The sequence below is a fragment of the Alkalimonas sp. NCh-2 genome, assembly GCF_039631345.1.
GTDB lineage: Bacteria > Pseudomonadota > Gammaproteobacteria > Enterobacterales > Alteromonadaceae > Alkalimonas > Alkalimonas mucilaginosa.
The window spans coordinates 173,015-230,685 of sequence record NZ_JBDIUV010000005.1 but is presented as its reverse complement, the minus strand read 5'-3'; the positions used below and the strand labels follow the sequence as shown (position 1 = coordinate 230,685).

Here is a 57,671-nt window from a genome sequence, read left to right as displayed (position 1 = left end):
TGAATTTAGGGAGTGCTATGAAAACCAATCTAAGTACGCTGGTCTACAGCGCTGTTGGTTTGGTGTCTGCTTTGCTGTTAATCAGCGGCTGGAGTATCGGTTTTGCCGGTGGGCTGCACTACCTCAGTGCATCCAGTGTCAGCGTGGCGACCGTGCAAAGTGGCGATTTCACCCAGCGCGTGACCGGCTATGGCAGTTTGCAATCGCAAAATCAGCGGTTGCTAACGGCCAGCAGTATGGCGACAGTGGATGAAATTAAGCTGCGCCCGGGTGCCGTGGTAGAGCCGGATACGGTGATCCTGACGTTAAAAAACCCTGCCCTTGAAGTTGCCGCCCAGCAGGCGCTGGCCAATCTGCACAACAAGCGCAGCAACAGCCGCCGGCTGGCGCTGGAGCAGCAGCGCGAAATTCTGGAGCAAAGCTCGCGCCTGGCCGAACTGAAATCCGAATCCGAGCTCGCTGCCTTGCAGGTCGAAGCCGAAGCGCCGCTGGCTGAAGCCGGTATTATTTCGGCGATGGATGCCAGGCGCAGCCGGGCTCGGGCCGAGCAGCTGGCCGAGCGTTATCAATTGGAGCAGCAAAAGCTCGCCACCCTGCAGGAAGTGCATCAGCAGTACTTACTGATCCAGCAGGAAGATATTCAGCAGGCGGAAGCTGAGCTGGCCAATGCGACCTATCAGCTACAGCAACTGGTGGTTCGGGCTGGTTTGGCCGGTGTGCTGCAGCGCTTGCCGGTCAGTTTGGGCCAGAGCGTCAATGTTGGCGATCAATTGGCGTTGGTCGGCAGCTTGTCGCCTTTGGTCGCCGAGGTGAAAGTGCCGCAAATGCAGGTACGGCTGTTGCAGACAGGGGCTATGGCTGAAGTCGATACCCGCCATGGCATTGTCACTGGTCAGGTGGTACGGATAGATCCTGTGGTGGCCGATGGCGCGGTGCAGGTGGATATTTTATTGCCCGAGCAATTATCCGCCGATATCCGGCCGATGCAGATGGTGGATGCGCGCATTCATGGTCAAAGCCGTGGCCAGGTCAGCTTTGTCGACCGCCCGGCCGGGGTGGCGGAAGATGCACGGGTTGAGCTGTTTAAACTGGATGCCAATCAAGTCGCCAGCCGGGTGCCGGTGCAATTTGGCAAGGCCTCTGGCCAGCAAATCGAAGTGGTGTCGGGCTTAAACCCGGGCGACCGTATTATTATCAGCGATCTGCAGCTTGATAGCAGCGTGCGGCAACTGAAACTGACTCAGTAAGGATTGAACGATGAAAACCGATGTACTCAAAGTAAAACAACTGAAAAAAGTATTTCAATCCGGCCAGCAACAGCAAGCGGTGCTCAATGGCGTCAGCTTTACTGTGCAACAAGGCGACTACGTAGCCATTTGCGGCCCCTCTGGCTGTGGCAAATCCACTTTGCTGAATATTCTCGGCTTGCTCGATACTGCTGATGGTGGTGAATACTACATCGATGGTTTGCTGGTGTCCGATATGAACGCCGAGCAGCGGGCGCAAATGCGCAGCCGCCGTATTGGCTTTGTGTTTCAAGCCTTTAATCTGATTGATGAATACACAGTGCTGGATAATGTCGCCCTGCCGCTGAAATACCGTGGCGATAGTGTTAAACAACGCCAGGCACGAGCACTAGAGTGTCTGGAAAAAGTCGGTCTGGCCGATAAAGCGGCGCTTTTCCCCAACCAGTTATCCGGTGGTCAGCAGCAGCGGGTGTCGATTGCCCGAGCCTTAGCGGCTGACTCCGGCATTATGCTGGTGGATGAGCCGACTGGTAACCTGGACTCGAAAAATGGCGATGCAGTAATGGCGCTGCTGGCCGATTTGCACCAACAGGGCACCACCATCGTGCTGGTGACGCACGACCCGCGCTACGCCACCATGGCGCACCGGCAGATCCATTTGCTGGATGGTCAGGTGGTCGCCGCCGAGGCGCTGCAGGCTGATGCAGAGGAGCAAGTGGCATGAATGGGCGCCTAATCTGGTCGATGCTGTGGCGCAGCTTTCTACAAGCCAGACAATACTACCTGACCGTCGTGGTCAGCCTGGTCTTTACCCTGACCTTGCTATTTAGTGTGCTGAGTTTGGTCAATATTACCTTCTTTGCGCCCCTGCCTTATCAGAATGATCGCGAGCTTTATTTTGTCGGCGGTGAGCTGAATTATCAGGGAGCCGTGCATCAAGCCAGCAATGTACAGACTTTGTTTGACCTGCAGGAAAAAAGTCAGCTGCTGCAGCAGATGGCGGTGTATTTTAGCTTCCAAACGGAGTACAAGCTGCTGGATCAGCCAACACGGCCAAGCGTTCCGGTACTGTTTGGCGCGCACGATATTTTTGAGGTGATGGGGGTAGAGCCTTTATTGGGTCGGCTTTTTAACGAGCAAGAACAAATGGGCAATAAGCAGCCCTCGGTGGTGCTTAGTCAGGCTATCTGGCAGCAGTATTATGGTGGGCGCCCGGATATAGTTGGCCAAAGTATTCAACTCAATCAGCGCCAGTTCACCGTGATAGGGGTGGTCAAGCAGGCGCTGGAGTTGCCGGGCTTTACCGATACGCACGAGGCCATCTGGCTGCCACTGGATATGGATGAGCGTATTGATATACGCAGCTTTGGGGGTTACTCAGGTGGTTTTGCCGCCCTGGGCCGGTTAAAGCCGGGGGTAAGCCAGCAGGAAGCCAATGCCGAAGCCTATAAGCTATTAAAACAAGCCTCGGCTGAGCGCGACCCGGATTTTCAGGGGGTGTTTGAGTATTACGGTAAAGTGGTGCCACTGCGCCAACAAATACAGGGCGACTCCGGCCGTTTGGTGTTAATGCTGCTGGCAGGTGTGTCGCTGCTGACGTTAATCGCACTGGTCAATTTATCCAGCATGCAACTGGCGCGGGCAGTCAAACGCCTGCAGCCGCTGGCAGTTTGCTATGCCTTTGGTGCAAGCAAAAAGCAGATGTTTCTGCAGGTGTTTCGTCACAATGCCGCTTTGCTGGCCGGTTCGGGCTTGCTGGCGCTGCTGCTAACCTGGCTGGGTTTTGGCGTGATAGCACAAGTTGCTGCCGACCAGCTGCCAAGGATCAGCGTACTGCGCATTGACGGCCTGATGCTGCTACTCACTACTCTGGTGCTGTTGGTCATAGCCTTGCTGTTTAGCTGGATTGAGCTTAGTGGTGTGCGCGAGCAGCAGTTGATGGCCAGTTTGCAAAGCAGTGGCAAAGGGGCTGGTAAGCAGCTCAAGCAAGGGGTGGCGCATACTTTAATCGGGGTGCAGCTGATGTTGTCCTTGCTGGTGTTGCTGGCTACCGCTCATGTTTTTGTTGCCGCCTGGGCGGAAGCCAACCGACCTACCGGTATCGACAGCACTGATCTTTGGGCTATGACAGTCAACTACAGCGACTTGGACAACCGCGAGCAGCGGCAAAACCAACATCGGGCCTTGCTGCAAAGTCTGGCGGCTTTGCCTCAGGTGCAACAAGTTACTGCGGTATCCGAGCCACGCGCCCCCCGGGTGCGTAACCAGGATACAGTTAGCAATGCGCAAGGGGAAGTCATCACCTCGGCCCGAATCATTCGGGTGCTGCCAGGTTACTTCCAATTTTACGGTCTTGAGCTGAGTGGTCAGGATTTTACTGCCGAGCAAGTCGGGCTGGAGCATTACCCGCTGATTATTAATCAGCGGCTGGCTGACCGCATTGCCCGCACATCCGGCAAGCCTGCGCTGGGGCAAACGCTATCCATTTACCAGGACAGTACCCAGCGGCAAATCATCGGCGTGGTGGCCAATACCAACTTCCCCGGCGATCCGGGCTATGAGGTGGATGAAGTCTATTACCCGGCAGAAAACCCCGGCTGGCGTGACTACAGCTATCTGCTTAAGCTGAATCCAGGTGCAAGCCTGACCGATACTGCTTTGCTTGAGCTGCTACGCCAGCTGGATCCACGGCTTGATTTGATTGAGCTCACGACAGTAGCGGCCGCTTTTAACCGCTTTTCGCTATCGCACCGCTTGGCCGCGGCTTTGGCAGCTACGCTGGCACTGATGAGTTTACTGACGGTGCTGGCCGGTATTGCCGGTATAGTGAGTTATCTGGTGCAGGCGCGGCGGTATCAGCTGGGAGTAGAAATGGCAATGGGAGCCAGCTTAAAGCAATTGCTAAAAGACAACCTGGTTAAGCTGGCGCAGCCAATAGCGGCGGCGCTGCTGCTCGGCTTTTCCTGCTTCTTTTTCCTGGCCGGCATCAGCCGCACCCAACCCGAGCTGATGTTTCAGGCCAACTGGACCTTAGTTGCCGCCCTGCTGGCGCTATTGGCATTAGCCGCCTTGCTCTGCAGCTTTGTGCCATTGCGCCGGGTACTGTTGACCGATCCGGTAAAGGCGCTGCGCAATGAGTGATCATAAAATGAGTGAATCGGCCAAAAAAACCGTCAACTGGGAAAAGTACACCGCGCTCAGCTCAATGCTGATCGCGGTTTGTGCTTTGGTGATTTCCATCTGGCAAAGTTACAGCATCCAGCAGCATAATAAATTGTCGCTTAGACCTTATTTGGAAGCTGAATTTAACACTTCTTTAGAGGGCTACTGGGAACTATATATTAACAATCAGGGAATGGGGCCGGCACAAGTCACTAGCCTGAAGTATAAAGTGGATGGCAAGCTTTATCAGAATCGTAACGAGTTTTTAATTGCGTTGGGCGAAGATCCGGAATGTTACAGCACAGGCAATATTGGCCGCTTTTATAAAATTGCGGATAGACAGATAGCTTTTCGAACCTTAAATGCTTCTTGTTATAAGCCCCTGGAGCAGATGGAAGCATCCTTGAGTCGGATGCAAATTGTACTGGAATATCAGTCACTCTATGGTGAAAGTTATCGGTTGGTTATTGGTGATCAAGATGCTGCTGGTTAGCCCACTGAGTTGCTTGGTGGGTTTAGTGGCAATACTTAAACCGGCAGCGGCCACTGCATCCGAAGTTCGGCGCCGCCCTCTGGTGGGTTATGGGCTTCAATGCTGCCGCCGTGTTGCATCACAATTTCCCGGCACAGCATCAGGCCAATGCCAGAGCCTCCTGCTTTGGTGGTGTAAAAAGGCGTAAAGAGGTTGTCGATATTGGCAAAGCCGGGGCCATTGTCCTGCACCAACAGCCATTGCTGCTGCCCTTGTTGATAGGCGGTGATCTGGAGTTTGGTCTCGGCCGAATCCCCGGCTGCCTCGGCGGCATTTTTGGCCAGGTTCAGCAGCAGCTGGCGCAGTTGGTTTGGGTCGGCGTAGCAGCTGCTTTCGCCGTCCACTATCAGAGGGATTGGGCTGGTAAGCTGCAGCTCATCCACCACCGCGGCTAAATCGCACCACTCGGGTTGGCTGGCCGGCAATTGCTGCACTTTCGCATACTGATCAATAAAAGCCAGCAGCCGTTGGCTGCGCTGCTGTATGCGCTCCAGCACCAGCCGGGTTTGTTGCTCGGCGAGTTGTGGTTGGCTCAGCAGGGTTTCAGCCATCGAGGCCATCGGTGTCAGGGAATTGCGCAGCTCATGGCTCAGTACCCGGATCAGCTGCTGCTGGCTGTGCTTTTGCTGTTGATACAGCGGGTGGCGCAAATCCAGCGCATAGTAAAGATGCTCCTGTGCCTCAGCCGGCCCAAATGTCAGGCAAAGCTGCTGCCAGCCTGTTGTCAGCTCAGGCCGTTGCAACCCATGCGTTTGCGGCACAAAGCCAAGGCTACTGGCATGGCTGCCCAGCAGCAACGGCTGGGGAAAGGCCTGGTTGGCTGCCGGGTTGGCAAAGCGCAGCTTCAGCTGCTGATCAAACAGACAGACCGGAAAGGGAAGTTGTTGCCACAACAGATCGTCGGGTCGCCAGGCCTGTTGCTGATGCTGGCTGGCCCATTGTGCCAGATCCTGCTGCAGCCATCGGTACTCCGACAGTGCCGGCCAGTCGCTGGTACTATCTGCTTGCTGCAATGCCTGGCCCAGCGACAGCCGAAGTTGCTGCAATTGCTGCTTGCTCCGTTGCCAGAGACCATACCAAAGGGCAGCCAGAGGCCAGCAGAGTACAAATGCCAGGGTGCCGAGCTGCAGTGGGCTCCAGCCGCGCTGCTGCAGCAACAGCAGTAACAGCACCAGCGTGCTCAGGCTAAACAGCAGCAAGCAGCGATACAACAGCGACGGCATCAGTGGCTGCCCTGCATCGGGTATTTTTCCAGCCGCCGCGCCAGTGCATGACGGGAAATGCCGAGCAGACGGGCTGCTTCTGTCAGTTGCTGGCCACTGCTAGCCAGCGCTTGCTGGATCAGCCGCTGCTCCATTTCGGCCAGATTCAGGCTGTCCGCCGGCATGTTGGTTTGGTTGTTTTGCAGCATCAAGTGCTGCGGCTGAATGGTCTCGTCCTGGCAAAGCAACACCGCCCGCTCCAGCGTATGCGTTAACTCCCGCACATTGCCCGGCCAGGGATACCCCAGCAAGGTCTGCATCGCCGCCGGGTTTATATTCAGCGGTGGCTTCTGGTATTTCTGACACAAACCGTTCATTATCTGCTGACACAAAAGGGGGATGTCCTGCTGACGCTGGCGCAGTGGCGGCAACTCCAGCACAAAGGTATTAAGGCGATACAGCAGATCCTGCCGGAACAGTCCCTGCTGTACCAGTTGCTGCAAATCGGCATTGGTGGCGCTGATAATGCGGGCCTGGCTGCGCTGCGAGCGGCTGGATCCGACGGCTTCAAACTCGCCGCTTTCCAACACCCGCAGCAGTTTGGGCTGCAGCTGGGGTGGCAGACAGCCGACTTCATCCAGAAACAGGCTGCCCTTACCGGCTAGCGCAAAGCGTCCGGTGCGGCTTTGTTTGGCGTCGGTAAAGGCGCCTTTTTCATGGCCGAATAACTCCGCTTCAAACAAGGATTCCGGAATTGCGGCCATATTGACCGCCACCAGTGGTTGCTGACTGCGCTTGGACAATTGATGCAACCGGCTGGCCAGCAACGATTTGCCGGTGCCGTTTTCCCCCAGAATCAGCACCGAGGCGTCGGTCGGTGCCAGCTGCTGCACCAGTTGTTCCAGCTGTTGCATCGCCGGGCTTTCGGCAACCCATTGCTGCTGCTCCGGTTGCAGTAGTTGCTTTAAGCGCTGGTTTTCTTGCTGCAACTGCTGGTGCTCAAGTTGTTGACTGATCAGTTGCAACAACTGCTGGTTGTTCCAGGGTTTCTGTATAAAGGAGCGGGCGCCTTGCTGCATACCGTCAACGGCCAGTTCAATGCTGGCCCAGGCCGTCATCAGGATCACTGGTAAATCCTGCATTTTAAGTTCAGCGAGCAGGGCCAGGCCTTCTTTGCCCGAGGTGGTATCGTGCTGGAAGTTCATATCCAGCAGCACCAGATCCGGTTGTTGCCCGGCTTGCTGGCGCACTGCCTGAGGCGTGGCGGCGCTCATCACCCGGTAACCGGCACCGGTCAGCAACAGCTCCAGTGCCAGCCGGATATCGTCATCGTCGTCGGCAATCAGGATCAAAGCATTGGTCATGGTTGGTTCCTTTTCCAGATGTTGCAAAATGGCCCTCAGGCCATTTTCGGGGCAGGCTGTCGTACCCTACCTTGCCTTTATAAGGAGCGCAAGGACTGCATCGGATCACGGCGAATCACCTGCCAGCCCGGTAGCAGCAAGGCCGGTAGTGCTGCCAGCAACAGCAGGGCGTTGAGCAGCAGCAGGTTGCTGCTGCTAAAATCCGGCAGACCTGGCAGTTGCAGCGCCAGTTGCTGGTACAGCACAATGCAGAGCAGCGCCGCAGTGCCAAGGCCCAGCCCAATCAATGCCAGTGGCACCCTGGCCAAAAACCACAGTACTTGCTGCTGGCTGGCACCTGTAGCCAGTCGAATAGCCAACTCATAACGGCGTTGTTGGCTATTCTGACGGCTTACCCCGGCAATGCCCAGCAGCGCCAGCAGCAGGCTGATACCAGCAAGGACGGCAATTAACGCCAAATGCATCCGCTGCTCCGCGGTGATGAGTTGCCACAAGGAATGAACCAGCATCACATCCAGCTGGTAGCTTGCATCCAGTTGTTCGATGGCGTCTGCTATGTCGAGGCTGGAAAGGCTTTGATTTTCCGGGAACAGTAATGTGAACTGACTGCGGATACTGTTGTTTTCATGGTCCAGAGTGGCGGTAGATGGCAGATACAGGCTAGGTAGATCCATCAGAAAGTTTTTGCTGTTGCCGGCAATGCCAATAACCTGGTATTGGTGCTCTCCAAACAGCTGAATGGACTGACCAAGCAATTGCTCTGGCTGGTCAGGGCTTAGCAACAGTGCCAGCCGGTGTTCCAGAATCAGGCTGTGCGCTGGATCGGCCGTCTGGAAGCTTCGTCCGTACAGCAAGGGAGTAGAGAAGCTGTCAAAGTAAGTCGGATCTACCTGCTTATAGATGGCATCGATATTCAGGTCTTGATTTGGGTGTTTTGTTCTGGTGATGGACATCATATTGGTGATGGGGGCGGCTCCAACCAATACCTGAGCTTCAGGCCACAGCTCGGCCAGTTGCTGCTGCCAGATGGCCTGTTGTTGCTGTGCCAGCAGAGTTTGTTGCTCAGACTCTTCGGGAAGCTCGGCGATTTGTGGTTGTTCAATCAGTAACTGCACACTGTTACCCGGCTCAAATCCCCAATGATGATACAAGTCCTGATAAGCCGTGACCGCAATCATGCCTGCCACAAACACTAGGCAGCCAGAGAGTATCAGTTGGGCCAGCAGCAAGCTGTGTTGCAACCAGGGTTTTTGTTGTTGTGCCCGTCCTTTACCACTGCTTTGCAGTTGCTCGCTAAGCAAAGCCGTGCTACCAACCGGCCAGCTGAATATTGCCAGCAGCAGCAGGCTTAGCAGGCATAGCAGCAATAAACTGGTGGCATCCAGCCCGATGCTTTGCACCAGTGGCAGGCTGGAACCAGTCAATTCAGGCAGCCACTGCAGCAGCCAGAGGCAGCCCAGCATGCCCAGCAGCATGGCTGCCAGTACCAAAGGCAGATTTTCGCAGGCAACCAGTAGCCGTAATTTGTTGCGGCTACTGCCGCAAAAACTTTGCACGGCAAACTCATGCTGGCGTCCCTGATAATGGCCCAGTAATAGATTGGCCAGATTTAAGGTAGCCATCGCCAGCAAGGCCAGGGTGACCAGCAGTAATAATACCAACAGCCGCTGACTGTCGCGAAGCAGGTATTGGCGGTAATCGGTCGCTTCCGGCACAAAATCAAAGTGCTCTGCCATCATGGCAACCATCGGTTGCTCTTGTTTCCATTGCTCCAACCAAAGCAGGATATCATTTTTAGTGGGCAGGGCTTCCTGGTGCTGGCGTAAAATGGCAACACTGTTGGAACCCATCGAAAAGTTGTCTTGCGTGGCCATTTTTGCCGAGGGTTGGAAGAAGTGCCAGACCTGATCGGCGAATACGGGATCTTTAAATGGGCTTGAATAAAAGTCTTGAAGTACCCCGCGGATCTGGTAATCACCACTTTCCAATTTCAGGCGATGGCCAATGATATCCTGTCGTTGTTGAAACTGGTTTTGCCATAAACTCTGAGAGATCCAAATCCCTTGGGGATCCGCTTGTTCAGTAGACTCCCCCAGCAACAAAGGAAGGCCCAAAAGTTCGGGGAGACCGTTACTGGCGCTGAATTCGCTGATGGTCCTCCGATTCGAGGATTGCTCCTGGTAGCGGGTGCGTGACTGTCGCAAAAATCCACTTTCGCCAAAAGCACTTATGGCTTCCTGATAAGTGCTGAAGGAAGCTGAATCAATCAGGTTTAACTGCCTGTCCCCGACAGAAAATGTCAGCCGGTGAACACTCAGCTCATCGGCTTGGGCAATGCCCGGCAACGGCTGCCATAAAATGCGATTGCAAAGCGTTAGCACTGTTAGGACTGCTGCTAAGGTTAAGCCCAGGCTGACTACTACCGGCAGGCTGAACTTGGGCTGCAGCAGCAGGCGGTGCAGGCCAAAGGAAAAACGTTGCCAATAGAGCATCATGCGACCTCCTGCTGCTGGGCTGCCAGCACCTGGCCATCCAGCAATTGAATATGGCGGTTGGCACAGCGGCTGTAGCGCTGATCGTGCGTCACCATCACAATGCTGGTGCCGCTACGGTGCAAATCCAGCAACAGCTGCATCACGGTATCGCCGTTTTTGCTGTCCAGGTTACCGGTGGGCTCATCCACCAGCAGCAATTCCGGCGCACCCACCAGGGCCCGGGCGATGGCAACACGCTGCTGCTGTCCCCCGGACAGCTGGTGCGGATAAAAATCGTGGCGATGGCTCATGCCGACCTGCTCCAGACAGTGCTCTACCCGGGCTTTGATGCTGCTCTGGCGCTCGCCGCGGTGTTGCAGCGGCAGCGCGACATTATCAAATACGCTGATGGTATCGATCAGATGAAATGCCTGAAACACAAAGCCTATATGGCGGTTGCGGATGCGTGCCCGTTGATTCACGCTCAGCGGTCGGGTATCGATACCAGACAGCAGGTAGCTGCCTTCATCAAAGGTATCCAGTAGGCCCAGAATATTCAGCAAGGTGGATTTACCGCAGCCGGATGGCCCGGTAATGGCGGCAAAATCGCCCTGATAAATACTAAGATCAATGCCTTGCAGCGCCAGGGTGGCGGTGCTGCCCTGAATAAACTTTTTGTGCAGGTTTTGTACCTGAACCAGCGGTTGTGTTGTGGTGGTCATACGAGTGTCCTTTGTCCTGTTTAGCGTCTTAGCGCCAGTGTGATTTGTGTCGGCCATTGACTGGCATCGATGGAAAGTACTTTGTCACCGGGGTTCAGCCCGTCTTCAACCAGCAAGCGGCGTTGACTAAGCTCGCCAAAACGCACCTCACGGACTTCGGCGCGATCACTGCTGGTTTGAATAAACACCCGTTGGCTGCTGTTTGGCCGCAGCCCGGGCAACTGTGGTAACGACAAGGCTTGCTGCAGCTGCGTCAGCTCCACCTGGGCATGAATTTGTTGCATCGGGCGCAGCCCTGCAGGCAAAGGTTGCGGCAGCTGCACTTCGGCCGATACGGTGCCCTGGTTTATCACCGATTCGATGCGACTGATTTCGCCCTGAATAACACCGGCTGGTGTTTCAATCAGCACGGGCTGGCCGGGCAACACCTGGCTGGCGTGGCGCTGATGCAGCTGAATACGGGCATTCAGTTGATGCTGGCTGCCGACCCGGGCCAATGCCTGGCCTTGTTGCACGCTTTCGCCAATTTCGACCTCCAGTTGCTGCAGGATCCCCACCATACCGGCACTTAGTTGCATTTGGCTTTGTTGCAGTCTCAGCAGATCGAACTCTTGCTGCAGCTGCGTCAGCTCAAGCTGCTTTTGCTGCTGCTCAGCCAGCTGCAATTGTGCAAACTGTTGGTATTTGTGTTGTTCAAAGTGAAGCCGCTGCTGCTGTTGGTGCAGTCGAAGCTCTGCCCGTTGCAATTCGATGCGGGCGGCGATGCCATTGGCGGCCAACTCCTGATTAACGCTCAGCTCCAGGGTTGCCTGATCAACCAGGGCTTGTAGTTCTGCCAGCACGCCCTGCTGTTCCAGCAGGCTACTTTGCTGGCGAGCGGTAAAGGCTGCAATTTCAGCCTGCTTTTGCTGCAAGGCCCGTTCAGCCGATTGCACTTTATGATTCAGTTCCGGGTTTTCCAGCTGCAGGATCACGGTATCTTCTGTCAGCGGGCTGCCAGGCCTGTGTGCGATGGCAACCACGGTGCCGGCTGCGGGCGCTGTCAGCAAGCGTTGCTCGACAGCTATCAACTGGCCGAGCGCATTGCTGTAGAGGGTGAGATCCCCTTGCTCGACGGTTGCTGTGCTGAGCTGTGCCAGTGCGATCGAAGGCAAGGTGGCACGGCTGAGCGCAACAGCGGAGCCTGCCAGTACCAGCAACAGGCCACCCAGCAGTATAAAGCGGGGCCAGCGGCGGGTTGGTGCGATTTGAATATCCATAGTTAAGCCAGCGTTGTTTCAGTTGTATGGCTTAATGAAAGAAGTGTGCCAGGTTTAATTTTGTTTTAAATCAATGGTTTGTCTTTATGCCTGTCCGCTTGGTGCGCGAAAGCGCGCCTGGCTGCGCGCTTTCGCTCCCGTCTTTAGCTGACTTTATTCACCAACACCGCAATAGCACCATCGCCGGTCACATTACAAGCGGTACCAAAGCTATCCTGTGCCATATAAAGCGCAATTATCAGCGCAATGGCGGCATCGCCAAAGCCCAGCATGGAGGTCAGCAAGGCAACGGCCGACATCACGGCGCCGCCCGGTACACCCGGTGCGGCCAGCATCACCAGGCCCAGCATCAGGATAAATGGCAGCATGGTCAGGAAGGATGGAATGGCCAGACCGTCCTGCATTACCATGACGGCGATCGCACAAGCGACGATGGTAATGGTGGAACCGGCCAGATGGGTGGTGGCGCATAGCGGTACCGTAAAGTTGGCGATGTCGTCTTTGACGCCATTGTTTTTGGTGGCCTCAAGCGATACCGGAATGGTGGCGGCGCTCGACATGGTTCCAAGTGCGGTAAAGTAAGCTGGCAGCATGTTTTTCACCAGGCCAAAAGGCGAGCGGCCAGCTTTGATCGCGGCCAGGGTAAAAAGCGCAAAGATCCAAACCCAGTGCAGGGCGATAGAGAGCAGCAGCACCACACCAAAGGTTTTCAGGGTAGCGAACACCGTGCCGGCTACCGCCATTTCGGCAAAGACGCCGGCGATGTAAAACGGCAGCAGCGGGATAATCACCTTGGTCAGCAGCAGTTGGATCACATCCCGGCCCTGATCGGACAATTGCTTTAATTGAGTGGCCTGGGTGGCCGCAATGCCAAGGCCAAAAATAAAAGCCAGCGCCAGCGCCGTCATTACATTAAACACCGGCGGGATAGCCAGCTCGATAAAAGGGCTCAGTACAGTGCCATTGCCACTGGTCGCCGCGGCATCAGCCGTACCCGTCAGCATCGGCACCAGCAAAGCAGCCACAAAAAACGCCAGGCTGCCGGCTAAAATGGTGGAGAGGTAGGCAGTGCCCAAGGTGCGGCCCAGCAGCTTGCCGGAGTTTTGCGGCAAACTGGCAATACCGCTGGTTATAAAAAACAGGATCAGCAGTGGAATGGTAAAAAACAGCAGCTGAGCAAAGAGGCCTTTAAAGGTGATCAGCAGTTGGGTCAGTACCGTCGGGGCATAGAGGCCCAGCAGCATGCCGAGTACAATGCCGGCAATCAGTTTTAAAATAAGCAGCATGGTCGTTTCTCGTTGTTATTCACCAGCAGAGCGCTGGCTGTTCCCTGGTAACTGCCAGAGCATATCATAAAAAAGCTACTTACAAGACTCGTCAGAGGGATTACACTGCCAGTTGTCACTACGATGAAGGGAACCTTTGAATGAAAAAATTCAGCTTTTGGTTAATGGGAACCATAGCACTGGTGTTAGCGGGCTGTGCTCAGGTTAGCAATTTAGCCAGTTACAGTGTCACTGAGCAGCAATTGCAGCAGTTGATGCTGCGTCAGCTCGACCAGTTGCAACAGCAAACGCGCCTGGCTGGCATGCCGGTGGCTTTGGCGGTAGAGGATATGCAGGTGCAAATAGGGCCGGATAACAGCGACAGTGTGCGGCTTGGCACCACAGCTAGTGCAGTGTTCTCAGCTTTTGGCTTGCACTATCCAGCTAGTCTGGCTTTGCAAATTGAAGCCTCACCTTATTACGACTCCAATGAGCAGGCTGTTTATTTGCGTAACTTGCGTCTGCTGGACTCCAGCATTGATGCAGCTGGTTATCGTGGTAATTTAGCGCCACTCAGTACTGAGGTGCTGCAGTTGGTCAATATGTGGCTGCAGGATCAGCCGGTGTATCGCTTGGATGAGAGCGACCCGACCCAGCGTTTGCTGATGCAGATGCCACTGAATATGGCGGTGCAACAAGGCCGGATCCGCTTTAGTCCACGTTAATACAAATCGCGCCGGTAACGCCCCTGTTGCTGCAATGCCTGTAGTTGTTCCGCTCCCAACTCAGCTTGCAGCAGCCGATCAATGGCTTGTCCCATGCCTTGCAGGCTACCACAGAGGTAGATTGCAGCTCCTTGCTCCAGCCAGAGCTTGAGTTCAGGCATACGTTCAGCCAATTGGTGCTGCACATACCGTACTTCAGAACCATCACGTGAAAACACCCGATCCAGTTCCGGCAGGAAACCAAGTTGCTGCCACAGTTGGAGATCTTTGGCAAAGAAGCTATCTACTCCTTGCTGACGTTCACCAAACAGCAGCCAGTTTTGTGTGTGGCCCCGCTTAACCCGCTCCGCCAGCAAACCACGGATACCTGCGATGCCGGTACCATTGCAGATAAAGACCATGGGTCTGTCATCGTCGGGTAGATGGAAATTTGGATGTGTGCGCAGCCGAAGTTGAATAGGCTGCCCTTCCAGCGCATAGCTGGTGAGCCAGCCAGAGCCCAACCCTAAACCATGCTCTTTTTTTACCTGCCGTACCAGCAAGGTTAGCTGGCCTTCATCGGCAATGCTGGCAATGGAATAACTGCGAAGTGGCAGCAAGGGTTGTTGGTGCAGCCAGTTTTCCAGCGATTCATGCTCTGCTGGTCCCTGTGCCGGTAACTCGATTTGTGCCAAAGCACGACAGAGCGGTAGTTGCTGCTGATAAAAGCTGACCGTCTGGCAACCAAACACCTGATGTTCGGTGAGCCAGAGAGCAACGGTGCAACGGCTGTGTTCTGGTTGTATCTCTACCAAATCACCTGCTTGCCAATGCATCCCCTCTTGTCGCGGTAGCTTAACGACAAAGCAGGGGTTACCCTGGCTGCCAGGGTTGATGCAGTAACGGCTTTGCAGTGGCACTTTTAGCCAGCTTTGATGGGTTTCCTGCTCTGCCTGGCCTGCACCAAGTTTTTGCAGCAGTTGTTGCCATTGTTGCCATGGGCTGTTATCGCGCTGGCCCTGATCCCAGGGCACCAAAGGTTGGATGGCTGATGCCCGGTGTTGGGTTAACCAATCCTGCAGCCAGTGACCAAAGGCACAGAAATGCTGGTAGCTGCGATCGCCTAAAGCCAGCACAGCAAACTTTAGTTTGGACAGGTCCGGTTGTTGCTGCATGGCATGACGTAAAAAGTGTTGGCCATTATCTGGCGCTTCGCCTTCACCGTAGGTGCTAACAATAAACAAAGCTTGCTCAAAGCTATGCAGGGGCGTAGTGGCTAACGCATTCAGCGGCAGCATTTGCACTTTCTTGCCGGCGGTTTGCAGTTGTTTGGTGCTGTGTCGGGCCAGTTGCTCAGCTGTGCCGGACTGGCTGGCATAACCGACCAGCCAGGCAGCTTGCTCCGGGCTGTGGCGCCCGGCAACTCTGCGTTGGTACTTGTGTACGACCAGATGCCACCCCAGAAGCAGCAGCTGTGTGCTCAGGCACCATAGCAGCATAAAGTGCAGACTAAAGGGTATGGGGGTGAGCCAAAGCAGAGCCAGCAACGCGATAAAAGCCAGCAGGCTGACCAGCTCGAGCCAGGTTGCAGAGAAAAAACGCTGCGATGGTTTTGCCGTTGTGCCGTTTAGAACCCAGCCAAGAACGGCAATGGCGATGATTAAAAAAAGTTCGTCGATAAAAGGCAAGGATAGTGAAAGCATAACCAGCACCCGGGATAGGAAAAAAGGGGCAGCATTCGCTGCCCCAAAATGCAGGACAAGTTAACAACGACCAGGAAAAAAACGCTGTGAAGCGTACGCCAGTTTCCCGACAAGAGGCATCATAGCAAATGACAAAACTAAATGCAAATAATTATCATTAATATGACGGTGCCTGATTTGAATTTGTTAATTTCAGCTGCAATACTCTAAGCACCCCAGTCTGTGAGACGAGTTATGCGTCGGTGTCGTATCCAAGCCCTGCTTTGTCATGTTGGTCTGTGGCTGCTGCTGTTATGCACCGGCTTTGCCTGGTCTGCTCCTCAGGTTTATAGCCGTTTCATCCACTTGAATGATAGTGTTGATATTTCGCCACTGGCGACCCGTATGGTGCAGGATCAGCATGGCTTTCTTTGGTTGGGTACCCAGCATGGTTTGTATCGCTTTGATGGTGGTGATCTAACTCGTTTTCAGGCGGATGCAGCGGATAGTAATAGCCTTTCTGCTGATTGGGTTACCAGTTTACTGCTGGAAGGTACCAATACCTTGTGGGTGGGAACGCGCTATGGTGGCTTGAACCGACTCGATTTAACGACCGAGCGTTTTGAACAACTTCGTTTTGCCATCGATACGGATGATGCTACGCAGAATGAAATTTCTGTGCTGTATCAAGACAGCTCAGGCCGAATCTGGATTGGTACCAATGGTGCAGGGCTGTTTTATTGGGATCCGCAGCTCCAGCGGATCCTGGCTTTTGAATTGCCCGCCGAGATCGATGGTGTTTCTACAGCTTATATCAACGATATCTGGCTGGATGACGGCCAGCAACTTTGGTTGGCAATAGGGGATGCTCCACTTCGAACCAAGGGCACTGCGACTGGAGGGTTGATTCGCTGGGATCTCATGATGCAACAAGGCCAGGGTTGGCATCCGGGAAACTCTTACTTAAGCCATGATTCCGTGACGAACCTGGCCGTACACCCTGAGCAGGGTTTACTCATTGCTTTATATGGCGGAGGACTGTGGCGCATGAACCCACTGTCTTTGCAGCCTGAGCCGATGCCAATGCCGGAAGCTATGCGACGGATCCAGACGACTTCTATTGCCTTAGATGCCGCAGGCAATATATGGGTTGCCAGCGATGGGCAAGGCCTTTGGTTGTATTTGACAGCCAGCCAGCGCTGGCAACAATTTCAATATCATCCTGAATTTGCTGGTGGTTTGCGTAATTCTGCGATAACCGGATTGTATTTTGATGCACATAATGCTTTGTGGTTGTTAAGCCAATCTGGCTTTAGTTTGCTGGGGCCTGTTGCGCAGCAGGTCCGTACTTTGCCTTTTGGTCGCCTGGATCCAAACTTGCTTGGCGCAGCCAATGTATTTGGCCTCAAAGCGGCTGATGAGCAGGAGGTCTGGATCGCCAATCGTGAGGCCGGAGTGGCTTTGTTTAATCCGTTAACTGGCAAGTTGCAGCGTTTTGCCTTGCCTGAGGATGCCAATGGTCCAACCTTAGCCCGGGCTGTATTAAAAGAGCAAGACTGGCTGTGGGTAGGCACTGACCGAGGTTTGTACCGTTTATTTCCGGCGACTGCTGACTGGGAGCATCAGGCATTGCCGGGTATTGGTGGGCCACCCACGATCTCTATTTTTTACCCGGACGCGCAAGGGCGTTTGTGGTTAGGCAGTCGGGGAGCCGGTTTGTACTTGCTGGATCAGCAGCGTCAGTTACTACGTCATTATCACACCGGCTCTAAGCAACACCCATTGCCCTTTGATACCATTACCAGCATGGTGATGGATCCAGAGGGACACTTTTGGTTAGGCTCACTGGACCGAGGGTTGGCTCGTGGTGATCCGGAGCTTACCAAGTGGCAGCACTGGCGCCAGTTTGATGGCAGTGAGCATGGCTTGGTCTACAACGGTATACAGCTTATCTACCCACAAAATGGCCATATCTGGATACGGGCTGGTAACCTGAATCATCGTTGGTTAGATCGCACTGAGCCGCCATTCTTTCAGGCTTATCCTACGGATGAATCGGTTGATGCTGCCTTAATTGAAGCCGATGAGTTTCGCTTGCTGTACCGTATGCACTGGCTGCCTGCCAGCCGCACATTGCTGGAGCTGAATCTATGGCATGGCATGCAGGATACTACCTGGATTGGTGCCTGGGAGCTGTACGATGGCATGATTTACCGCGGCGGCAGCAGTGGTATGGACTATTTTAAGCCGCAAGCGTTGCCCAAGGAACAGCCCCTGCCCGCTGTGCAGCTCACCCGGTTTAGCTTATTTAATCAAACGGTACAGCCTGGAAGCAGTTCGTTGTTGCCGCAGGCATTACCCTACCTGGATCGCTTGGTTCTTAGGTACAAAGAAGATATGTTCAGTATCCGTTTTGCGGCACCTTCCCTCTTGCATCAGCAGCAATTGCAGTACCGCTACCGGCTGCAAGGCTTTGATCGGGACTGGATCCTAACCAGTGCCAATGAGCGTATCGCGACTTACACCCGTCTTCCTCCTGCGGTCTACCAGTTTGAAGTCGCCGCCAGGCTGGGTAATGGCGAATGGCAGGAGCCTGCATTACTCACGATTCAGGTGTTGCCACCCTGGTGGATGACCTGGTGGTTTCGTGGTCTGGTTTTGGCTGCTGTTATTTTTTCTTTTTGGTTGTGGCTGCAATTGAAAATACGCTCAGAGCGCGCTATGCGTCGGGAACTGCAGCATCAGGTTGATGAACGTACTTTGGAGTTAAAAGCAAAGCGTGATGCTTTACTGGCCTCGAATCAGGATTTGATGCTATTGCAGCAAATTGGCCGTGAAATTACCGCCTCGCTGGAGCTTGATCTGGTGTTGTCTCGTTGTCATCAGATGTTAAGTGCCCTGATTGATGTGCATGTGATGGTGATTGGGTTGCACCGGCCACAATTGCAGCAAATTGAATTCGTTTTTTGGCAGGAAAATAACCAGCAACTGCCATCCTTTAGCATTGATGATCAGGCGCCGGATGTGCTGGCTGCGGTTTGCTTTAGTCGGCAGCAAGAAATCCAGATTAGTCACTGGGACGAGCTGAAACCTTATTTGGGTGACATTCCAAAACCACTCTGTGGTGAGCCAATGGAATCCGTTCTCTATATTCCTTTGATGCTGAATCAGCAGGTGGTAGGGGTGTTTTCAATTCAAAGCCCTAACCCGAATGCTTATAGCCCATCGCAGCTGGACTTGCTGCGTACTCTGGCCAGCACCATTGCCATTGCTGTGGTCAATGCCGATACCTTTACCCGCTTGCAGCAAACCCAGCAGCAGTTGGTTACGCAGGAAAAAATGGCCTCTTTAGGTGGCTTAGTGGCTGGTGTGGCACACGAAATAAACACCCCGCTCGGTATTTGTGTTACTGCCACCAGCCATTTAAAAACGGAGTTTGAACAATTGCAGCGGGCCTTTGCTGAGAAAAAACTGCAGCAGTCACAGTTCAATCGCTTTTTGCAGCATATGCAGGATGGCCTGAAAATTTTGGAAGTGAATACCGAGCGGGCCGCGGCCCTGGTACAAAGCTTTAAGCAGGTATCGGTTGATCAATCAGCCGATGGCAGCCGGGAAATTGAGCTTGGCAGTTACCTGCACGATGTGTTGCTGTCGCTGCAGCCTCAGTTAAAAACGCTGGCATGTAAGTTTGAACTAAGCTGTCCTGAAGGTATCTACTGGCATACCGATGCCGGCGCGGTGGCTCAGATTATTACCAATTTGGTGATGAACAGTATCAAGCATGCATTTTCAGAGGTAGAGCAGCCACAGATTTCCTTGAACGTGAGTCAGCAGGGCCGACAGCTGTTGTTGCATTACCGGGATAACGGCCTGGGTATGGATGAAATGAGTTTGCAGCGTCTGTTCGAACCATTTTATACCACCAAGCGCTCGCTGGGTGGCACCGGTTTAGGTGCGCATATTGTCTATAATCTGGTCACCGCGCGGTTAAAAGGCCAGATCAAAGTCAGCAGTGAACCGGGCCAGGGCTTGGATTATCAGATAACCCTGCCAATGGATGCTTGATAATATCTTTCTTTTCGTTAAAATATCTTTCAAATCGAAACTTGTGGTGCTGAATGAATAAACGCAATACCCAGCAACGCCGTCATTTGATTATGACTGAGCTGCAGCAGCATGGCGAAGTGTCTGTGGAGCAATTGGCCGAGCGCTTTCAAACCTCGGAAGTCACTATTCGTAAAGACCTCACTGTGCTGGAAGAAGCCGGGCTTTTACTACGCCGTTATGGTGGTGCTGTGTTGGTGCCACAGGACTTTGTTACCGACTCCAGCCTGGAGCAAGTTTCGAAACGAAAGATAGCCATTGCCAAAGCCGCTGCCAGCTTGATCAAAGATCACTACCGCATCATCATCGACAGCGGTCGCACCACAGCGGCGTTATTGCCGGAGCTGGCGCACAAACAGGGCCTGGTGGTGATGACCAACTCGCTGGCGGTGGCCAATGCGCTGCGTGAGCTGGAAAATGAACCGACCTTGCTGATGACCGGCGGCAGCTGGGATTCGCAGTCCGAGTCCTTTCAAGGCCAGCTGGCTGAACAGGTACTGCGTGCCTACGATTTTGATCAGCTGTTTATCGGTGCCGATGGGCTGGATTTAGCCCGAGGTACCACCACCTACAACGAGCTGTACAGCTTAAGTCGGGTGATGGCCGAAGTAGCGCGGGAGGTCATTGTAATGGTGGAGTCCGATAAGCTGGGCCGGAAAATTCATAATCTGGAGCTGCCATGGCAGGCGATCAAAGTGCTGGTCACCGATACCGGCTTAGCCAAAGCCGATGCGGCCATGATTGAACAACAGGGTGTCAGCGTGATCCGCGCTGAGGCCGACTAATTAACCTTAGTAAACGTATCTGAATTGAATAGGGAGTTTGTATGTGTGGCATTGTAGGCGCTGTGGCGCAAAGGGATGTGGCAGAGATTTTACTGGAAGGCTTACGCCGGCTGGAATACCGCGGCTATGACTCGGCCGGTTTGGCGGTACTGAACCCAGACAGCGGCTTGCAGCGCTGCCGTCGGCTGGGCAAAGTGAAAGAGCTGGTCGATGCGGTCGCGGCCGAGCCGCTGAGTGGCGGTACCGGCATCGCTCATACCCGCTGGGCCACCCATGGCGAGCCGAGTGAACGCAACGCCCACCCGCACGTCTCCAGCCGCATTACCGTGGTGCATAACGGCATTATTGAGAACCACGAACCACTGCGCCAGCAGCTGCAACAGCAAGGCTATGTCTTTAACTCCGATACCGATACCGAAGTGATTGCCCATTTGGTTGAGCAGGAGCTGCAGCAGACTGATTCTTTACTTAGTGCGGTGCAAAAGGCCGTGGCGCAGCTGCATGGTGCTTACGGCACTGTGCTGATGGACAGCACCGATGCCAGCCGTTTGGTGGTGGCCCGCTCCGGCAGCCCGCTGGTGATTGGCGTCGGTATTGGTGAGCACTTTATTGCCTCCGATCAGCTGGCGCTGTTGCCGGTCACCCGTCGCTTTATCTTTTTGGAAGAAGGCGATGTGGCCGAAATCAGCCGCCACAGCGTGCAGATCTTTGACAAAGACGGCCAGCCGGTCGAGCGCGAGCTGCACGAGTCCAACGTCAGCTACGATGCCGGCGACAAAGGCCCGTACCGCCACTTTATGCTGAAAGAAATCTACGAGCAGCCGCATGCGGTCAGCAATACGCTGGAAGGGCGTTTAAGTGCCGACACTGTGCTGGATGAAACCTTCGGCAATGGTGCCAGCGAGCTGTTTAAGCAGGTACAGCATGTACAAATCGTCGCCTGTGGCACCAGCTACCACTCCGGCATGGTGGCCCGCTACTGGCTGGAAGCCATGGCTGGCGTGTCCTGCAATGTGGAAATTGCCTCCGAATTCCGTTACCGCAAATCCTTTGTGCAGCCGAACAGCCTGCTGGTCACCATCTCCCAGTCCGGCGAAACCGCCGATACGCTGGCGGCACTACGCCTGGCCAAAGAGCTGGGCTATCTTGGCAGTTTAACCATCTGCAACGTAGCGGGTTCCTCCCTGGTGCGTGAATCCGACTTAGCCTTTATGACCCGGGCCGGTGCTGAAATCGGCGTGGCTTCCACCAAGGCCTTTACCACCCAATTGGTCGGCCTGGCCATGCTGAGCCTGGCCATTGGCAAACACCATGGCATGGATGCGGCCACCCAGCAGCAGCTGGTGCAGGCACTGAACCAACTGCCGGCGGTGCTGGAACAAAGCTTAACTCTGGCTGGCCAGATTGAAGCTTTGGCCGAAGAGTTTGCCGATAAGCACCACGCGCTGTTTTTAGGCCGCGGCGATCAGTACCCCATCGCGATGGAAGGGGCGCTGAAGCTGAAAGAAATCTCCTACATCCACGCCGAAGCCTACGCCGCCGGCGAGCTTAAGCACGGCCCGCTGGCACTGATCGATGCCGATATGCCGATCATCGTGGTAGCGCCGAACAACGAGCTGCTGGAAAAACTGAAATCCAACGTCGAGGAAGTGCGCGCCCGCGGCGGGATCCTGTACGTGTTCGCCGATGCCGACGCCCGCTTCCAGTCCGACGACACCATGCGGGTGATCAACGTCCCCCACAGCCACCCCTGGCTGGCCCCGGTGCTCTACACCATTCCGTTGCAGTTGCTGAGCTACTACGTTGCCATTATCAAAGGGACCGATGTGGACCAGCCGCGGAACTTGGCGAAGAGCGTTACTGTCGAATAAGTTATTGTTTTTTCTGTTTTTAGTGTTATTCGCGGTTCGGGCCAGCATCTTTGCTGGCCTTTTCATTGCTTGCGTCCACAGTGCTGAAATGGTGCTGGGGAAAACTGGTGGCCCAAGGTAAAACAACAAATGTGCATTATTGAACATTTGTTGTGGCCAACTTATACTTGGCAGAATTCCCTTATCGTGACGAGGAGCTCCCCATGCGACTTTCCATCGAAGTTACCCCGGCGCAGCATCAGCGCCTGAAAGCCGCCGCAGCCCTGCAAGGTAAATCCATCAAGGACTATGTGCTTGAGCGCACACTGCCCGATGATGACGAACAAAACGCCCTGAAAGCGCTGGAAAACTTTTTGGCGCCGCGCATCCACGCTGCCGAACAGGGCAACTTTGCCACCCGCACGGTTGACGAGATTTTTGCCGAGGCTGAACGGGAAAAGAGTTAACAATAATGCTGCCCTATGTGCTTACCGCCGATGCAGAACAAGACCTGCGGGAAGTGGCACGTTATACCCTGGACCGTTGGGGTAGCGACATGCTGAAACAGTACCGGGACGGCCTTAAAGAGGCCTTTCACGCCATTGCTACCAAAGCGCTGCCAGGCCGGACTTTCTCAAGCACCTTCCCCAACCTTTTGGTGGCAAAATACCGCCTCTCAAACATCTTTAGTCAGGTAAAGCTGTGCTGCTGTTCCTGCTGCCAGATGTTGTGCAATCGTTGCTGCAACTGTTGACGGATCCAGTCAGTCAGCGCCTGACTGTGTGCTGCTTTCCATTTGCCCTGCTGCAACTGCTTGCTCCATTGCAGCAGTTGCACCTGTGCTTTCTTATCCCAGTCGCTGGCCTGAGTCGTTAGTGCCAGCCGGCTGCGCTCGGCGTGCGGCCTTAGCCACAACAGCTGCACAAAAGTCAGTGCCCGGGCCATCAGTACCAGCGGAAAATTCGGGTGCTGCACCGGGCCGATATAATGCCGCTCCTGACTAAGCGGCAACCAACCCAGCTTCTTGCCGGGCAACTGCTTGCTGGCCAGCCAGCCGGCGGCCGATCCCAGCACACCGCCGGATAACGCGCCCAGCATCAGTGAGCTGCCGCCAAGGCCCAGATCCAGCATGGCCCCGGTTGCCATACCTGCGCCGCCGCTGACCAGCAGCAGCTCCTTTTGCTGCAGCCCCCACAGGTACCAGGTTTCGGTATTCATTAGCCGGTCGCGCTCTATCGGCCAGTCGAGCTGACGGGCCAGCTCGCTCTGGCCATGGCCCCAGCTTTGCGCCAACTGCTCGAACAACTGGCTTTCAGCCTGATCCAGTTGTTGCTGCAGCCAGACCTCCGGCTGCTTTAGGAGCGAAGGTGGCAGCAACGACAACGGCTGGCGAAAACTTAGCTGGGCACACCAATAGCCAGCCAGGTCAATGCTGACCTGCTGCAGCCGCTGTTGCTCACGTTGCAGCAACTGGCGGTTGAGTTCCGTCAAAGCAGTGGTCCAGTCTGGGGTCAGCTCTGCCATGGCCTGAAACAGTGCCTGGCGGGCCGGCAGGGTGGCGGTCATCGGGTTAAACACCCGCACCCACTGAAAGCTTTGGTTCAAGCTAAGCTGCCAGCTTTGGCTGTGGTTGCTGGGAGCTATCGGGTTGATCAGCGCCATCCGTGGTTGTCCGGTCCAGCGCAGAATTTCCATCTCTGCCTCGTCGGTGGCACTGACCGGGCTGCTGGCATCGGTGACAAATAAAATGCCGCTACCGGCCATAATGGGGCTTAACAGCGCCACCTCATCGGGAAACTGCTGCTGGTGCGAAGGTTCGGCCAAAAAAGCCCGTACCCGGGCCGGTCGCTCGGCTGGCGCTACCGGCACCTGCTGTAACCAGGCCAGCACCTGGCGGGCACGCTGAAAACCCGGGGTATCGGTCAGTGCCAGCAGCACCTTGCCATTTAACACAAATTCAAAGCGCTCGGCTTCACGGGTGGTGCCAGATTCTACCCCAACCCGCACCGCGTCGTTTTCTACCAGGGTCGATACTATCGACGACTTGCCCTGGTTCGGATGGCCGACTACACAAAATTGTGGTGCTGTTGTCATGCATTCTCCTCCAGCCAGGCCAGCTGCTCGGCTTTGGCAAAGGCCTGCCAACTGGCGCTGTGCCGCGCGTTGCTGGCATCCTGTTGCAGCCAAAGCGCCTGTGCAATGCCCTGCTTGCGGGCCAGCGCCATCCAGTCGGAAAGCTCCGCCACCGGGCTGCGACTGGCCGGCACCCGCCACAGCAGTTGCTTAGGCTTGGTTGCCAGTAGCGAACAAAAGGCATCGTTATCCTGCTGCCAGTCGTCCTGCCCCAATGTCAGCGCCTCTGCACTGGCTGGTAATTGCCATTGCAGCAAACTGGCCTGTTGCCACTCTGCCAACGAAGTAGTGGTAAGCTCGGTAGCTGGTTCGGCTGTGGCTGATGACGCCGGGCTGGCTTGCTGGATTTTCAACTGCGGTTGGCTGCGCCGGCTTTGCCACTGGCAAAAAAGCGCCAGCGCCAGCCGTGGCAGCAGGTTGTAGCACAGCAGGCTCATGGCCAAAAAGGGCCACCAGCCGCTGGTTTGCGCAAGCAGCGCCGATTGTTGCTCAATGCGGGCAAAGCGGCTCTGCTCAATTAACGTATTATCTGGCACCGCAGCAGGCCAGAGGCTGTGCCAGGGCCAGCTAAGCCACTGGGTCAGCTGAAGCACGGCCGCTTGTTCCAGCAGCAGGGTAGAGCTCCAGCCAAAAGCCAAGTCCGACAGTAACAACAACAGCAGAAAGACCAGCCCGATCCCCAGTCCAAACCAGCACCACAACCAGTTCAGCTGGGCCAGCAGCCACCACTGCTGATGACGCTGCGGTTGCCAATACAGCGGTAGCTTGCTAAATCGAGCCAGCCAGGGCCGGCCAGGGCGCAGCATCAGCCCCAGTGCCAGCAAGCTACCCAGCAAGGGCAGGCCAGCCCACAGCAACCAGAGCAACAGCACATTAAGGCGGCCATCGGCGCTGTAATTCAGGCTGGCAGCGCCCAGCAGCATGCCCAACAAGCCCGCCAGCGGCCAGCGCCACCAGGGCAACACCAGTTGTTCCGGAACTGCATTCAATAGCATTGGCCTCTGTGATTGGATTCATGTTCTGGTCATTATCTTATGTCAGGATAGCGCAGTGGAACACTCTTTACTGTTTGTTTTTGCAGGCAAGCTGGTCATAGCTGGTTGAAATTGCCGCAGATGCCCCCATTAATCTGCACATCAGGCCACTGTGCGATAAGAGTTAACCCTTATCGATATAATTGATTAAAGCTATTTGTTTTATTCATTTTGCATAATGGGTGCCACTTGGTACAGTAGCACCTGTCGAAACACCCAATGTTATTAACTGAAATGGAGGAAGACAATGTCTTCAATTATCAATACCAAGATCAAACCTTTTAAAGCCACTGCTTTTCAAAATGGTAAATTTATCGAAGTAACCGAGCAGGACTTACTGGGTAAGTGGTCTGTTGTGTGTTTCTACCCGGCGGATTTCACCTTCGTTTGCCCAACTGAGCTGGGCGACCTGGCTGATTTCTACCCGCAGTTCCGTGACATCGGTGTGGAAGTGTTCTCTGTGTCTACCGACACCCACTTCACCCACAAAGCATGGCACGATGCGTCTGAGACCATCAAGAAAATCGAATACCCAATGATCGGTGACCCGACTGGTGCTATCACCCGCAACTTCGGCGTGATGATCGAAGAAGAAGGCCTGGCTCTGCGTGGTACTTTCGTTATCAACCCTGAAGGCGAAATCAAAGTTGCTGAAATCCATGACCTGGGTATCGGCCGTAGCGCTGCTGAGCTGTTCCGTAAAGTGCAAGCGGCTCAGTACGTAGCAAACCACGACGGCGAAGTCTGCCCGGCCAAATGGACTCCAGGTGAAGCTACTCTGGCTCCATCACTGGACCTGGTAGGCAAAATCTAAATGCCGCACCACCGTTGCCTGGCAGCGGACGCTGAAACCACGCCTCACTACTGAAGCTGGTTTCAGCTTCTCCCCCTGCGCTGTAAAACGGTACTCAGCCAGCATCTTTGGATGCTGGCTACACTCAAGCTTTGCCCGAAACAACGCGCTAAACACAGTCAAGAGATGGAGTAGACTCAATGTTAGATACCAACCTGAAACAACAATTAAGCAGCTATCTGCAGAACCTGAAATCCCAGGTAGAGCTGGTCGTATCTCTGGACGATAGCGCCAAAGCTCAGGAATTAAATACCCTGGCGACTGAGATTGCCAGTTTATCGGATCTGGTCAGCCTGCGCCGCGACGACAGCGCATCCAAGCGTGCCCCGGCCATGCAGGTGCACTCGGCCGACAAAGGTACCGTCATTACCTTTGCCGGTGTACCGATGGGCCACGAATTTACCTCTTTGGTGCTGGCTTTGCTGCACTCAGGTGGCCATCCGATCAAGATTGAGCCAGAGCTGATTGAACAAATCCGCCAGCTGACCGGCCGTTTTGAATTTGAAACCTATATTTCGTTAAGCTGCCAGACCTGCCCGGAAGTGGTGCAGGCGCTGAATATGATGGCAGCCATTAACCCCAACATTACCAGCGTGATGATCGACGGCGCCCTGTTCCAACAGGAAGTCAGCGATCGCAATGTGATGGCGGTACCGACCGTGTTTTTAAATGGCGAGCAGTTCTCCCAAGGCGCCATTACGCTGGAGCGGATTATCCAGAAAATTGATGTCAACGCCGAAGCCCGTCAGGCTGAAGCGCTGAAACAAAAAGATCCCTTTGATGTGCTGGTAGTGGGCGGTGGCCCGGCTGGTGCTTCTGCTGCGGTGTATGCTGCCCGTAAAGGCCTGCGCACCGGCGTATTGGCCGAGCGGTTTGGTGGCCAGGTGGCCGATACCGTCGGCATTGAAAACTTTATCTCGGTGCAATACACCGAGGGTCCGAAGCTGGTCAACGCATTGGAAGCTCATGTCCGCCAGTACGAAGTGGACATTATGAACAACCAGCGTGCGACCAAGCTCAGCAAGTCTGAGCAAGTCGAGTTGGAGCTGGCCAACGGCGCTGTGCTGAAAAGCAAAACCCTGATTCTGGCTCCGGGCGCCCGCTGGCGTGAAATGAATGTGCCGGGCGAGCAGGAATACCGTGGCAAAGGCGTGGCCTACTGCCCGCACTGCGATGGCCCACTGTTTAAAGGCAAGAAAGTCGCAGTAATTGGCGGTGGCAACTCCGGCATTGAAGCAGCCATCGACCTGGCCGGTATTGTTGAGCATGTCACGGTGCTGGAATTTGCCGCCGAGCTGCGCGCCGATGCGGTGCTGGTGAACAAAGCCAACTCCATGGGCAATATCACCATCATTACTGAAGCTCAGACCACCGAAGTGACCGGTGATGGCAACAAGGTGAATGGCATTCAGTACACCGATCGCAACAGCGGAGACAGCCACCACATCGAGCTGGCAGGTATCTTCGTGCAAATCGGTCTGGTACCGAACACCGAATGGCTGCGCGGTGCGGTGGAGCTGAGCCCACGCGGTGAGATCATCGTTGATGAGCGCGGCCAAACGTCATTGCCTGGCGTATTTGCAGCCGGCGATGCCACCACAGCCCCTTACAAGCAGATTGTTATTGCGATGGGCAGCGGCGCCAATGCCTCGCTTGGAGCCTTTGACTACCTGATCCGTCACTAAATTTAAAGCGCGTCCCCTTTGCGGCAACCTTCGGGTTGCCGTTTTTTTGATATCGAACTGGTTCATCAGATAGTTACTGCTGAACATGAACCAGATGAACTCTAGTCAGCTGAAACATCAGCCCTTTTTGTCAGGTCAATAACGACAACTTCGATATTGCTCACATTTGGGAACTGCATTGAAATACTGAGCCAATATTGTTTAAGTGCTACACTTAGCCGCTCTAAACCAACAATGTTGCCATCTACTTTCCAACGCTTCTTATCTTCTTCACCCTGCCAAACCAACAAAAAAATGCCACATCCAGCTGTTGTTTCTCTCAAATAATCGCCCACGAGCTGATTTCTTAAACGCTCACACAACTTTGGACCCGACCACTTTTTATCTAAGATTTTTAGCTCTATAGGTACCGGTGAACTCACATTCTGGTGCTGTAACCAAATATCCGGTCGTTGCGCGTTGGCTAAAGGTTGCTCTTCTGAAACGATGTAAGTTTTTTTACATATAACCCTCAGCTCTCTGGCTAAGATTGCTCGCATTTCATTTTCATTAGTTACTCGTCTAAACGTTGGTGCCGAACTGTCATTGCCACTTTCTAACCAGTGCTTTAACTCTTCCAAGTGCAACAAACCAATCTTATACAGCTGTTCGTGACTTGAAGGTGTTAAGACTTGTTGGGTTTTTAACAAATACACATCTTCTTCGTTCCATGGCTGGATGTCTGATTCTCTTATCACATGGCTCTTTGCGCATTGCGACATCCAAGACCGGTATGAAACCACTGGGTGCTGCTCTGCCAGCTCACATAATGCTATGTAAGTTTCTTTACCAGAAAACTCTGTCAGCTTTTTGAATAGAGCATCTCTAGCATCCTGAGCATCATCTCTTAGCTCAGGAGAATATACTCCTTTACCTACACGATTAATGTCGTCTTCAACACGGATCTGCTGATACATGAGAACATACAAAGATTTTAAATGCGTAGCATTCCAACGAGCTTTACTGTGTTCAAAAAGACTGTCGCTACTTCTGCTTCCCATAAGCGCAGCAGCAAACCATTGAGCGTCCACGGTGGCATCTTCATTTGACTTAGATTGTAGCCATGCTTTTACAGCATGAGTACCGGACTCCGGATCTAAGCTCACCCAGAGCGCATACCATAAAGGTTGTGTTTTAGATGGGGCATAGGTGGTAGCATTTTTCTTAGCCAAAGCTAAAAAGTCTTTTTGAGGGAGATCGGCATTAATAAGAATTCTGATGCAATATCTTAAACATTGGATATTAGCTAAGACAGCAGTATTCAAGTAACTGAGCAATGGTTGCCCAAGCGCATTGTGTATCCATGGCGCGTAATACACTAAGTCGTGCAGTATGTAGTGCTTCGATTGATCAGATTCAGCAGTATCAAGCTCCCACTTTAACTCATGCCAAACCGTAGTGCATACTTGCTCAGGAAATGCTCGAAACACTTTTTCAAACCAGCTTGGAAATCCATTTATTTCCCAAGTGATAAAACGCAAAGCATGAGCAACCTCTTCAGAAGATAAATTATCGGGAAACCCAGGGGCTTCATTCGCTTCAACCTCAATACCAGTCATTGCAAAAATAAGTGCATGCGGATATGTACTAATATCCCCACCTTCCGAGCCTACTTCAGGCTGGAAATTACGCCAGAACGCCATGACAGAGTCGCGAAATGCGCCTGCGACTTCCGTACCAAAATCATTAACTAACGATTGCCAATCTTTAGTTGGAACTATGCTATCCCTTTCTACGCCATAACGAAGCTCTTCAAGTAACCAAGACTGATCATTAGATATTTCATCTGAGGCAAGATTTTTGGGCTGTCGAACTGCTTCTGGATTATTTCGTAATCTGGCTATCCATAATTTTCGTTGATGATCTTTTCTTCGAGCTCGTACAACCTGACTTAACTCAAACTGACGCCGCTGTTCTTCGTATTTTAGCTGCGATTCTGAAGGTTTAGGATACAAATGACTCTGTAGCTCAGTTATGAGCGCTTGCTCTTCCTCAACCGCAGCTTGAAGTTTTGGCAACCATGCGCTTGGTTTATCAAGCGAATGATAGAGTCTTGCTGCAAGTGTGATAGCAACCAGTCGATCATCAAACAACCCTTTATTCTTTATGAAAGCTACTACTCTCTCAAAGCTATCTGCATCGAATTTAAAAAGCGGATCCACGCAAAGAACCGGCCAGCAATCAACAACATGCTTATTCTCTGCGCTTTGTTTCTCACGCTCGCTTTCTATCGCACGCCAGAATAGCTCATCGTTTAACGCTGGCCACTGTGGCACTAGCTCTTTAATGGCTCCCACATATTCTGGTAATTCCGAGGCATGCCAAAACTTAACTGATGGCTGATTAAGCAATATTTCAAGCACTGAATGATTAAAGCATGCTGGAGCCCTGCAAATGATTAATTTCTCAATCGCGTGGAGCGCTGGAACCACCAGCCAGATAAACTCCTTAGAGACTCGAAACTCACCCCACTCAAGGAAAGGCTCAAGTTGAAGATAATCGTAAATGCCATCAATCAGTCGGGCTAACAGGCTAACTGAATCAGGGCTGGCCGCAACACAGTCAATAAATCTGCTGATTCTGCGACGTATTAAGCTATTTTGAAAACGATCATAGGGTGGTAACTTACTTAGGGATTTTAGTAACAACTCAATACTTAGCAAGTTGCTTGGTGCTTCATCAATCATCTCAGACAGAATTTCCAGAGCGAGCTGTTCTGGAGCCTCTAGTAATTCACGCCATAAAGTAACTTTTAACTCGCTATTTCCCACAGTAAAAATTGCACGAGTAGATGCCACCCTTGCATATACATCGCGGTAACCATTCAGAGCTATAGGAAAGAGTTCATCAAGGCAATTTGCCATATTACCTTGCCAAACCAATCTGCCCAGAAAGAAAATAGCCTCATCATTCTCTTTGTACTGCTTTATCAGGTGCAACGTGATATCTGATAAATCTGACAATGCGATTCGGGCGATAGCGTTATTGTCTCTTGCTCCGCGACTATCATCTCCTGCGGCTATTTGGGACACGATATCAACCAATATTTTCTTTCTTAGCTCTATCGGTAACTGTGAGATGTCGCCACCCTCAACAGCTATTTCAGGACTGAGTTCAAGTGCCCTTTCTCTGACCTTACTGTCAAATAGAATTAACCATGGAAGAATAGGTCGAAGACGCGGAGTAATAACTGTTTGACCATATTTTTCCTGAAAAAATAATGATTCAATCGTACGACGCGAGTGCCCATTCTCCAGAAGCGAGTGAAACCACTCTGCCGTTAATAATTCTCTGATCTCTCTGTGACGAAACCGAACTGCCCCGTAAATGATATCATTAAATATTGCCTTTTCCAGCAAGACTTGTATTTCGATTGGTGTCCAATCTTTTAATAGTTTGGCGGCATCAATTCCTATTTGTTCATGAGTGCTGTCAGGAACACGAATACCACTGTTTCCAGATAAAGTCACAGCAGCGGCAAGTAACCTCGCACCATCCCTGATTTTTTCCTGACTTAATGACTGAATCCGTGCGCGATTTGGATCAATTTCTTTCAACTTGGTCTCAATAGTAAATTGCATTAACTCCAAGCGACTACCAAGCTGCTGATCTGTTTTCCATTTCACCAAGATACCATCGAGATCAAATGGGCGTGAGGCCATTGCCATCAAGCTTTTTCTTTCGATCTCGGTAATTAATAATTCAATATTTGGCACATCACGGCATGTCGCGAAATAGAGGATGTCTAACTTATCAAGCGGTTTAAGTGCATATAGCTTTAATCCTGTCTCAGCTGATTCGTTATGGTTTTGTTTATCGTGAGAATCTCTGGGCGCCGCAGATGGGAGCAGATCGTCGATTAGTTGTCGATCTGCGGAAAAACGCCAAGCATATGGACGACTTGAAATATAAATATGTGCCCGATGAACTGCACTCTTTATTCGACGGGAAAAGAGTCTGATTGCTTTTTCAAAAGATTTCGGAGCAATTAACAAAGCTTCATCGACTGAATCCAAAAAAAACCATGCTGGTTCTGTCGAGGATAACCACTGCTCAAATTGCTCTTCATCCCCCACTTCAAAGGCTTGCACAAAATCACGGTCAATATCTTCAATTCTGATAAAAAAAGCATACTTGCCTTGATCTGACATTTTCCGTGCCTGGGCATCCATTTCCACAGTTTTTCCAGCGCCAGCATCAGCAAGTATCACCACTCGACTTTCAGACTCCAGTTCTTTCCAAGTGATGGCTTTGCCGGTTCCAAATAAACTGGCGTAATCAGTTTCAGAGGGGCTTTCAACTTCACTGGATACTTGAGAAAACTTTCGCTCAAGAGGAACGGGCCTGAAATTCATGGTTTTTTCCAGAGTTTTTTACGGCATCAGCTGACTGATATCAATAAAAAACAATAAGTTATGTTTAAAGCGTAGACTTAAAGTTCACTTTACGAGTTAATAAGAGTGCCTCACAAAAAGTGACTGAGCAAGGAGTTAGCACCGTAGCATTTATAATTCATCATTTAATCCATGTTGCTGCACCCAGAGTACAGCTGCTACTGCAATCCATAGAGCCAGCAAACTTAGTAAAGCACATAAAGCTCTTCAATATAGCGCGTATTGACAACAGCTACACACCAACCTAAGCTTTGTATATCTATTGTATAGCTGGGGAGTTGCCATGCGTGCTGCAGCCATTAATCTACGGGCCTTGCCCGAGCAGCGGGATCTGATCGATCAAGCGGCCAGCCTGCTGGGTAAAAATCGCTCGGATTTTATGCTGGAAGCTGCCTGTGAGCTGGCGCAGAATGTGCTGCTGGATCAGGTGCATTTTCAGTTGGATGCCGGTAAATACCAGGCCTTTGTCGAGCTGTTGGACGCGCCCCCTGCGCAGAGTCCCGGCCTGGAGCGCTTGATGGCGCTCAAAGCGCCCTGGGATAACGCCTGATGCTGGAGCTTACCGCTCCACGGCCGCTTGCACCGCACCATAGCCTTGAACACTTTTCCTCTGGTGAAGTCGTGCTGGATACCTGGCTAAAACGCCGGGCGATGGCCAATCAGCTGTGCGGGGCCAGCCGTACCTTTGTGGTGACCGATAAGACCGATGCGGTGTTAGGCTACTACGCCATGGCAGCCGGGGCTGTCGCATTGCCGGCGGCCAGCAGCACGGTGCGCCGGAATATGCCCGACCCTATTCCGGTGCTGGTGTTAGCCCGCCTGGCGGTGGATCAGCAAGCGCAGGGCATGCAATTGGGAGCTGCCCTATTGCAAGATGCGGTAAAGCGGGCGCTGCATGTAGCACAGCACACAGGGGTACGTGCCCTGCTGGTGCATGCGCTGCATGAGCGCGCCAAATCATTTTACCTGCACTACGGCTTTCAGGTATCCCCGGTCGATCCCACGGTGCTGATGCTACGGTTCAATAGCGTAAAGCCTTAGTGATGCCAGTAAGAGCTTCAGCTAGAAGCGACTACGAGCCGGGTATATTTGCGTATCTATCCGTGGGACATGGCGCAACAACCACAGGGTCGCATCCGGGCTGATATCGAAATGTTGCAGCATTTGCCTGCGATCGGCCTGCCACTGTTGCAACTCACCCGAGGTCAGATCGTAGCGGTAAATCCAGGTATTCTTTAAGTCGGTCTCTCCCCAAAACAGCATGTTCTGCCGCAGGTGAATACTGCCAACAAACTGTTGCCTGGTCTGGATAGGCAACAACTCCGTTTTCCCATACCGGACTCTGGCAAAGTGCTGATCATCCCGCAGCACAATAAAGTCATTGGCGGATAGCGAGGCCACCACGCGTTCCCCTTGATGCATCGGGGTGATCTGCCCATTATCCAGTTGATACCGCACAGTGACCGGCGCAGCATTTTCAATGTAGGTTAGAATCACTGCCTGGCCGGAGCCTTCAAACCTGGCGCTTTGCCAAAGTTGTGGACGAACTGACAGAGCCGTTAGCTGCCCTTCAGGGATACGAAACAAATGGGGACGGCCATGCAGAAACAACACTACCTGCTCCCCATCTGGATGCACCGCTTGAATCATCAAATTGGCATCTTCAACATCCAGTAGGGTGAGGCTTTGACCATCCGGTTGTTGCAACACTAAACGACTCAGTGCCGCCTGCCGCTGTACCATCAGGTACTGGCCTGGTGTTGCTGTCAAATACATGGTGGCGCCAGGAGCTAAACTGGCAACAATGGCACGGTTTGACAAATCACCGATGGGTCCAAATTGATGCAGAAAGCCTTGGACATTTCCGACAATACGACTTTGCAGCCAATCCTGCTCTGAAACCCGAACCAGAAAACGACTCAATCCCGGACCACCTTGCTCCTGGTTGCTTTCGATCATTTGGCTGGCTCCACTGGGCCAGTGCATCAGGGTCAGCGCCTTGTCGTCCAATATCAGCAAGTGTTCATCGTCGTAGAATTTAAGCCTGAAAGCGATGTCGGGGTACACTTGTTGGTGCAGTACGCGCCCGGTTTCACGCTGCACTACAGTGAGCAAATGTGGCTGTGCTTTGGCGGTCCGTAGATAAGCCAGCATAGAGTTGTCTGCGGAAAGGGCAAACGGATAGTCCGAAGAGTTGCCTATTACGGCATGGGTCAATGGCTGTAACTCCCCACTAATCAGATCCAACTGCTTGATCTGCATGGCATCTGACTGGCCCATACTGAGCAAGAGCTTGTCTGTACCAGGAATGGATGTTAGCTGCAACATTCTGGGCTGTGGTGGCAATAAGGCTTCAGCTGGCCCAAGCCACTCGCCACTTGAACTGATAGGCCGCCGGTATAACTGATACAAACCTTGTTGGTAGTCATGATAAAACAGCGATTGGCCATCGTGATGATACTCAGCCCACATGATTTGGTGATTACCCGAAGTAAGCTGTCGTGTTCTGCCACTTTCCAAGTGGTGCCAATACAGCTCTTGCCCGGCATGATTCATGGAGTTGGAGGAATACACAATGGCGTTTCTGTCCGGGGAAATCGCCAGCGCCAACTTTTCACCTTCAATGGTTGGCAAAGGATCTAACCGCTGCCAGGTCGGCTCGGTTTCCGGAAACATCAGCCAGCCCAGTAAGCCGGCTAACAATACCAGTGGCATAGCCAGCCACCAGGGTTTCAGCGTTTTTCGTGCACTGATGGTTGGCGAGTCCATCTCCTCGGCGGCTGCTACGGAGGTATCGGAAATAGTGTGAGCTGGTGTCAGAGAGGGTTCTCTTGCAGGCTTTATGGATGAGGTGGTTGCTACCGGCTCAACCTCAGCAAGCCAACGGTAGCCACGCCTGGCTGCGGACTGGATGTATTTGGGTGTTTCGGCTTGATCCTGTAAGGCAGCGCGCAATTTACTGATGGTGCGGCGCACAGCCGTATCACTGACTACGCGGCCCGCCCAGACCTGCTGGTGCAACTCCTCCAGGCTAACAAATCGCTGATGATGGGTCATCAGATAGCACAGCACACTGTAGACTTTAGGCTCCAGCGTGATATTTTGCTCCGTTGTTTGCAATTGCTGATTGACCGGGCAAAGGATAAAGTCGCCAAAGCGCACGGGCTGTTCCGGCATCATAACTTTACTTCCATCCTACGTCGTTTCCTGGCTGCGCTGCTGCGGGTACAAAGAGCGTATGCTAGCACAAAAATTTGATAGTATTGACAATTTTGCATCAGTTCAAGTCATTCAGGCAACACGCATCTACCAGGCAAAGAAACCGCTCGCTTGGAGAGTAAGAATAAATAACCTTCGGACAAAAAAATGCCGGGAACCCCGGCATTTTCATTTATTGTGTTGCCATCCGACGCTGGAACTCGGCTAAATCGGTTATCAACCGCTGGTTTGGCAAGCTAGCGAACGGTTGCTCACTGAACGCAGTGCCACGCATCTGCACCGATATCCGTGCTGCTTCCGGGTTCAGTAAGGTTTGCTGGTAGAAAGCTTGGACATCCGCCAGCGTCACCTCCTCAACGGCTGCAATCAAGCGCTCACGGCTAGCAAAGTCAAAGCGCTCGCGGTACCAGTCGCTGACCAGCGGCCGCATTTCTTCCTGTAGGTTTTTCGGTGGCTCCTTTAAGCTGATCAGCAAGCTTTGCTGCAGCGCCGCAAATTGCTCTGGCGTGACCTGCTGCAAGCGCTGCCAGTATTGGTGCTTAAAGTCATCAAAGCGCTGCTGCATATCGGCTGGGCCTTTGACCGGGGTCTGAATGTACAAACCAAAACCGGTGTAGTTATTCAGATCGATGGCGGTACCGCCCACTGCATAAGCCAGTTGCTCTTCACTGCGCAAGGTGTCAAAGGCCTGGTTGGAAAAGTGCGATGCCAGCACATTGGCAGCGGCACGCACCGCCATGCCTTGCTCAGGATGCACATGCATATCGATCAGCGCCACATCGGTGACATGAATATCGCGCTGCAGTACCAGCGTCTCACCCGCTGCTGGCTTCCAAAAGAGGCTTTGGGCGTAAGGCGTGGTGGTTCGACTGGCCGGCAAGGCGGCATCCAGCTTGTTGACCAGCGTCTGCACATCCTGCTGATCGTAATTGCCAAAGGCAAAGACCCGCACCTGGTTGGCACTCAGCGTCTCGGCCATAAAAGCTGTCAAGTCGTCAGGTGTCATCGACTGCGCTGCGGCAATCAGTTGCTCCGGGTTGTAGTTGCCACCGCGATACAGGCTGTTAAAAGCCCAGAAAGCCTGACGAAAAGGCACCTGACGACTTTGGTTGGCAAGGCCCCGCACATAACGATCGACCGCTTGCGAAAAACCCGTTTCGGTAATGCGTGGGGTCAGTCCGCTTAGCAATTGCTCCAGCAACTCGGGTTGCTTGTCGGTAAAGCCATCCAGATTTAAAGTTAAGCCATTGCCATCGCTTAACCAGACGCCGATGCCTGCAACACGGGCTTCGGTGCGCAGTGCACTTTGCTCAAGATTGTACAAATCCCGCCACAGTGCAAAAGCAACCCGGGCCTTGATGTCATTTTGAGCCGCGGGGCTGTTAAGCACAATGTCCAACCGGCCTCTGGGCTGGTCGCTAAACACCTGACTTGGGTACAACCAGGCAGCGATGCCGTTGTGCTCGACCACCAGTTCAGGCTTTTGTTGCTCGGTACGGGCTTTAATCGCAAAGCTTTCCGGCAACAAGCGATTGATCTGTGGCAAATTCAGCGCCAGTTGCGGCTGCTGCCAGGCCGCCATTTCTTCAGCGCTGATATCGACAATCTTATACTTGCCAACATGGTGCACCAACTCGCTGTCGTGCGGCTCTTGTTGGCTGATGTACCAGACCCGGAGATTCTCCGGCGTCAGCTGCGCCAGCACCTGCTCAATGGCTTCAGCATCAAAACGCTCATAGATAAAGGGCGCTGCAATGGCATGCTGCACCGGGCGTTTCAACATGCTGGCCGTCAGCCCTGAGGCATAGCCAAAGCCATCGGTTTTTTCCAGAAACTGAAACTGGTTGGCCAGGCTGGTTTTGATTTCCTGGTAGTATTTTTCATCCACACCTTGTTGCTTGATCAGATCCAGGTACTGCATCACCACCGCCGTAATGGCCTCGCGTTGCTGCATGCCGGCATCGGTCAGACTCATGTCAATGTTCAGACTGCCGTAGTTGCCGTATAAGTCTGGACTCACCGACACATTAAAGCTGGAAACCAGACCAGAGGCTATTAACTGTGCCGCAGCGGTACCCGGCATTTCCGAGCGCAGCAAGTAGGCGATAAACTCATTCGGTTTGACCGCATACTGATCGGAGTTATCGCGAATAGTGAAATCCAGTCGCAGCTGTTTCACATCCTGATTGGGCACATAGTGAATGCGCTTGCCACCAAACAGACGGTTGTCCAGCTCGGCGGTCACCGTTGGAGTGGCAATCTCTTTGTTTTCGATGTCGGAAAAGTGTTGTCGTGCCAGCAGCTCCATCTCCGCCAGTGGCCGATTGCTGATCATCGCCAGTTTCATATTATTGGCCGAGTAATAACGGTCGTAGTAAGCCAGCATTTCCTCATGCAGTTTGCTGCCCGGCTTATCGCTTAAGCTTTCCAGGCTGCCAGCCAGGAAACGATTCGATGGGTGGTCACCAAACATCCGGCGCATCAGCTCAAACTGCGCTAAAGAATCCTGCTCGCGGCGCATCGAGTGTTCGGCGTTAACCGCATTGCGTTCTTTGTCCGAGTATTCGGGGTAAAACTTCGGCGATTTAAAGAAATCGGAGAAACGATCCAGCGCTTCATCGTACACGCTGTTATTGATTTCAAACATGTAGTTGGTGATATCGAGCCAGGTATAGGCGTTGTATGCACCATTGTGCTGACTGAAAAATGCTGCGTACTCAGCAGGATCCGGGTAACGCTCCGTGCCCATAAACAGCATGTGTTCCAAATAATGAGCCAGGCCTTGCTGCGTCATTGGGTCTTGCAACATGCCAGCCGCAACACTAAGCGATACTGCAGATTTTTCTGTGGCAGGGTCCGACACCAGTATCACTTCCAGTTGGTTTGGCAGTGTCAGTGTTTTGTAGGCCCGCAGATCATTGGGGCTTACCAGCACAGCAGCCGCTTGCTGCTGCGCAGTGGTTTCCTGTGGCACCCTGGGTGGTTGGGCACAACCGGTGATCACAGCCAGAGCAATGGCGCTCACCACGAACAGTTTCTTCATCATCTTATTCCTTGGCAACAGCACGATAAATACCTGGCCGAATGCTACTGAATACCAGCGATGCAAGCCAGTTGGTACTGTCCCCAATTTGTAAGCGGATATGTCTCGCTTTACGGCTGCTGTTGCTGGAAAACAGAAATACGGCTGTAGGGCGTCGGGTAAATGCCAACCTGCAGCAACTGGGGTCTTAGTGTCCACTCCACGCTTAGTTCGATGGTACCATCCTCATTTTTGGCAAAGTGCACAAACTTCTCCCGCTGTGCTTTGTTGTGCCAGTGAGCCCGGTAGCTGTCGCCCTGCCAGTGCTCCAGGGTAAGTTTAGAAACCCCATCGTCCCAGAAGCTTAACAGCAGCTCGCCAGCTTCGTTTTGCTGCACGTTGGCACTGCCGTACAAATCGTGCTGATAACGACCTGTGATTTCTGCTGCGCTTAAACTAGCCGCTGCATCGGGCTGACGCTGTTGCTCTATCTGCTGTCGTGCTGCGCTGGCTTCGGCAAAGTTCTGCTGGTACTGCGCTAAATAGGTGCTGTGCCAATCGTGAGGTGGTAAGCCGGCGATACGATCGATAATGGTGCGGGTCACCGCCGGGCGGAAGTTTTCAAAGGTATTGCCAATCACCACGATGCCGAGCTCCAGCTCCGGTACCAGAGTTACCAGCGTATTAAAGCCATCGGTTGCACCACCATGGCTGGCGGTTTGGTAGCCACGGTAGTCCTCCAGATACCAGCCCAGGCCATAAGCCCGTACCGGCTCGGTCCGGCTGGCGCGACTCACCGCCATTTGAGGACTGAAGATCTCGGCCATCACGGCTTCGCTGACCAGCCGCTGTCCTTGGTAGACACCAGCCTCGCCCAGATTTAACCGCATCCACTGCGCCATTTCATAAACACTGCTATTAACCGAAGCCGAAGGACCAACATTGTCGAAGTTACGACGGGCAATTTCGACCACTGCGCCCTCAATGTACTGATGCGGCAGGGCAATATTGGCATCGTCCGGCACAAACTGGGTAATGGAGGTATTGCTGCGGGTCATGCCAAGGGGTTGGAATAAGCGCTCTCGCACAAAGTCATCCCAGCTTTGGCCACTGACTGCCGCCACCACTTCACCGGCCACCGAATACATCACATTGTGGTAAACGAACCCCGAGCGAAAAGGCTGTTCAAAGTCGTGATAGCGCATCTGCCGGATCACTTGCTCACGGCTGGCGGTAGGCATAAATTGAATGCGGTTGCCGGTGATGCGGCCAAGGCCCACCCGATGCGTGAGTAAGTCACGAATACGCACTTCCTGCGTCACCCAGTCATCGGCCAGTTGAAAATACGGCAGATGATCGACCACCTTATCGTCCCAACTGAGCTTGCCTTCATCCACTAAGATACCGAGCGCCGTCGCTGTCATCGCCTTGGTGGTAGAGGCCACGCCAAATAAAGTGTGTTCATTGACCGGCAGTTCGGATGAAAGCCCCAAAGTGCCAAAACCACGGGCATAAATGACTTCATCCCGGTATACCACAGCCACCGCCAACCCCGGCAACTGCCAGTCCTGCCGTCCTTGCTCAATCCAGTGATCCAGCCCAGCCAATGGCTCTGAGCTAGTGGAATGCAGGGCGCAGCCAGCCAATGCCAAGGCAGCCAGGCTGCTCAGCAGCAAGGAACGAACAAAGTAAGAAGAGAAAAGCGTGGGATGCATGCCGGGCCTCGAAATAACCATTCAAGGCCAGCATACTAGCCGATTTGGCCGCTGGGGCCAAATCGGTCAGGCCAGCTAGCCGGCGTTGGGTGTTCTGGCCGGGCGGCGATGCTGACTGCGGGCTTTAGCCTGAGCAGAGCCTTCAGCGCGCTGACCATCGCGGTGCTCGCTTGGTTTCTTTGGTTTTTTCGGCCGGCGTGCTGGCTGCGACGGATTGGATGCCGGCACATTATGTACGGGCTCATAGCCCGCTTTTACCTGACGCGGTATTGCTTGTCGAATCACCCGTTCAATATCGCGCAGCAACTTGGCATCGTCGGCACAGACCAGCGACACCGCATGGCCACTGGCTCCTGCACGACCAGTGCGGCCAATGCGATGCACATAATCTTCCGGCACATTGGGCAGATCGTAATTAACCACTTGTGGTAATTGATCAATATCCAGGCCGCGGGCGGCTATGTCGGTGGCAACCAACACCCGCACTTCACCACTTTTAAAGCCTGCCAGCGCCTTGGTACGGGCTGCCTGGCTTTTATTGCCATGAATGGCCGCAGCCTGAATACCCACCGTTTCCAGTTGCTTGGTTAACTTATTGGCACCATGCTTGGTTTTGGTAAACACCAGCACCTGCTGCCAATGGTTGTCGACAATCAGGTCAATCAACAACTGTGCCTTGCGGTTTTTATCCACCGGGTACACCAACTGCTCGACCCGCTCGGCCGTACTGTTGGCCGGGCTGACCGACACTTCCAGTGGGTTATTGACCATGGTCTTGGCCAGGGCTCGGATATCGTCGGAAAAGGTCGCCGAGAACAACAGATTTTGCCGCTGCTTGGGCAGCAGTGCCAGGATTTTGCGAATATCGCGGATAAAGCCCATATCCAGCATACGGTCGGCTTCATCCAGTACCAGGATTTCCAGCTCGGAAAAGCGCACTGCATTTTGTTGGTACAAGTCAAGCAGTCGGCCCGGGGTGGCAATCAGAATATCGACGCCTTTACGCAGCTTTTGCATCTGTGGATTGATTTTTACCCCGCCAAAGACGATGGTCGAACGGAGCGGCAAGCGGCTGCCATAACGCACCACGCTGTCTCCGACCTGAGCCGCCAGCTCCCGGGTAGGGGTTAAAATCAAGGCACGCGCCTGATTGGCCGAAGCAGGCTTGCCTTCAGCCAGCCGCTGCAGCAGTGGCAGGGTAAAACCCGCCGTTTTGCCCGTCCCGGTTTGGGCGGCGGCCATCAGATCACGACCAGCCAGCACAGCAGGGATCGCCTGAGCCTGAATAGGTGAAGGGGTGTCGTAGCCTTCAGCCTGAATGGCTGCAAGCAAAGGGGCCGATAAGCCCAGGGAGGCAAAACTCATAAATTCTCACTTGTTGTACAAAGAACCGCCAAAAGGGCGGCCGGGCAGGATACCTGAAAACCGTTGCCAGTGCCATCGAAACCACAAGTTAGCTGCCTATGGGGTCAAATCTAGTACTTAAAGCATAGATAGAAGATCACTAATTCCTTTTGGTTATATCTGAGCGCGATCCATTATTTTATCAAAGCCATACAGACGGCTATTCTGCAAACCTGAAGGTCCCCTTGCTAATCATGGCTGGGCGTCAATTGCTAGTAGCCAGTGTGGGCTGAGGTGTGTGATGGATTTTTTACCAATTTTTACCCAGTTGCAGCAGCAACCCGTGCTGGTGGTCGGTGGTGGTGCTGTGGCCTACCGCAAAATTCAGCTGTTGCTGGCCGCCGGTGCTCAGGTCACAGTGCTGGCCAAACGCATCAGTACAGAAGTACAAGCGTTGCAAGGCGATCAACTAACCTGCATTGAAGCGGCCTTTGGCGAGCACAGCATTGCTCACTACAAACTCATTATTGCTGCTACCGATAAACCAAAGGTCAATGCCGAAATTTTTCAGGCCGCCAACGCCGCCAATATCTGGGTGAATGCTGTGGATGATCCCGAGCACGGCAACTTTATTTTCCCGGCCATTGTCGATCGCAGCCCAATAGTGGTGGCGATATCCTCCGGCGGCCATGCCCCGGTGCTGGCTCGTCGTTTGCGCGAGCGCATTGAGCAGCTGTTGCCGCAGTCGGTCAGCCTGATCGCCCGCTTCGCTGCCGAGTGCCGTCATCGGGTCAAAGCTGCGCTACCGTCCATCAGTGAACGACGTGATTTCTGGGAGCGCTGGTTCGCAGGGCCGGCCCAGCAACTGCTGGCGGCGGGTAAAACCGAGCAAACCGAACAGCTGTTTCAGCAGCAACTGCAGGATTTTGTGCCCAATCAGGGCGAAGTCTGGCTGGTGGGGGCTGGCCCGGGCGATCCGGAGCTGCTCACCATCAAGGCGATGCAATGCATGCAGCAGGCCGATGTGCTGGTGTACGACGGTCTGGTCAGCGCCGATGTGCTGGCGTTGGCACGGCGCGATGCCGAGCGCATCTGCGTGGCCAAACAAGCCGGTTTTCACAGCCTGCCGCAGGATGAAATCAATGCGTTGATCGTCCGGCTGGCGCAAGAAGGCAAACGGGTCTGCCGGTTAAAAGGCGGCGATCCCTTTATTTATGGTCGTGGCGGCGAAGAATGCGAAGCCCTGGTGGCCGCCGGTATTCGTTACAGCGTGGTGCCTGGTGTCACCGCAGCCGCAGGCTGTGCTGCCTATGCCGGCATTCCGCTGACCCACCGCGATTATGCCCAAACGGTGCAACTGGTCACCGGCCACTGCCGCGCCAATGGCGACGAGCCGGACTGGCCGTCACTGGCCAAAGCCCGGCAAACCCTGGTGGTTTATATGGGGCTGATTAACAGCGGCACCCTTAGCCAGCAACTGATTGCCCATGGCCGCAGCGGCGATACGCCGGTCGCCATTATTGAAAATGGCACCCGGCCCGAGCAGCGCACCATTACCGGCACGCTGGCGCAGCTGCCCGAGCTGATCAGCGAGCATCAGGTGAAAAGCCCGGCGCTGATTATTGTCGGTGAAGTGGTGGCACTGGCACCGAATTTACACTGGTTTCAAACATTTGTGGCTGAGCCAAGCGCCAGCCAGGCAGCCTAGGAGCAACTGATGGCTTTATCGCATTTACAACAACTGGAAGCCGAAAGCATCCATATTTTCCGCGAAGTCGCGGCCGAGTTTAAAAAGCCGGTGATGCTGTATTCGATTGGCAAGGACTCATCGGTGCTGCTGCACCTGGCCCGTAAAGCCTTTGCACCGGGAAAAATTCCTTTTCCTTTGCTGCATGTCGATACCGACTGGAAGTTTCGCGAGATGATTGAATTTCGCGACCGCATTGCCAAGGACTACCAGCTGGATTTGCGGGTGCACAAAAACCCGGAAGGCCTGGCCATGGGCATCAACCCCTTTGTACATGGTAGTGCCAAGCACACCGACATCATGAAAACTCAGGGCTTAAAGCAGGCGCTGAACCAGTATGGCTTTGATGCAGCTTTTGGCGGCGCCCGTCGTGATGAAGAAAAATCCCGCGCCAAGGAGCGGGTGTTCTCCTTTCGCGATAAGCACCACCGTTGGGATCCGAAAAACCAGCGGCCTGAGCTGTGGAATCTTTACAACAGCGCCATCAACGAAGGCGAAAGCATCCGGGTATTTCCGTTATCGAACTGGACCGAGCTGGATATCTGGCTTTATATCCTGCAGGAAAACATCGACATCGTGCCGCTGTACCTGGCGAAAGAGCGCCCTGTGGTCAAGCGTGATGGCACCCTGATTATGGTGGATGATGACCGCATGCCGATCGAACCGGGTGAGGTGATTGAACAGAAATCGGTGCGTTTTCGCACCCTCGGCTGCTACCCACTGACCGGCGCCATTGAGTCCACCGCCAACACGCTGGAAGGCATTGTCGAAGAAATGTTACGGGCCCGCACTTCTGAGCGTCAGGGACGGGTGATTGATCAGGATCAGTCCGGGATGGAGCTGAAAAAACGCGAGGGGTACTTCTGATGAGCAGCACCGTTTTGGAAAACACCAGCTTAGAGCAGCAACTGAATGAGCTCGGCATTCGCGGCTACCTGCAGCAGCATCAGGACAAAAGCCTGCTGCGGGTGCTGACCTGTGGCAGTGTAGATGATGGCAAAAGCACCCTGATTGGCCGCCTGCTACACGACAGCCAGCAACTCTATGACGATCAGCTGGATGCGTTAAAGCGCGATCACAAAGGCCGCAACAGCGATGGTGAGCTGGAACTGGCGATGCTGGTAGATGGCCTGCAGGCCGAGCGTGAACAAGGCATCACCATCGACGTGGCCTACCGCTATTTTTCCACCACCAAGCGCAAATTTATTCTGGCCGATACGCCGGGCCATGAGCAGTACACCCGCAATATGGCCACCGGTGCCTCCAACGCCGATGTCGCTATCTTGCTGGTCGATGCCCGCCATGGTGTGCTGACCCAGACCAAGCGCCACAGCTTTATCTGTGCCTTGCTTGGCATCAAGCATTTTGTGGTGGCGGTGAATAAAATGGATTTGATTGGCTATGCCGAAACCGAGTTTAGCCGTATCAAAAAAGACATTCTGGCCATTACTTCCCAGTTGCAGGTACCACAGGTCGATGTGGTGCCACTGAGTGCGCTAAAAGGCGAGAACATCATGAGCCTGTCGGCCAGCATGCCCTGGTACCAGGGCCAGCCACTCTTGCCTTTGCTGGAAACACTGCCGGTGCCGGATCGCAGCGGCCAGCACAGCCGCTTCCCGGTGCAGTACGTCATCCGGCCGGATCTGAACTTCCGTGGTTTTGCCGGTACTGTCACCGGTGGCCGGCTGGCCGTGGGGCAAACAGTGAAAGTCTATCCTTCCGGCCAGCAGAGCACCATTCGCAGCATTGAAACCTTTGCCGGCGCCCAGCCTTCGGCCGAGGCTGGTGAAGCTGTGACGCTGACGTTGCAGGATGAAATCGACATCAGCCGTGGCGACTGGCTGGTGCCAGTGGAAGAAAGCATCACCCAAAGCAACCGAGCCCTGGCCTATCTGGTGTGGTTTAACCAGCAGCCGTTGCAACAAGGCCGTTTGTACGACCTGAAACTGGCCAGTCGCAAAAGCTCAGCCAGCATCAGTAAGCTGGACCATAAGATGAATATCAATACGCTGCAAAAGGTCGAAGCCGACAGTGTGCAGATGAACGACATTGCCCTGGTCGAGCTGGAACTGACCGAAGTGCTGCCACTGGATACCGCCAGTGAGCACCCGGGTACCGGTAACTTTATCCTGGTCGACAGGCTGAGCAACGCCACGGTCGCTGCCGGCCTGGTGCAAACCGTGCTGGCCACCGAGCAAGCCAGTGTGCCGGCCAATTTCTCTGCCTTTGAGTTGGAGCTCAACGCCCTGATCCGCAAACACTTCCCACACTGGCAAGCGGCCGATTTATCGGCACTGAGTCAGGCGCTGTCGGTCCCGGATCGGTCATGACGCTGCAGCAGCTTGGGGTGATAGGCCTGTTGCTGACGCTGATCGCAGGTCTTATCTTTAGCAAGCGCTCGCCGGCCTTTTGGTTTGGCGGCGCTTTGCTGCTGAGCTATCTGGTTGGCTGGCAGCCGCTGGAAAAAGCGCTGACCAACTTCAGCAACCCCTCGCTGATCACCTTGATGCTGTTGCTGCTGGTCTCGCTGGCGATTGAAAAGTCCCAGCTAGTGAGCTGGCTGAGCCGCAGCTTTTCCGGCCAGAACCTCAGTCTGGTTGTGGCCAGACTCAGCCTGGCCAGCGGCTTTTTGTCGTCCTTTGTCAACAATACGGCTGTGGTCTCCACGTTGATGTCGTCGCTGCGCCAGCATCCGCATTTTGCCGCCTCCAGACTGCTGATCCCGCTGTCCTACAGCGCCATTTTGGGCGGCATGCTGACCCTGATTGGCACCTCCACCAACCTGATCGTCAATGGTTTTGTTGAAGAAGCCGGCCATGCCAGTCTGGGATTTTTTGATTTTACCCTGCTGGGCCTGATTGCCTTTGGCGCCGGCTTGCTGGTGCTGATGGTGGGGGCGCACTTTTTGCCCGACACCGGCAAAGACGAACAGACAGCCGCACCTTATTACGTCAGTGCCCGGGTTGCAGACGACAGTCAGCTGATTGGCAAAAGCGTCAGCGACAACGGCCTGCGTGAGCTGCAGCAGCTGTTTTTGGCCGAAATTCAGCGCGGCGAGCAGCTGATTTGCCCGGTCAAGCCCGAGACGGTGCTGGAGCCCGGTGATGAACTGCATTTTGTCGGCGACCTGCAGGCGGTGTCCAAACTGCAGAGCTTTCCCGGCCTGACGCTGGTGCCCGGTGAAGCCGAGCACAGCGGCGAGCTGATGGAGGCGGCCATTAGCTACAGCTCCAAACTGGTTGGCAAAACCCTGAAGCAGGTACGCTTTCGCGAGCAGTACAATGCGGCTGTGATCGCCGTGCGCCGTGGCCATGAGCGCTTAAACGGCGGCCTCGGCAATCTGGTGCTGCATGCCGGCGATGTGTTGATTCTGGCCACCGGCAAGGACTTCCCCGGCCAAAATGAGCTGGGACAGGATTTTATTTACGTTAATGGCCTGGCGATCAGCCAGCCACTGCCGGCCAAACGCAGCCACTGGGTGCTGGGCAGCTTTGCACTGACCCTGCTGCTGTCAATGCTGGATCTGGTGCCGCTGGTAAAAAGCCTGCCGGTGCTGCTGGTGCTCTATCTGGCCAGCTCGGTGATCAACGTCAACGAGCTGAAACGCCGTTTTCCACTGGAGCTTTTTATTATTGTCGGCTCGGCCATTGGTCTGGCGCAGCTGATGATCCAGTCCGGCGTGGCCGGCATGATTGCCGGAGGCCTGAATCAACTGGTGGCCGGTTACGGCCCCTACGGCGCGCTGATTGCCATTTTTGTCGCCACCTGGCTCTTTACCGAAGTGGTCACCAACAACGCCGCGGCCGCCTTGACCTTTCCTATTGCGTACGCGATGGCGCTGGATCTTGGCACCAGCCCGCTGCCCTTTTTTATGGCGGTGGCCTTTGGCGCCTCGGCCAGCTTTATTTCCCCTTTTGGCTACCAGACCAACCTGATGGTCTACAGTGCCGGCAACTATCAGCTGAAAGACTATGCCCGGATCGGTATTCCGATGGCGCTGGTGTACTCGACGGTGGTGCTGCTGTGCCTGCCGTATTTTTACCCGTTTTAACTCTCGGACTGAACACAGATGACTGACAACATTGTATGGCAACAGCACCACACCAACCGCGCCCAGCGAGCCGAACTGTTCGGCCACCGCAGTGGCGTGATCTGGTTTACCGGCTTAAGTGGCTCGGGCAAATCCACCGTGGCCAATGCGCTGGAACAAGCACTGGCCGCCCGGGGCTTTCACACCTACTTGCTCGATGGTGACAATGTACGGCATGGCCTTTGTGCCGATTTGGGCTTTAGTGCCGAGGACCGTACCGAAAACCTGCGTCGGGTGGGCGCCGTCTCTGGCCTGATGGTCGATGCCGGCTTGCTGGTGCTCAGCGCCTTTATTTCACCCTACCGCAGTCAACGCGCTCTGGTGCGCAGCCTGGTGCCGGAGCAGTCCTTTTTGGAGGTGTACATTGCCACGCCACTGGCTATCTGCGAACAGCGCGATGTCAAAGGCCTGTATCAAAAAGCCCGTAAAGGCGAAATCAGCCACTTTACCGGCATCTCCGATCCCTACGAGGCACCGGAGAACCCCGATCTGGTGATCGACACCTCCAGCACAGAGCTAAGCGACAGCATCGAACAACTGTTGCAACTGTTGGCAGAGCGTGGTTGGATCAAGGCAGCACAGAGTACCACCCTTTGATGGAGTGAAGACGATGAAACTACTGCTGCAACAAATCATTCAGTTGGCTGAGCAGGCGGGCGATGCCATTTTAGAAGTCTATCAGCGTGATATTGCGGCGCAGGGCATTCATGCCAAGCAAGACGACTCGCCACTGACCGATGCCGATTTGGCCGCCCAGCAAATCATTAGCGCTCGCCTTTATCAACTAACACCGGATATTCCGGTGTTATCGGAAGAAGCCGCCGCCACCCCCTGGCCCGAGCGCCAGCACTGGCAGCGATTCTGGTTGGTCGATCCTTTGGATGGCACCAAAGAGTTTATTAAGCGCAATGGTGAGTTTACCGTCAATATTGCGCTGATCGAGCAGGGTAAGCCGGTGCTTGGCGTGGTGCATGCACCTGTGCTGGAAAAAACCTGGGCGGCACTCAAAGGTGAAGGCGCCCTGGTACAACATCAAGGCGAGCAGTACCGCATTCATGCCAGCAAGCCAAAGTCTGGCGAAACAGTCAAAGTGGTCGGCAGTCGCAGCCATCCCAGCCCGGAGCTGGCCGGTTATCTTGAGCAGTTTGAATGCTATGAGATGGTGCCGGTCGGCAGTTCGTTAAAATTCTGCCTGGTGGCTGAAGGGGAGGCCCATGTCTATCCACGCTTTGGCCCCACCATGCAGTGGGACACCGGCGCCGGTCATATTGTGGCCGAAGAAGCCGGTGCCACTGTTGCATTTGATGGCTTAGATGATGCCCCTTATCATCGTGAACAGCTACTGAACCCTAACTTTCTGGTATCCGCGCTTTAGAAGCTAAAGCGCGCTCCCAGCTTGCCCTGGGTGAAGGTGCCGCCCAGAAAGTCACCACGCTCAAACTCAGCCAAAAAGGACAGATTGCGGCTTAAAAAGTAGTGCAGGCCGATGGCCTGGGTGAACTGGTTTTTATCCACAATACCGGGCTCATCCAGATATTCATAGCCCAAACGGCCATACAGCTCTACCTGTGGTGAGATCATGCTGCGCAGGGTTGCTTCGGCTTTCAGGTAATCGTATTTGTCCCTATCCAGGAACATCACATTGCCTGCAACGATTTTATCTTCCAGCCGGTAATTGCCAAAATAGCCGGCCAGATCCAGCACAGTATTAGGCGCTACTGGCGTAATGACACCCAGGCCGATGGCGCGGTTGTAGATACGATAATTGTCGTAGCCATCGGCAAAGCGCACCGTATCTTCCACCCGACTGTACTCGCCAGCAACAAACAGATGCTGATTGATTAAAAAAGAGCCCTTTAAACCGAAGCCGCTGTAATCATTGCGCTCGCCTTCAAACTTATCTTCAAAGGATAAAAAGCTGGCTTCAACAAAACGATGGCCTGGCCAGTCACTGGCGGACGCTTGAAAACACAACGCGGTGGCAACCGCTGATACCAATAAAGTAAAACGCATACTGCATCCTCCGGATGAATGGTCAGCTTTTAGCCTAATGAGTTGGGCTTAATTGAAGCTGAACAAGCTTTTGTGATCCCGATTCAGTACACTATGCCAATACTTTCCTGTTACCACGAGCTTGTATGCGTCTGGATAAATTCATCAGCAGCTGCACCGGCCTGACCCGCTCTCAGGCCACCAAAGTGATCCGCCAGGGTCGGGTCGGCGTCAATGGCGAGCCTTGCAAGCAAGGAGCGACCCAGCTCAAAGCGGACGCTACCATCACTCTGGATGACGAACCGCTGGCACTGAGTGGCCCCCGCTATCTGGTGCTGCACAAGCCGGCTGGCTATGTCTGCTCCAGCGATGATCCTGAGCACCCAACGGTGATGATGCTGCTGGATGAGCCGGCGCTGGAGTCACTCAATCCAGTGGGGCGACTCGATCTCGATACCACTGGCTTGCTGCTGATTACCGACGATGGCCAGTGGTTGCATCGCATTACCTCGCCAAAACACCATGTCGCTAAAACCTACCGGGTCTGGCTGGCCGATCCCATTCCAGCCGATGCGGCAGCACAGTTTGCCGAAGGCGTGCTGCTGCGCGGTGAGAAAGACCCCACCCTGCCCGCCGAGCTGGAAGTCATCGCTGAGCGCGAAGCTCTGCTGACTATTCACGAAGGCCGTTACCATCAGGTGAAACGGATGTTTGCTGCTCTTGGCAACAAGGTGGTGCGGCTGCACCGCGAAAAAATCGGTGATTTTCAGCTGCCGGAGGACTTGTCTGAAGGGGATTATCGGTTGTTAACAGAGCAGGAAAAGTACCAGCTACAAACAGTGCAAAAATAAACTTAATAAACGCTTATTTACCATATTGACTAAATTGTAATCTTTGAGTATTTTCAGCCAGCGCAAAGCGCATAACAATAATGATTATGGAGATCTTATGAAAAAGCTTTTAGCTGTTGCTTCTTTAATTGTAGCCAGTGCAACTGTATCGACGACGACTCAAGCAGAAGAACAAATGAACCCATGGACTCATTGCGGTATTGGCGCAATGATTTTTGATAAAAACACTACTGCTGCGGCCATTTCAAATATCATTTGGGATTTAGGTACCACCGCTGTATCTTCCAACATCTCCTCCAAAGATGCTTGTAAAGGCCAGCGTGTTGCAGCCGCTCAATTTTTGCAAGACACCATCGCACAGGTTGAAGAAGAGACCGTCATTGGTGAAGGTGTGCATCTGACGACAGTATTGAACCTGATGGGTTGTGATGCAGCTGTGCATCCGGCATTAATCGGTGAGATGCGTTCACAGCTGGATCTGAATACCGAGGCAAAAGCTGAGACTTATTTCACGCAATTGGAAGCCTCAATTGCAGTAAATTATGCTGCCCAGTGCGCTGTAATTTAAGCACATTCCAGCCTTGATTTGCCCGCTTTATGCGGGCTTTTCTTATTTGCCTGTAGTAATACTATGACTATCAGAATATGGCTTCTCCTTTTTTTGTTAACAAGTGCCCTAAACGTAGCACAAGCTTCAGTCCTCGAGCATTTTCAACAACAAGCTGATAGCTTGCAATTGCAGCATGAGCCTTACTGGCATGCCTTACTCCATTATAAAAAGCACCGGCTGAATACACAGCGTGTTCGTAGCGAAATTCTGGATGACGATTTCTTTCTTGCACCGGATGGACGTACCAACCCGGCCAGCGAGCTGCAAGCTACCCTGGCTGCAATGTTTCAAGACATCAACGAGGACTCAAATCAGCATGCCAGCTGCCGATTTATTGCCCGTACTCATTGGCTCGAAAAAAAGCTCACAGGGTTAGCAGAAGTGCGCCCCCGCTCTGCCTGTACTTTGTTTGAACAGTGGGCAGAGCCCGAGTATCTGGACTCCGTGAGCTTAGTCTTTGCCAGTGGTTACTTAGGCAACCCAGCCTCATTTTATGGCCATATTCTACTGAAACTGAACAGCAACAACCCAGTCAAAACCCACCTGCAGCACCAAAGTCTGAATTATGGCGCGGCAGTGCCGGATCAAGAGAATCCTTTTGCCTACATTATCAAAGGACTTTTTGGCGGTTATCAGTCCACCTTCTCGTATGGTGAGTTTTATAAAAACTCCTTAACGTACGGTGAGCATGAACTCAGAGACTTATGGGAGTATCAGTTAAACCTGACAGATGATGAAGTCTTGCAGCTCACCTACCATGCCTGGGAGTTGATTGGACGCCACCACACCTATTATTTTCTTAAAGAAAATTGTGCTTTTCGCATGGCTCAATTGCTGGAGTTAATTATTGATGCCCGGTTAAAGCCAGACCTGCAACCCTGGGCTATGCCGATCTCTGTATTCCACGAAGTTTCTGGTATAGAGCATCATGGGCAGCCTTTGATCAGAGCAATCAAACTCCATCCATCCAGACAACACCGCTTTTACCAGAAATATCAGCAACTGAATGCTGTTCAACAACAAGCCGTTGCAGCCATTATCCATCATGACTTCAGGGTGCAGAACTTCTTAGAGCCACTGCCATCAGCAGAGCAGCAAGCTCAAGTATTGGAAGCCTTATTCGATTATGTGGAATTCGCTTATTTGGGCGAGCCTGAAGCTATTCAGCAAAAAAAACAGGGGCTGCTGCAAGCAAGGTTAATGCTGCCAGTGCTACCGCCAGCTCCATTTCCACAACCAGAGCAATTTCCTCATCAAAGTACGCGCCCTTCCATGTGGCAACTGCAAGCTTCGCATAAAAGCGACAAATTTATACCCGGTGTGCGATTCCGGGCAGCCTATTACGATTTATTGACCGCTCAGACGGGCCAGCCACCTTTTTCTGCGTTAGGCATGTTTGATGTCACTTTAGCAAGAGAAGAGCAACGTTTCGTCATCCAACAATTTGAGCTGTTACGTATCGAGCAAATGAATTTATCCACCACAGGCTTACCTGCCGATGCTGGTTTTGCCTGGAAAGTTGCACTTGGTTACCGGTCGCTGACCCGTCACTGCTCTGATTGCCGTCACCTATATGCCGAAGGTGGTCTGGGAAAAGCCATTCGCTTCCAAGAGTATGGGATTGTCTATGCCATGCTGGATGGACGGCTTCACCCTGCCGGAGAGCAGCTTAACTTGGTCAGCGCTATTGGCAGGCTTGGCACTATTGTCGATATCCATCCAGGCTGGCGCAGCCAACTGGAGTTTGGCTGGAATAGTTACGCTCAATCCGGTCATCAGAGTTATGGCTGGTACCGCTGGCACAACCGCTTTGGTCAGAGTCCTGATTGGGATATCCGGCTATCCTTGGACACTACCCAAGACGCTACACAGTGGACACTGTCCTACAGTCGTTATTGGTAACGATGTGACTTTTACCAAATCACGGCTAAACTTAAAAAAATAACAATGAGGGCAACTGCATGAACTTTATTATCTTTTTATTGATTGGCGCCTTAGCAGGCTGGTTGGCCGGGCAATTAATGAAAGGCCGGGGCTTTGGTCTGGTGGTCAATATTGTGGTCGGGGTCGTAGGCTCGTTTATTGGCGGCCTGGTATTCTCTGCACTGGGGCTTGGGCCAACCAACCTGCTCGGCACCTTGATTATGGCCACCATTGGTGCTGTGGTACTGCTGTTCTTACTCAGCTTAATTAATAAGAAAGCCTGAGTGCGCTTAATCAAATAAATCCGGCTCGGTAGCAGGGCTGTTTGCGGCCCCGCTGCCACCATTTTTTTGTTCACGCCGTTTTTTACGCTGCGCCAGCAACTTTAAAATACGGGCTTTTTCCACTACCGGCTTTTGTGGCCAGTTAAAGCGTTCTTCGCGTGAGCGCAGGCAGCCTTTGCAATAACCGCGGTTATCGCTTTCGCAGACCCCAATGCAGGGGTTGGGCAAATCAAACAGCTCTAACTGATCCATCCGGGCTCGCTGACAATGGCCGATAACTGCAGTGTACTCCGCCAGACAGAAGCTGTGCAAATCGCTCTACAGCGGCTTTTTTGCGATAAATTGCGTATCTGCCGAAAAAAGCGTTGACTTCAGACTGATAGACGGCTATTTATATAGGCAACTGGCGTGGTTTTTCACCACAGCCCCAATTAACCGTTAGAGTTAGTGAAGAATTACAAGATGCGTTTAGCAACCGTTCTGAACATTATTGTCCTCGTAGTCGTGGTGATTATTAGTCGCTGCGGGGGCTTGCGTTTGGAATTTACCAGCTAAATAACCAGATTCCAAAGAACCCCCGCTCCGCAAGGACCGGGGGTTTTTTCGTTTCCTGGCCTTGCAAAAAGCGGGTTTAGAGCATGCAGAGGAAACACAATGAAAGGCGCAGATTTGGTAATGAAGGTGCTGCAGCAGCACGGGGTAGACAGCATCTTCGGCTACCCCGGTGGGGCTATCATGCCGATTTACGATGCCATCTACCATAGCCCTGTAAAGCACTACCTGTGCCGGCATGAGCAGGGTGGTGCCTTTTCTGCCATCGGCTATGCCCGCAGCTCTGGCAAGGTCGGTGTCTGCCTGGCGACTTCGGGCCCGGGTGCAACCAACCTGATCACCTCGCTGGCCGATGCCTTGCTGGACTCGGTGCCTTTGGTGGCGATCACCGGCCAGGTGTCACAGGGCGTGATGGGTACTGATGCTTTTCAGGAAATCGATGTGCTGGGGCTTAGCCTGCCGGTCACCAAGCACAGTTTTTTGGTGGAACACATCGATGCGCTGGAAGACACCCTGCATCAGGCCTTTGCCCTGGCACAAAGCGGCCGCCCCGGCCCGGTGCTGGTGGATATTCCAAAAAACATCCAACAGGCCGAAGTCAGCTGCAACTTAAAGCCGGTGTCTGCTGCACCAAAATCGTCATTACCACAGGTTGCGGCCGACCAGCTGCACCAAGCCCGCGCACTGATTGCTGCTGCCGAACGGCCCATCGCGTACATCGGTGGTGGCGTCCATATGGCTGATGCCATCGCCGAGCTGCAGCAGTTTTTAACCGAAAGCGCCATGCCATCGGTCACCACCTTAAAAGCCATGGGATCAGTGGCCAAAGACAACCCCTATTATCTCGGCATGCTGGGCATGCATGGCACTCAGGCGGCTAATCTGGCGGTGCAGCAATGCGATTTGCTGGTGTGTCTGGGCGCTCGTTTTGATGATCGGGTCACCGGCAAGCTGGACAGCTTTGCGCCACATGCCAAGGTGATCCAGTTGGATATCGACCCGGCCGAAATCAACAAGCTGCGCCGGCCTGATTGCGCCATGCTGGGTGATATGAAACAGGTACTGCCTGCGATCAGCACAGCAACCCACTGTCAGCCATGGCTTGAGCATTGCCTGGCACTAAAGCAGCAGCACGGCTGGCGCTACGATCATCCGGGCGAGCGGATTTATGCGCCGCTGTTTTTAAAGCAGCTGAGCGATCGCCTGCCGGATAACAGCGTGGTCTGCTGCGATGTCGGCCAGCATCAGATGTGGGTGGCGCAGCACATGCGCTTTAACCACCCGCGCAATCATTTAAGCAGTGGCGGTTTGGGCACCATGGGTTTTGGCTTGCCGGCTGCCATCGGTGCCAAGCTGGCCCGGCCAGAGGATACGGTGCTGGCAGTCTGCGGCGATGGTTCCTTTATGATGAATGTGCAGGAGCTGGGCACCATCAAGCGCTTTCGGCTGCCGGTGAAAATCGTGGTGGTGGACAACCAGCGCCTTGGCATGGTGAAGCAGTGGCAGCAGTTGTTCTTTAACGAGCGCTACAGCGAAACCGATTTATCGGACAACCCGGATTTTGTCGCGCTGGCGGCCGCTTTTGCGATACCGGGCCATACCATCAGCCGCAAAGACGAAGTGGCCGATGCGATGGAAGCCATGCTGACCTGGCCCGGCCCCTATTTGCTGCATGTACGGATTGATGAACAAGACAACGTCTGGCCCCTGGTACCACCAGGAGCCGCCAACGAAGATATGTTAACGGAGAGAGCGCAATGAACCATGTACTGACCATCCAAACCAAAAATCAGGCGGTAGTGCTGGAGCGCGTGCTGCAAGTCACCCGTTACCGTGGCTTCCAGCTCACCGGCCTAGAGATGAAACCACAAAGCAGCCAGGCCGGCTTGCTGCTGACCTTGTCGATTGCCAGTGACAAACCAATCCATCTGCTGACCAGCCAACTGAACAAGCTGGTCGATGTCGAGCAATTGGAGCTGCACAGCGAGCAACTGGCGTCACTGAGAGCCTGATTTCAACTTTTTTGCTAATGTTAACGATGCCCAGCGGCATCAGGGAGTATCCACGCAATGCCAAAATTACGATCCGCCACCGTCACCGAAGGCAGAAACATGGCCGGGGCCAGAGCGCTGTGGCGTGCCACCGGTGTCAAAGACAGCGACTTCGGCAAGCCCATCATCGCGGTGGTGAATTCATTTTGTGAATTTGTGCCAGGTCATGTGCATCTGCGCGATTTAGGCAAGCTGGTCGCTGCCAGCATCGCCGAAGCCGGTGGTATCGCCAAAGAGTTCAATACCATAGCGGTGGACGATGGCATTGCCATGGGCCATGGCGGCATGCTGTACAGTTTGCCGTCGCGCGAACTGATCGCCGACTCGGTCGAGTACATGGTCAATGCCCACTGCGCCGATGCCATGGTGTGTATCTCCAACTGCGATAAAATCACCCCCGGCATGCTGATGGCTGCGATGCGCCTGAATGTGCCGGTGATCTTTGTATCCGGCGGCCCGATGGAAGCCGGCAAAACCAAGTTGTCGGATCAAATCATCAAGCTCGATCTGGTCGATGCCATGGTGTCGGCGGCTGATCCCAAGGTCAGTGACAGCGACAGCGAGGCGATAGAGCGCAGCGCCTGCCCAACCTGCGGCTCCTGCTCCGGCATGTTTACCGCCAACTCGATGAACTGCCTGGTCGAAGCACTGGGCTTAGGCCAGCCAGGCAATGGCTCCTTACTGGCCACCCATGCCGATCGCAAAGAACTGTTTGTCCAGGCCGGTTACCGCATTATGGAGCTGTGCAACCGCTGGTACCACAACGACGATGCCGGCGCTTTGCCGCGCAACATTGCCAGCAAGGCTGCCTTTGAAAATGCCATGATGCTGGATATCGCCATGGGCGGCTCCACCAACACCGTACTGCATTTGCTGGCCGCAGCGCTGGAAGGCGAGGTGGATTTCAGCATGGCCGATATTGACCGGTTATCGCGGATCGTACCGCACCTGTGCAAGGTCGCACCCTCGACCCAGAAATACCATATGGAAGACGTGCATCGCGCCGGGGGCGTGATGGGCATTCTGGCCGAGCTAAACCGCGCCGGTTTGCTGGACCCAAGCACCGGCCATGTTTGTGGTGGCAGCATGGGGGAAGTTCTGGCCAAGTGGGACATCAAAACCAGCCAGCACGAACAGGTGAAGCAATTCTACATGGCCGGCCCGGCCGGCATCCGCACCACCCAGGCTTTTTCACAGAATTGCCGTTACCCCAGCCTGGATGATGACCGCGAACAAGGCTGCATTCGCAGCAAAGAGCACGCCTATTCACAAGATGGTGGCCTGGCGGTACTGAGCGGCAATCTGGCACCCAATGGCTGCATTGTGAAAACTGCCGGGGTGGATGAAGAATGTCTGGTATTCAATGGCCGGGCGCGGATCTTTGAAAGTCAGGACGACGCCGTTGCCGCCATTCTGGCTGGCAAGGTCGTGGCCGGTGATGCGGTGATTATTCGCTACGAAGGCCCGAAAGGTGGCCCTGGCATGCAGGAAATGCTGTACCCGACCAGTTACCTGAAGTCGATGGGGCTGGGCAAGTCCTGCGCGCTGATCACCGATGGCCGTTTTTCCGGTGGCACCTCCGGCTTGTCCATTGGCCACGTCTCGCCGGAAGCCGCCAGTGGTGGTGCCATAGCGCTGGTGCAGGAAGGCGATCGGATTGAGATTGATATTCCGGGGCGCAAAATTGCCATTGCCATCAGCGATGAGGAACTGGCAGAGCGCCGCACCGCGATGGAAGCGAAAGGTGCTAAGGCCTGGAAACCGCTGGATCGGCAGCGCGT

43 protein-coding genes (1 of these 43 cut by a window edge) are annotated in these 57,671 nt (G+C 53.8%); 27 read left to right on the top strand and 16 right to left on the bottom strand.

The genetic code is table 11. The features are described from left to right. Positions 1 to 17: 17 nt before the first annotated feature. From ABC502_RS13890 to ABC502_RS13875, 4 genes are read left to right on the top strand one after another with little or no spacing between them, the layout of a single operon-like run. On the top strand, positions 18 to 1,247 hold the full coding sequence (locus ABC502_RS13890) for an HlyD family efflux transporter periplasmic adaptor subunit (protein WP_345916273.1): 1,230 nt from the start codon (positions 18 to 20) through the stop codon (positions 1,245 to 1,247). Between the two features lie 10 nt (positions 1,248 to 1,257). Further along, positions 1,258 to 1,971: an ABC transporter ATP-binding protein gene (locus tag ABC502_RS13885; protein ID WP_345916272.1), complete on the top strand. Its 714-nt coding sequence runs from the start codon at positions 1,258 to 1,260 to the stop codon at positions 1,969 to 1,971. Continuing rightward, a complete protein-coding gene (locus ABC502_RS13880) occupies positions 1,968 to 4,388 on the top strand; it encodes an ABC transporter permease (protein ID WP_345916271.1) in 2,421 nt (806 codons plus the stop codon). Before ABC502_RS13885 ends, ABC502_RS13880 begins: the two co-directional genes overlap by 4 nt. After that, positions 4,381 to 4,902, top strand: a complete 522-nt coding sequence (locus ABC502_RS13875) for a hypothetical protein (protein ID WP_345916270.1) — start codon at positions 4,381 to 4,383, stop codon at positions 4,900 to 4,902. The genes ABC502_RS13880 and ABC502_RS13875 overlap by 8 nt, the downstream gene beginning before the upstream one ends. 35 nt (positions 4,903 to 4,937) lie before the next feature. On the opposite strand, the gene ABC502_RS13870 is transcribed toward ABC502_RS13875, so the two are convergent. The 6 genes from ABC502_RS13870 to ABC502_RS13845 all read right to left on the bottom strand — a co-directional run bounded on the left by ABC502_RS13870 (position 4,938) and on the right by ABC502_RS13845 (position 13,248). Then, a complete protein-coding gene (locus tag ABC502_RS13870) occupies positions 4,938 to 6,164 on the bottom strand; it encodes a HAMP domain-containing sensor histidine kinase (RefSeq protein WP_345916269.1) in 1,227 nt (408 codons plus the stop codon). Beyond that, complete coding sequence (locus ABC502_RS13865; protein ID WP_345916268.1) at positions 6,164 to 7,507, bottom strand: sigma-54 dependent transcriptional regulator; 1,344 nt, start codon at positions 7,505 to 7,507, stop codon at positions 6,164 to 6,166. Before ABC502_RS13865 ends, ABC502_RS13870 begins: the two co-directional genes overlap by 1 nt. Positions 7,508 to 7,584: 77 nt before the next feature. After that, positions 7,585 to 10,002 (bottom strand): ABC transporter permease, encoded by a 2,418-nt coding sequence (locus ABC502_RS13860; RefSeq protein ID WP_345916267.1) that lies wholly within the window; start codon positions 10,000 to 10,002, stop codon positions 7,585 to 7,587. Continuing rightward, positions 9,999 to 10,703, bottom strand: coding sequence for an ABC transporter ATP-binding protein (locus ABC502_RS13855; RefSeq protein WP_345916266.1), 705 nt, complete (start codon positions 10,701 to 10,703; stop codon positions 9,999 to 10,001). Before ABC502_RS13855 ends, ABC502_RS13860 begins: the two co-directional genes overlap by 4 nt. A 20-nt stretch (positions 10,704 to 10,723) precedes the next feature. Then, complete coding sequence (locus ABC502_RS13850; RefSeq protein WP_345916265.1) at positions 10,724 to 11,962, bottom strand: HlyD family efflux transporter periplasmic adaptor subunit; 1,239 nt, start codon at positions 11,960 to 11,962, stop codon at positions 10,724 to 10,726. 143 nt (positions 11,963 to 12,105) lie between these two features. Beyond that, positions 12,106 to 13,248 (bottom strand): dicarboxylate/amino acid:cation symporter, encoded by a 1,143-nt coding sequence (locus ABC502_RS13845; protein WP_345916264.1) that lies wholly within the window; start codon positions 13,246 to 13,248, stop codon positions 12,106 to 12,108. A gap of 140 nt (positions 13,249 to 13,388) precedes the next feature. Here ABC502_RS13845 and ABC502_RS13840 point away from each other — a divergent pair, with 140 nt between their 5' ends. Next, the gene (locus tag ABC502_RS13840; protein WP_345916263.1) at positions 13,389 to 13,952 is read left to right on the top strand and encodes a DUF1439 domain-containing protein; all 564 of its coding nucleotides are present in this window, start codon (positions 13,389 to 13,391) and stop codon (positions 13,950 to 13,952) included. Here ABC502_RS13840 and ABC502_RS13835 read toward each other — a convergent pair. Next, complete coding sequence (locus ABC502_RS13835) at positions 13,949 to 15,634, bottom strand: sulfite reductase subunit alpha (protein ID WP_345916262.1); 1,686 nt, start codon at positions 15,632 to 15,634, stop codon at positions 13,949 to 13,951. The two genes, ABC502_RS13840 and ABC502_RS13835, sit on opposite strands and share 4 nt — an antisense overlap. A gap of 234 nt (positions 15,635 to 15,868) precedes the next feature. On the opposite strand from ABC502_RS13835, the gene ABC502_RS13830 reads away from it, so the two are divergent. The 5 genes from ABC502_RS13830 to ABC502_RS13810 all read left to right on the top strand — a co-directional run bounded on the left by ABC502_RS13830 (position 15,869) and on the right by ABC502_RS13810 (position 23,106). Further along, positions 15,869 to 19,678 (top strand): ATP-binding protein, encoded by a 3,810-nt coding sequence (locus ABC502_RS13830; RefSeq protein WP_345916260.1) that lies wholly within the window; start codon positions 15,869 to 15,871, stop codon positions 19,676 to 19,678. A gap of 53 nt (positions 19,679 to 19,731) precedes the next feature. Continuing rightward, positions 19,732 to 20,502 carry a DeoR family transcriptional regulator gene (locus tag ABC502_RS13825; RefSeq protein ID WP_345916259.1) on the top strand — a complete coding sequence of 257 codons (771 nt, stop codon included), beginning with the start codon at positions 19,732 to 19,734 and terminating at the stop codon, positions 20,500 to 20,502. A gap of 41 nt (positions 20,503 to 20,543) precedes the next feature. After that, positions 20,544 to 22,373 carry a glutamine--fructose-6-phosphate transaminase (isomerizing) gene (gene glmS / locus ABC502_RS13820; RefSeq protein ID WP_345916258.1) on the top strand — a complete coding sequence of 610 codons (1,830 nt, stop codon included), beginning with the start codon at positions 20,544 to 20,546 and terminating at the stop codon, positions 22,371 to 22,373. Between the two features lie 203 nt (positions 22,374 to 22,576). Continuing rightward, entirely contained in the window at positions 22,577 to 22,819 is a 243-nt protein-coding gene (locus ABC502_RS13815; RefSeq protein ID WP_345916257.1) for a DUF1778 domain-containing protein, read from the top strand. Positions 22,820 to 22,824: 5 nt separating this feature from the next. After that, on the top strand, positions 22,825 to 23,106 hold the full coding sequence (locus ABC502_RS13810; RefSeq protein WP_345916256.1) for a type II toxin-antitoxin system RelE/ParE family toxin: 282 nt from the start codon (positions 22,825 to 22,827) through the stop codon (positions 23,104 to 23,106). Here the strand turns inward: ABC502_RS13810 and ABC502_RS13805 are convergent. Next, on the bottom strand, positions 23,043 to 24,446 hold the full coding sequence (locus ABC502_RS13805; RefSeq protein ID WP_345916255.1) for a DUF3482 domain-containing protein: 1,404 nt from the start codon (positions 24,444 to 24,446) through the stop codon (positions 23,043 to 23,045). The genes ABC502_RS13810 and ABC502_RS13805 overlap by 64 nt on opposite strands. Next, complete coding sequence (locus ABC502_RS13800; protein ID WP_345916254.1) at positions 24,443 to 25,480, bottom strand: DUF2868 domain-containing protein; 1,038 nt, start codon at positions 25,478 to 25,480, stop codon at positions 24,443 to 24,445. The genes ABC502_RS13805 and ABC502_RS13800 overlap by 4 nt, the downstream gene beginning before the upstream one ends. 286 nt (positions 25,481 to 25,766) lie before the next feature. Here ABC502_RS13800 and ahpC point away from each other — a divergent pair, with 286 nt between their 5' ends. Together ahpC and ahpF are read left to right on the top strand one after the other, a co-directional pair. After that, on the top strand, positions 25,767 to 26,333 hold the full coding sequence (gene ahpC, locus ABC502_RS13795; protein WP_305946123.1) for an alkyl hydroperoxide reductase subunit C: 567 nt from the start codon (positions 25,767 to 25,769) through the stop codon (positions 26,331 to 26,333). 179 nt (positions 26,334 to 26,512) lie between these two features. Next, positions 26,513 to 28,057, top strand: coding sequence for an alkyl hydroperoxide reductase subunit F (gene ahpF / locus ABC502_RS13790; RefSeq protein WP_345916253.1), 1,545 nt, complete (start codon positions 26,513 to 26,515; stop codon positions 28,055 to 28,057). 101 nt (positions 28,058 to 28,158) lie between these two features. Here ahpF and ABC502_RS13785 read toward each other — a convergent pair whose 3' ends face one another. Beyond that, positions 28,159 to 32,451: a hypothetical protein gene (locus ABC502_RS13785; RefSeq protein ID WP_345916252.1), complete on the bottom strand. Its 4,293-nt coding sequence runs from the start codon at positions 32,449 to 32,451 to the stop codon at positions 28,159 to 28,161. Between the two features lie 322 nt (positions 32,452 to 32,773). Between ABC502_RS13785 and ABC502_RS13780 the strand changes: the two genes are divergently transcribed. Both ABC502_RS13780 and ABC502_RS13775 read left to right on the top strand, forming a co-directional pair. Beyond that, positions 32,774 to 33,040: a DUF1778 domain-containing protein gene (locus ABC502_RS13780; RefSeq protein ID WP_345916251.1), complete on the top strand. Its 267-nt coding sequence runs from the start codon at positions 32,774 to 32,776 to the stop codon at positions 33,038 to 33,040. Next, complete coding sequence (locus tag ABC502_RS13775; RefSeq protein ID WP_345916355.1) at positions 33,037 to 33,531, top strand: GNAT family N-acetyltransferase; 495 nt, start codon at positions 33,037 to 33,039, stop codon at positions 33,529 to 33,531. The genes ABC502_RS13780 and ABC502_RS13775 overlap by 4 nt, the downstream gene beginning before the upstream one ends. A gap of 21 nt (positions 33,532 to 33,552) precedes the next feature. Here the strand turns inward: ABC502_RS13775 and ABC502_RS13770 are convergent, their stop codons facing one another. From ABC502_RS13770 to ABC502_RS13755, 4 genes are all read right to left on the bottom strand, one after another. Then, positions 33,553 to 35,670 carry a winged helix-turn-helix domain-containing protein gene (locus ABC502_RS13770; RefSeq protein ID WP_345916250.1) on the bottom strand — a complete coding sequence of 706 codons (2,118 nt, stop codon included), beginning with the start codon at positions 35,668 to 35,670 and terminating at the stop codon, positions 33,553 to 33,555. Between the two features lie 211 nt (positions 35,671 to 35,881). Further along, positions 35,882 to 38,752: an insulinase family protein gene (locus tag ABC502_RS13765; protein ID WP_345916354.1), complete on the bottom strand. Its 2,871-nt coding sequence runs from the start codon at positions 38,750 to 38,752 to the stop codon at positions 35,882 to 35,884. 110 nt (positions 38,753 to 38,862) lie between these two features. Next, on the bottom strand, positions 38,863 to 40,446 hold the full coding sequence (locus tag ABC502_RS13760) for a serine hydrolase (RefSeq protein ID WP_345916249.1): 1,584 nt from the start codon (positions 40,444 to 40,446) through the stop codon (positions 38,863 to 38,865). 75 nt (positions 40,447 to 40,521) lie between these two features. Then, the gene (locus ABC502_RS13755) at positions 40,522 to 41,811 is read right to left on the bottom strand and encodes a DEAD/DEAH box helicase (RefSeq protein WP_345916248.1); all 1,290 of its coding nucleotides are present in this window, start codon (positions 41,809 to 41,811) and stop codon (positions 40,522 to 40,524) included. A 280-nt stretch (positions 41,812 to 42,091) separates the two neighbouring features. Between ABC502_RS13755 and cysG the strand changes: the two genes are divergently transcribed. From cysG to cysQ, 6 genes are read left to right on the top strand one after another with little or no spacing between them, the layout of a single operon-like run. Next, positions 42,092 to 43,498, top strand: a complete 1,407-nt coding sequence (cysG, locus tag ABC502_RS13750; protein ID WP_330087718.1) for a siroheme synthase CysG — start codon at positions 42,092 to 42,094, stop codon at positions 43,496 to 43,498. A 9-nt stretch (positions 43,499 to 43,507) separates the two neighbouring features. Next, complete coding sequence (gene cysD / locus ABC502_RS13745; RefSeq protein ID WP_330129124.1) at positions 43,508 to 44,404, top strand: sulfate adenylyltransferase subunit CysD; 897 nt, start codon at positions 43,508 to 43,510, stop codon at positions 44,402 to 44,404. Further along, positions 44,404 to 45,867, top strand: a complete 1,464-nt coding sequence (cysN, locus tag ABC502_RS13740) for a sulfate adenylyltransferase subunit CysN (RefSeq protein WP_345916247.1) — start codon at positions 44,404 to 44,406, stop codon at positions 45,865 to 45,867. The genes cysD and cysN overlap by 1 nt, the downstream gene beginning before the upstream one ends. Continuing rightward, positions 45,864 to 47,588: an SLC13 family permease gene (locus tag ABC502_RS13735; RefSeq protein WP_345916246.1), complete on the top strand. Its 1,725-nt coding sequence runs from the start codon at positions 45,864 to 45,866 to the stop codon at positions 47,586 to 47,588. Before cysN ends, ABC502_RS13735 begins: the two co-directional genes overlap by 4 nt. Positions 47,589 to 47,606: 18 nt before the next feature. Next, the gene (gene cysC, locus ABC502_RS13730; protein WP_345916245.1) at positions 47,607 to 48,224 is read left to right on the top strand and encodes an adenylyl-sulfate kinase; all 618 of its coding nucleotides are present in this window, start codon (positions 47,607 to 47,609) and stop codon (positions 48,222 to 48,224) included. Between the two features lie 13 nt (positions 48,225 to 48,237). Then, on the top strand, positions 48,238 to 49,002 hold the full coding sequence (cysQ, locus tag ABC502_RS13725; protein ID WP_330087713.1) for a 3'(2'),5'-bisphosphate nucleotidase CysQ: 765 nt from the start codon (positions 48,238 to 48,240) through the stop codon (positions 49,000 to 49,002). On the opposite strand, the gene ABC502_RS13720 is transcribed toward cysQ, so the two are convergent. Further along, a complete protein-coding gene (locus ABC502_RS13720; protein ID WP_330087712.1) occupies positions 48,999 to 49,640 on the bottom strand; it encodes a hypothetical protein in 642 nt (213 codons plus the stop codon). The two genes, cysQ and ABC502_RS13720, sit on opposite strands and share 4 nt — an antisense overlap. A gap of 125 nt (positions 49,641 to 49,765) precedes the next feature. Here ABC502_RS13720 and rsuA point away from each other — a divergent pair, with 125 nt between their 5' ends. The 4 genes from rsuA to ABC502_RS13700 all read left to right on the top strand — a co-directional run bounded on the left by rsuA (position 49,766) and on the right by ABC502_RS13700 (position 53,287). Further along, on the top strand, positions 49,766 to 50,470 hold the full coding sequence (gene rsuA, locus ABC502_RS13715; RefSeq protein ID WP_345916244.1) for a 16S rRNA pseudouridine(516) synthase RsuA: 705 nt from the start codon (positions 49,766 to 49,768) through the stop codon (positions 50,468 to 50,470). Between the two features lie 97 nt (positions 50,471 to 50,567). Then, a complete protein-coding gene (locus ABC502_RS13710; RefSeq protein WP_345916243.1) occupies positions 50,568 to 51,038 on the top strand; it encodes a DUF3015 family protein in 471 nt (156 codons plus the stop codon). Positions 51,039 to 51,131: 93 nt separating this feature from the next. Further along, entirely contained in the window at positions 51,132 to 52,982 is a 1,851-nt protein-coding gene (locus tag ABC502_RS13705) for a DUF4105 domain-containing protein (RefSeq protein WP_345916241.1), read from the top strand. A gap of 59 nt (positions 52,983 to 53,041) precedes the next feature. Then, complete coding sequence (locus tag ABC502_RS13700) at positions 53,042 to 53,287, top strand: GlsB/YeaQ/YmgE family stress response membrane protein (protein ID WP_228592997.1); 246 nt, start codon at positions 53,042 to 53,044, stop codon at positions 53,285 to 53,287. Between the two features lie 6 nt (positions 53,288 to 53,293). Here the strand turns inward: ABC502_RS13700 and ABC502_RS13695 are convergent, their stop codons facing one another. Then, positions 53,294 to 53,539 (bottom strand): DUF1289 domain-containing protein, encoded by a 246-nt coding sequence (locus tag ABC502_RS13695; RefSeq protein ID WP_345916240.1) that lies wholly within the window; start codon positions 53,537 to 53,539, stop codon positions 53,294 to 53,296. Between the two features lie 402 nt (positions 53,540 to 53,941). Here ABC502_RS13695 and ilvG point away from each other — a divergent pair, with 402 nt between their 5' ends. The 3 genes in view from ilvG to ilvD are tightly spaced (at most 57 nt apart) and all read left to right on the top strand, a layout consistent with a single transcriptional unit that may run on beyond the window. Then, the gene (ilvG, locus tag ABC502_RS13690; protein ID WP_345916239.1) at positions 53,942 to 55,600 is read left to right on the top strand and encodes an acetolactate synthase 2 catalytic subunit; all 1,659 of its coding nucleotides are present in this window, start codon (positions 53,942 to 53,944) and stop codon (positions 55,598 to 55,600) included. Beyond that, positions 55,597 to 55,851 carry an acetolactate synthase 2 small subunit gene (gene ilvM, locus ABC502_RS13685; RefSeq protein WP_330129135.1) on the top strand — a complete coding sequence of 85 codons (255 nt, stop codon included), beginning with the start codon at positions 55,597 to 55,599 and terminating at the stop codon, positions 55,849 to 55,851. The genes ilvG and ilvM overlap by 4 nt, the downstream gene beginning before the upstream one ends. 57 nt (positions 55,852 to 55,908) lie before the next feature. Then, a protein-coding gene (ilvD, locus tag ABC502_RS13680; protein ID WP_345916238.1) for a dihydroxy-acid dehydratase crosses the window boundary here: on the top strand, positions 55,909 to 57,671 show its 5' portion. It continues 88 nt past the right edge of the window; only the first 1,763 of its 1,851 coding nucleotides appear in the window; the start codon lies at positions 55,909 to 55,911; the stop codon falls past the right edge of the window.

Bases quoted from the DNA above. Each gene is read 5' to 3' on its own strand.
- ABC502_RS13890 (WP_345916273.1), top strand. From the start codon at position 18: ATGAAAACCAATCTAAGTACGCTGGTCTACAGCGCTGTTGGTTTGGTG.
- ABC502_RS13885 (WP_345916272.1), top strand. From the start codon at position 1,258: ATGAAAACCGATGTACTCAAAGTAAAACAACTGAAAAAAGTATTTCAA.
- ABC502_RS13880 (WP_345916271.1), top strand. From the start codon at position 1,968: ATGAATGGGCGCCTAATCTGGTCGATGCTGTGGCGCAGCTTTCTACAA.
- ABC502_RS13875 (WP_345916270.1), top strand. From the start codon at position 4,381: ATGAGTGATCATAAAATGAGTGAATCGGCCAAAAAAACCGTCAACTGG.
- ABC502_RS13870 (WP_345916269.1), bottom strand. From the start codon at position 6,164: ATGCCGTCGCTGTTGTATCGCTGCTTGCTGCTGTTTAGCCTGAGCACG.
- ABC502_RS13865 (WP_345916268.1), bottom strand. From the start codon at position 7,507: ATGACCAATGCTTTGATCCTGATTGCCGACGACGATGACGATATCCGG.
- ABC502_RS13860 (WP_345916267.1), bottom strand. From the start codon at position 10,002: ATGATGCTCTATTGGCAACGTTTTTCCTTTGGCCTGCACCGCCTGCTG.
- ABC502_RS13855 (WP_345916266.1), bottom strand. From the start codon at position 10,703: ATGACCACCACAACACAACCGCTGGTTCAGGTACAAAACCTGCACAAA.
- ABC502_RS13850 (WP_345916265.1), bottom strand. From the start codon at position 11,962: ATGGATATTCAAATCGCACCAACCCGCCGCTGGCCCCGCTTTATACTG.
- ABC502_RS13845 (WP_345916264.1), bottom strand. From the start codon at position 13,248: ATGCTGCTTATTTTAAAACTGATTGCCGGCATTGTACTCGGCATGCTG.
- ABC502_RS13840 (WP_345916263.1), top strand. From the start codon at position 13,389: ATGAAAAAATTCAGCTTTTGGTTAATGGGAACCATAGCACTGGTGTTA.
- ABC502_RS13835 (WP_345916262.1), bottom strand. From the start codon at position 15,634: ATGCTTTCACTATCCTTGCCTTTTATCGACGAACTTTTTTTAATCATC.
- ABC502_RS13830 (WP_345916260.1), top strand. From the start codon at position 15,869: ATGCGTCGGTGTCGTATCCAAGCCCTGCTTTGTCATGTTGGTCTGTGG.
- ABC502_RS13825 (WP_345916259.1), top strand. From the start codon at position 19,732: ATGAATAAACGCAATACCCAGCAACGCCGTCATTTGATTATGACTGAG.
- glmS (WP_345916258.1), top strand. From the start codon at position 20,544: ATGTGTGGCATTGTAGGCGCTGTGGCGCAAAGGGATGTGGCAGAGATT.
- ABC502_RS13815 (WP_345916257.1), top strand. From the start codon at position 22,577: ATGCGACTTTCCATCGAAGTTACCCCGGCGCAGCATCAGCGCCTGAAA.
- ABC502_RS13810 (WP_345916256.1), top strand. From the start codon at position 22,825: ATGCTGCCCTATGTGCTTACCGCCGATGCAGAACAAGACCTGCGGGAA.
- ABC502_RS13805 (WP_345916255.1), bottom strand. From the start codon at position 24,446: ATGACAACAGCACCACAATTTTGTGTAGTCGGCCATCCGAACCAGGGC.
- ABC502_RS13800 (WP_345916254.1), bottom strand. From the start codon at position 25,480: ATGCTATTGAATGCAGTTCCGGAACAACTGGTGTTGCCCTGGTGGCGC.
- ahpC (WP_305946123.1), top strand. From the start codon at position 25,767: ATGTCTTCAATTATCAATACCAAGATCAAACCTTTTAAAGCCACTGCT.
- ahpF (WP_345916253.1), top strand. From the start codon at position 26,513: ATGTTAGATACCAACCTGAAACAACAATTAAGCAGCTATCTGCAGAAC.
- ABC502_RS13785 (WP_345916252.1), bottom strand. From the start codon at position 32,451: ATGAATTTCAGGCCCGTTCCTCTTGAGCGAAAGTTTTCTCAAGTATCC.
- ABC502_RS13780 (WP_345916251.1), top strand. From the start codon at position 32,774: ATGCGTGCTGCAGCCATTAATCTACGGGCCTTGCCCGAGCAGCGGGAT.
- ABC502_RS13770 (WP_345916250.1), bottom strand. From the start codon at position 35,670: ATGATGCCGGAACAGCCCGTGCGCTTTGGCGACTTTATCCTTTGCCCG.
- ABC502_RS13765 (WP_345916354.1), bottom strand. From the start codon at position 38,752: ATGAAGAAACTGTTCGTGGTGAGCGCCATTGCTCTGGCTGTGATCACC.
- ABC502_RS13760 (WP_345916249.1), bottom strand. From the start codon at position 40,446: ATGCATCCCACGCTTTTCTCTTCTTACTTTGTTCGTTCCTTGCTGCTG.
- ABC502_RS13755 (WP_345916248.1), bottom strand. From the start codon at position 41,811: ATGAGTTTTGCCTCCCTGGGCTTATCGGCCCCTTTGCTTGCAGCCATT.
- cysG (WP_330087718.1), top strand. From the start codon at position 42,092: ATGGATTTTTTACCAATTTTTACCCAGTTGCAGCAGCAACCCGTGCTG.
- cysD (WP_330129124.1), top strand. From the start codon at position 43,508: ATGGCTTTATCGCATTTACAACAACTGGAAGCCGAAAGCATCCATATT.
- cysN (WP_345916247.1), top strand. From the start codon at position 44,404: ATGAGCAGCACCGTTTTGGAAAACACCAGCTTAGAGCAGCAACTGAAT.
- ABC502_RS13735 (WP_345916246.1), top strand. From the start codon at position 45,864: ATGACGCTGCAGCAGCTTGGGGTGATAGGCCTGTTGCTGACGCTGATC.
- cysC (WP_345916245.1), top strand. From the start codon at position 47,607: ATGACTGACAACATTGTATGGCAACAGCACCACACCAACCGCGCCCAG.
- cysQ (WP_330087713.1), top strand. From the start codon at position 48,238: ATGAAACTACTGCTGCAACAAATCATTCAGTTGGCTGAGCAGGCGGGC.
- ABC502_RS13720 (WP_330087712.1), bottom strand. From the start codon at position 49,640: ATGCGTTTTACTTTATTGGTATCAGCGGTTGCCACCGCGTTGTGTTTT.
- rsuA (WP_345916244.1), top strand. From the start codon at position 49,766: ATGCGTCTGGATAAATTCATCAGCAGCTGCACCGGCCTGACCCGCTCT.
- ABC502_RS13710 (WP_345916243.1), top strand. From the start codon at position 50,568: ATGAAAAAGCTTTTAGCTGTTGCTTCTTTAATTGTAGCCAGTGCAACT.
- ABC502_RS13700 (WP_228592997.1), top strand. From the start codon at position 53,042: ATGAACTTTATTATCTTTTTATTGATTGGCGCCTTAGCAGGCTGGTTG.
- ABC502_RS13695 (WP_345916240.1), bottom strand. From the start codon at position 53,539: ATGGATCAGTTAGAGCTGTTTGATTTGCCCAACCCCTGCATTGGGGTC.
- ilvG (WP_345916239.1), top strand. From the start codon at position 53,942: ATGAAAGGCGCAGATTTGGTAATGAAGGTGCTGCAGCAGCACGGGGTA.
- ilvM (WP_330129135.1), top strand. From the start codon at position 55,597: ATGAACCATGTACTGACCATCCAAACCAAAAATCAGGCGGTAGTGCTG.